This is a genomic window from Synechococcus sp. Nb3U1, assembly GCF_021533835.1.
In the GTDB taxonomy this organism is placed as follows: Bacteria; Cyanobacteriota; Cyanobacteriia; order Thermostichales; family Thermostichaceae; genus Thermostichus.
Genome location: NZ_JAKFYQ010000001.1, coordinates 235,687 through 292,629, shown reverse-complemented (window position 1 = coordinate 292,629; position 56,943 = coordinate 235,687). Strand labels below are relative to the sequence as shown.

The following is a 56,943-nucleotide window of genomic DNA, read 5'->3' as shown; positions in this document are numbered from 1 at the left end:
TACAGCATCCTTGGTTTTTAGGATCCTCAGGATCCCTTGTGAGTCGACTCCGGCATGAATCGTTTCTCTCCTTTGCAGCGGTTGCTGCTCACCTGGATTTTGATCGTGATTAGCGGCTGGCTGGCCATGCGGGTGGGTCAGCTATTTGGGCATCTGCTCACCAATATCTTGACGGCAGCAGTGCTGGCCTTTTTGCTCAACTATCCGGTGCAAGTGTTGCGGCGCTATCGGGTCAGTCGAGCCTTGGCGGTGACTCTAGTCTTTGCCCTGTCGGTCGTCATTCTGGTGCTGGTGGGGATTGCGGTGGTGCCGGTTTTGGCCAAGCAAGTGGTTCAATTGGGGGCGCGGATCCCGGATTGGGTAGATACATTACAAAATTGGCTCAGCCAAATCAGCCTTTGGGCGACTGAGCGCAACATTAATCTTCCCTTTGGTCAAACGGAGCTGGTGAATACCCTTCTAAATCGCCTGCAAGCCAGTGCCGAGAAAATTGCCGGACAATCGTTGGATATTCTCCTGGGCACCTTTAACCAGGTGATCGATTTGGTTCTGGTGCTAGTGTTGGCTCTTTATATGTTGCTGTACGGGGGGCAGTTTTGGTACGGGCTGCTCAGCCTGTTTCCCAAACCTTGGGGGCCACGCATCGGCGAAGCCCTCACCCTCAGCTTTCAAAATTTCTTGATCAGCCAGTTGGTGTTGGGGTTCATCATGGCCCTGATGCTGGTGCCGGTTTTTGGTGTTTTGCGGGTGCCCTTTGGGCTGTTGTTTGGGCTGTTGATCGGCTTACTAGAGGTGATCCCCTTGGTGGGCGGAGTCATCGGCATCGGGGCGGCGGCAGTATTGCTGGCTTTTCAAGATATATGGCTGAGCCTAAAGGTAGTGTTGGTTTCTTTGATCGTGCAGCAGGTGAAGGATCGGGTGATCGCCCCACGCTTGATGGGGGAGTTGATCGGCTTGAATCCGGTGTGGATCTTGATCGCCCTTTTGGTGGGGGCGCAACTAGGGGGTATCCTGGGGGTGATCGTCGCCATCCCTCTGACCAGTGTGGTGAAAAGTATCTTCGAGATCGCCCGTTCGGCAGAACTGGTGGCTGAAGGTGGGTTAAGTTCTACTAGCTCACAAGGGGTCTCGGATAGCGATAACAGAGCTGAAATCCGCCGGGATCCCAGCCTGACCAAGCCCGAGACAAACAAGTTTAACTGAAGCTATCCGCCATTACGATGTCCGTTTTCTCGGGAAAAGCGGATGTAGGAGCGGATTTCTTGAATGGTCTCCGCGAGCTGAGCAAGAGTTTCGTCATGTTGGCTGAGGCGTTGCTCCTGGTTTGCCAACAGTTGAGCTAGCCGTTCTTGGGTGCGATTGGTCTGTAGCATAAGATCCAACAGCATTTCCTGACCTCGTTGTGCCGCCAGTGTCGCTTCCTCTAAGGTTGCTTGGCTGCGAGATAGATTATCCACTCGGGCATCTAACCGCTGCAGAAGTTGCATCAGTATCTCTTGGTTGCGCTCTAGTCTGTCTTGCCGAGTTTCTTGCCGAGCTAGGAGTTCTTCTAGTCTGTCTTGCCGAGTTTCTTGCCGAGCTAGATTTTCCGTCAAAACATTGAAGTTCTGCTTCAGTTCAAGAATGGCAGCAGTAAGCAACTGTTCTTGCTCGGGGGTCATACTCAGAGCAGTCGGAGTGTTCTGGATCCTAGCATCTTAGTGAATTCCCTCCCGCAGCCTTTTCCAGCTTTACCTTTTCCAACTTTACGAAGAGCCTTCTAACTAACCCAAAGCCTGGGTGACCTTAGGCGGATCTGAATCCTTCTCAGGCAAACAGTGGTGCTCCGCACCTTGTATAGCAAGATTGACTTGGACTGGCTGTAGTCGATCACGCTGGAAAAGGCTGTATCGTGCTCCGCACGCCCTCATCGACCAATCCCTACCAGGGATCCCATTCCCACTGCCAAAAGAGCCGCCAACGTGGTTTGCAGACCATTCACCACCTCATTGGTCATCCAAGCAAAGCGAGGTTGCAATACCACCCCGATCCAACTTTCCGCCAGGGTCGCCAGGATCCCAGCCAGCCAGCAGATAACCAACCAAAGCAGGTTGGCTCCCACCCATTCCCCACCAATGCCCCAAGCCAACACCGAAAGTCCTGCTGCTGCCGCTACTCCCGCCAGGGATCCCTCTAAGCTAATCGCCCCTTCTGTGCCCGCTGGTACTGCTTGAAAGGTGGTGATCAAAAAGGTCTTGCGGCCATAGGCTTTACCCACTTCACTACTGACGGTATCCGCCAATTTCGCCGCGAAGCTGGCGCTGTACCCCAACCACCACAAGGGATGAGAAAAGAGGGCATAGCCAACCGCACAAACTGCCCCTGTCAGAGCGGATCCCCAGACATTTTCTGGCCCCCGTGCCCCACCCCGCTTTTCAGCGATTCCTTGGGCTTGCTTACGACGGATCCCTAGCTTGGTCACTGCCGTCCCGATCAAAAAGTAGGCCGCTACCACCCCATAGCCCCGCTCCCCCAGGCCCCCCCAAACCAATAGCCCGAGAAGACCCGCATGGATGACCCCCGCTCGCGTTAATGCCTTCTGTGGACTCAACAGGCCCAAGAACACCAGAGCAAAATTGAGCCAGAGAGCTATCCCCCATCGGCTCAGGAGCCACGCCTGCCACATAAGCGGTGAAATCGTAGAGAACGGAGAGGGAGGGATTCGAACCCTCGACGGAGTTTTAGGCCCCGTAACTTCTTAGCAGGAAGCCGCTTTCAACCACTCAGCCACCTCTCCAGTTAAGCTCAAACCTATCCAGGTTCAGCAAAACTAGGTACAGAAGCCCCAACTGGGATCCCTCCCAGTAAGTAGCTCAACCATTGTAGAAGATGGGATCCGACCCGGCAACTCTCTTGCGTCAGCTCGGTTGGGATCCCTGTCAAAAGCAACCGCTGGGATTTAGCTACTAGGCGAGTAAACCACAGGTCATTCCTAGCCCTGTGCTCTACCTGTAGCTTGCTTCCCGAAGGGCAAGGTGTTGGCGTAGCCTGCCGTAGGCGTAGCGTCGGGATGAGAGCCGCGTGACTGAGCAAAGCAAAGGAACAAAATATCTCCAATTCTTAACAGATAGCGCTTTATCACGATGTCAGATTTATACTGACACAGAAACATTTTGAAAACAATTAAGGTCAGAATTTATCCCACCAATGAGCAGCTTATCACACTAGCCAAGCATTTTGGCTGTACGCGATGGCTATCGAGATGGTAAATACTTTGCTTCTCTGGTAGTAGAAGATGGCGCGACTAAGCCAGAACAGTCTAGCGATGAGAATGCCATTGGAATTGACTTGGGATTGACAGACTTCGCTATCACTTCTGAGGGCTCTAGGCTTGCCAATCCTCGCTACCTCAAGAAGGATAAACGCAACCTAAAACACAAACAGTGCAAACTATCCAGACGTTCAAAAGATAGAAAAAAACAGGAATAAAGCGCGGTTAAAAATTGCTAAGGTGCATAGCAAGATTGCACAGCTTAGAAAAGACTTTCATCACAAGCTATCCTTCAAGATAGCAAACGAGAATCAAGTGATTGTGGTGGAAAAACTATTAGAGAAGCCCGCGTTCTATCGCTTGCGATGAGCGTCGGGTACTTCACCCCACCACTTGCAGGTAAACATCAAAGCTGCCGCTGTTGTCGCCGTAACTGCCTTTGGCATCGTTGACATTGAACCCAATATCCAGATTGGGATCTAGATCTACCTCTTGGGGCCGCTCTAGCGAAGCCTCTTGCACCTGATGGGCCACCAGTTGGGCGTTGGGTTGGAACAAAACAATGCCGTAGCGGCAGAGACCAGGATAGCGCCAGCCGTCGGGGGTAGGGATCCCTTTACCGAGAGGAGATTTGATCCCGGTGGAAAAGGAGAAGCCGTAGCGCCAGGCTACATTGTTGACGGAAAATCGGATCCGGCTAGCCCGTAGCGGACGCTCCTCCCAGCGCAGAATGTTGCCCAGATCTTGATTCACCCGTAGCCCTCGGAAGCAGATCCACGCCTGCAACCCCTCTTCTTCAGGATGGCTACCCTCAATCACCAAAGCCTGACTCCAATCCAAGTCACTGCCATCACAGATGATCTGGGCAGGAACAGAAGCCAATTGCATTTCCGGCAACCCCAAAGTATCAGATGCAGATTGAGTAGACATAGGTTTCTCCTTTTTCGGGAAATCTTTCAAAACGAAAGTGACACAAGATGGATCCTAAAAATCTGGGATCCAGGAACGTTAACAAAAGTTGCCTAAATCAAAAAAAAATGGAAGACCAGTCTGAGCAGAGGCCCCAAAGATTTCAACTAAAGATTTCAACCAAAGCGAAGATCAGTCGGTCTATAGACGCCCTCAATGATATACCAAGATTACTTGATGGATAAAGTCAAGATTCTCAAAAAAGGCCCTTTGCAATATCTCTTAGGGATCCGTTAAACTATTGTGATTTAAGCCCGAATTCGGGCTTGGCGGTAATCCTGGGGGGAGAAGGATCTTTCTTAAGTTCGTATTCCAGGATACATTGACTATGGGTTCAGACCTGGGCCCAGATTTGTGAAGGTCTTTGATCTCACAGGATGCACAGCGTCCCCACGAACCCTTCTGATAAGATCACCATCACACGTCTTCTGGGTGCTTAGCACCCATGGCATGCACGACAACTGCTCCTCCACCGCCACTGATTTTGAGGTCATTCCTCTGTCCGATCCCCAGCAAGCGATGTCCTTGGCGGGTGTGCGAGAGGCCAACCTGAAATGGATCAGCCGCTACAGCGGCGCATTGGTCACCTTACGGGGGCAAGATCTCTACCTGAAAGGCACCCCACAACAGCGGCAGCAGGTGCGGCAATGGCTGGAGTTACTCAAGCCCCTTTGGCAAACTGGGCACCCCATCACTACTATCGATGCTGAACAAGCCTTTCGCGCCCTCTCCAACCAAGAGGCTCCAGCCTACCAACAGGCGCAGACCGCCGTTTTAGCCCGGACGCGCAAAGGAGAATTGATCCGCCCAAAAACTCCCCGCCAGCAAGATTATGTGGGAGCCATTCGTGCCCACGATCTCTGCTTTGGTATTGGCCCAGCAGGTACTGGCAAAACTTACTTGGCGGCGGTCATGGCGATAGCAGCTCTACAAAACCGGGAGTACGAGCGCTTGATCCTGACCCGACCGGCGGTGGAAGCAGGGGAAAAGTTGGGCTTCTTGCCAGGGGATCTCGTAGAAAAGGTGGATCCCTATCTGCGCCCTCTGTACGACGCTCTTTTTGAATTCATCGACCCGCCCCAATTGCCACAACTGATGGAACAAGGGGTGATCGAGGTGGCACCGCTGGCCTATATGCGGGGCCGTACCCTCAGCAATGCCTTCATTATTTTGGATGAAGCCCAGAACACTACCCCCGAGCAGATGAAGATGGTGCTCACCCGCCTGGGATTTAAGTCGCGCATGGTGGTTACTGGGGATCTGACCCAAACGGATCTGGGCAGCCACCGCCCTTCGGGTTTGGCAACAGCAGAACGGATTTTGGGGGGAGTGGAAGGAATTGCCTTTTGCTACTTCGACCAGCGGGATGTGGTGCGCCATCCTTTGGTGCAGCGGATTGTCGATGCTTATGAGCGGTACGAGGCGCGGGAGTAATGGTGTCGGTGCTGTTTTTCGATGCGGTGGGCACGCTGTTTCGGGTGCGGGGCAGTGTGGGGGAAATCTACGGTCAGGTGGCGGCAGACTATGGGGTGCGGGTGGATCCGCGAGGGTTGGATCGGGCGTTTTATCAGGCGTTCGCTAGGGCTCCAGCGGGGGCACGACCAGGTTTGACGGGATCGGATTTGTTGGCCTGGGAACGGGCTTGGTGGCACCAGGTGGTACAGGATACTTTTAGCCAATTTGGCGAGCAACTGGGCGATCAAACGGGATCCCTGGCGGGTTTCCCCGAATTTGAGGCTTTTTTCGACCAGGTGTTTGAGCTGTTTGCCGGAAGGGATCCCTGGGAACTGTATCCAGAAACGCTGCCCGTTTTGCAAACTTTGCGAGAACAAGGGATCCAGCTGGGGGTAATCTCCAATTTCGATAGCCGCCTGGTGCCGGTGTTGAAGCAGCTGCAGTTGGAGGAATACTTTTCCAGCATCACCCTCTCCACCCGGGTGGGCTATGCCAAAGCGGATGCGAAGATTTTTCACGCCGCCCTCAAGGCGCAAGGGATCCCTTCTGAGCAAGCCTGGCACATTGGCGATAGCTACCACCAAGATTACCTGGGGGCAAAAGCGGCAGGACTCAATGCCCTCTGGTTGGATCGAGCCGAGCACCAGCAGGATCCCAGGCCCGCCAAGGCAAGAACCCCAGATTTATGGGGATCCCTTACCGTGATCCAGAGGAACTGAACAGAGGTTGGGCAAGAAGGCTATCCCGCTTCAGCAGGTAGCGCCGTAGGTTCATCTGCCGTTCTAACAAACAGGCATGGCCACTGTAGGGAGAGATCTCCACCTGTACCTGGGGCAGCCGTTCCGCCAGCCGCCGCACCTCATTCACGGAGGGCAACAGGCGATCTCGTCCTCCCGCCACCAAGAGTGTGGGCAGAGGCAAGGATTCCAGCGGCAATTCATCCACCGCAAAGGATCCCAGCAGAGCCAAACGATGGGCCGCCACCTCCTGATCGACACTGTGAACCGCCTGGCGCAGTTGCTCCCGATCTTCAGGCTCCATCTGGCTCAACTCCGCCAAGAACTCCAACCCCCGCTCCGACAGTTGGCGGTAAAGTCCCTGGGGCATAAACGGCAATAGAAAGCGGCCCGCCATCCACCACGGCCCCCGCCGCAACGAAGAGGCCGGATTCACCAAAATCAAGCCCCGACACTGCTGCGGCCAACGAGTCGCTACCTGTAAGGCTAAGCAGGCCCCAAAAGACTCCCCACATAGGTAGGTTCCCCCTTCTTCCAGTTGGGATCCCACCCAATCCGCCAGGGCTTCCCAGTTCTCCCCCGATTCTGAGTGGTTCAAGCTCAAGGGGCGAATGCGAAACTCCTGCTGCAAGGCTTGCGCCTGCCGGTAAAACAAATCGCCTGTGCCATCCATCCCTGGCAGATACAACAGGAGAGGCCGTTCTTCACAGCTTGATCCTGTCGAAGGGCTAACAAGGGTAGACACCATTGGCTCCATACTTGATACTCAATTGTTCAATCCAGCTTGTACTTGTTCTCGAGCAGTAGCAGCCAACTGTTGAATCACCTGCAGCCGTTCCTGCCGGGATCCACAGCGCTGTGAGTGAGTCAGCCAAAGGGGGGATCCCACCTTGAGGGCAACGCGACGATAAAACACCACCGGATGCCCGGTTTCCTGCTGAAACATCGGCTCAGTTGGATCAAACCAGCGGAAAAATGCCATTGGGATATCTACCCCCCGCCATTCTTCCTGCACCCGCACCGCCACCGGCACAATCGGCAAGGGATCCACACCCGAGGCCAAGGCCAAATGGGCAAAACCGGGCTGAAAACGCCCCACCTCCTGGGGCAAAGTTTCGCGAGTGATCTGCTCAGCCCCTTCTGGGAAAATCCCTACCCCTATGCCCGCCGCCAGACTAGCCTGCGCCTGCCGAAAGAAATGCATCTGCCGCTGGGATCCCTGTCTGAGAGGAATACAGCCCAACCCCAGGGCAATTTCTCGCAGCAGCGGCACTTGCGACAGGTAATAGTGGCAGGCAAAACGAATCGGGCGCCCCAACCCCGCAATCAGCACCGGTGCATCCAGAAAACTGCGATGATTGCTCACCACCACCATCGGCCCTTCGGGAAGATGCTCGGATCCCTCTACCCACACCTCCGTCTGACACAGAGAGAGCAGCAGATGCGCCAGATTTGTCGGATCGGGATGAAGTGATAGATGAGGTAACAAACAGGGAGCTAACACAGCTGGATTCAGAATGGTTGCAAAAGATCTCGTCAATAATCCACTCCACGCCGCAGATCGGCCCCCTGCTCAGCATAGTGCTTGTGGCTCACCATTTCTGAATGCACAGAGGCCAGCTCAAAGTAGGGCAGCGGGGCGTGGCAGCGGCCTGTGATAATGATTTCCGTATCGCGCGGTTTGCGCAGGAGCGCCTGCACGATCGGATCCACATCCAGCAACTCCAGATCCACCGTCGGGTTGAGTTCATCCATGATGATCGTCTTGTACAGACCCGAGGCCATGGCCGCCCGTGCCAACTCCCAACCCCGTTCTGCCTCTACATAGTCGATCTCCTGCTGTTTGCCCCGCCAGACGATCGCATCCCGGCCACAGCGCTGGTGATCCACCAAGTCGGGGTAACTTTCCCGCAAGGCCCGAATCGCCGCATCTTCGGTGTAGCCTGTCCCTCCTTTCAGCCACTGCATGATCAACACGCGATGGGAGAGATCTTTGCTAATACCGCGCCCAATCGCCTGCAAAGCCCGTCCTAAAGCGCTGGTGGATTTGCCTTTGCCTGCTCCGGTATAGATTTCAATGCCGCTGGAATGAAACTGGCCATTGTGGCGATTCACTTCCTCTGCTTGGCGCATACTGCGCATTTCCGAGTGTAGGTCGGCCAAATCGATGATCTCTTTGGGGGCACCCCGCCCCGTGATGATCACTTCCATCGGTTCCGGCTTTTGCCGCAAGGTGCTCACCACCTCATCCACAGGCAATAGGCCCAGATCCAGCACCGGGTTCAGCTCATCCAACACCACCACCGAGTAAAACCCAGAGGCCAAGGCCCCTTTGGCCACATCCCAACCGCGGCGAGCCTCCTGCCGGTCGAACTTGGTAATGTCTTCTGGCCCGAAAAACTCTCCCCGTCCGGTGCGTAACTGATCGATCAAATGAGGGAAGCCCCGCTGCAGAGCAGCAATAGCGGAATCTTCGGCGTAGGGTCGGCCCGGCCCTTTCAAGAAACGCACCAACAACACACGGCTAGGAGCAGCATTTTCAATGCCTAAGCCTATGGAACGCAGCACAACACCCAGGGCTGCCTGAGACTTGCCTTTGCCCTCGCCATCATAAACATGGATTTGGCCCCGCCGCCGATCGAAATTCTGGGCGGTAACAATGCCAATTTCTGCCATGGCCCTCCGATTTGTGAGGTTCCCACTTTGTGCGGTTTCCACCATCACGGCCTCCACCCCGCCAGAGATGGGGCGGGCGTTGCGGAGCAACAGGGTGCTGTAGGGATGGTTCACACTCTACCCCCTATCTTAAAGTCTACTGGGGAAAACAGTCAGCCGCCGGGCAGGGGCTAGGGGTTGTATGGGATCCCTGTTTTGGGCCTGCAATCCTCAATGCTCAACCCTGAAAGGGATGAAGAAGTTGTTGGCTAAATTGCCCAAAAGACCGGGATAAGATGAGCAGTGATTGTCCAATGCCTACGGCACGCTCCATCTTTTAGCGAGGGATCCCGCTTGTCTCCGATTCAATCCTCCTCTCGCCTGTTGATCCCTGCCGTCGACAGCCCGATTGAGCTGGTGGGGCAGACCCCCTTGATTCGTCTGCGGCGGATTGCTGCTGATCTGCCCGAGACGGTGCGCCTCTATGCCAAAGCAGAATGGTACAACCCCGGCGGCTCGGTGAAGGATCGACCCGCCCTGAATATGATTCAAACGGGGGAGAGACAGGGCAAACTCACCCCCGGCAAGATTATTCTGGATGCCACCAGCGGTAATACCGGCATCGCCTACGCTTGGATCGGGGCGGCTTTGGGGTACAAGGTCAAGCTGGCTTTACCGGCCAATGCCAGCCCAGAGCGCAAAAAGATCCTCACCGCCTATGGAGTAGATTTGGTGCTCACGGATCCGGCACTTGGGTCAGATGGAGCAATTGAACAAGCACGTGCCCTTTATGCTGAGGATCCGGAGCTCTACTTTTACCCCGATCAATACAGCAACCCCGCCAACTGGCAAGCCCACTACCAGGGCACAGGGGTGGAAATTTGGGAACAAACTCAAGGGCAGGTGACCCATTTTGTCACTGGACTGGGCACGAGCGGCACCTGTATGGGCGTAGGTCGCCGTTTGCGGGATTATCGTCCGGACATACAAATCGTCGCCATGCAGCCGGACTCGCCTTTTCATGGGTTGGAAGGGTTAAAACATATGGCCACCGCCCTGAAGCCGGACATTTACGATCCCTCCCTGCCAGATCTCAACCTGGAGATCTCCACCGAAGCGGCTCAGAAAATGGTGAAGCGCTTGGCGTTGGAGGAAGGCTTATTGGTGGGCATTTCCGCTGGGGCAAATGTGGTGGCAGCGCTGCAGGTGGCGCGTCAGCTTTCTGCTGGGGTGGTCGTGACGATTTTCTGTGATGGGGCGGACAAGTATCTTTCCGAGCGGTTTTGGACAGAGCTTTGACCCCTTTCTATGCCAAAGTTGGCAGTTCCCTTAACAGCAAGGCGGATCTGCCGCTATGATGATTAAGCTCAGAAGCGGATGTGGCGGAATTGGTATACGCGCACGTTTGAGGGGCGTGTGGTTCTACCTTGCGAGTTCGAGTCTCGCCATCCGCATAGTTTTGCTGGATTGGACTTGGGTTCTACTCTTGACCCTCGATGTTCAGACACAGGAAACTCTCATCCAGAACGGCCTGTACCGGAGCGCCGAGTTTTAGCTACTAGGCAGGTAGACCGCAGGTCGTTCCTAGCCCCGCGCTCTACCTGTAGCTTGCTTCCCGAAGGATAAGATGTTGGCGTAGTCTGCCGTAGGCATAGCGTCGGGAGTAGTTCACAAGCAGGGCAAACATTTCAAAACATTTCAATTGATCAAATTTACAGCCTGTCCCTCAATTAGCCGGACTGACCTTCTAGGGGTATAGGCCGCGATCCTGGAGGGCTTGGGCAACTCGGCCTACCCCCAGAGTGTAGGCAGCCAGCCGCAGCGGCACTCGACGATTTGCGGCTTCTTGGACAACCCGGCTAAAGGCCCGTACCATCAGGCCCTCCATCTCCTGGTTGACTCGCTCTTCGTCCCAAAATACGTAGGAGAGGCCCTGAACCCACTCCAGGTAGCTGACCACCACTCCACCGGCATTGGTCAAAATATCCGGCAGCACAGTGATCCCTCGAGATTCGAGAATGCGGTCGGCAGCAAGAGTGGTTGGCCCGTTGGCGGCTTCCGCCACGATCTGTACCTGAATTTTGTCAGCATTGGCTTCGGTAATTTGGTTTTCCAAGGCCGCCGGGATCAAGACATCTGCTTTTTGCAGCAGCAGCTCGGCATTGCTGATCGGCTCAGCCTCAGGGAAGCTCGCCATGTTGCCCCCCCGCTCATTCATGTAAACCTTGAGGGCAGGGATATCTAGACCGTTGGGGTTGTAGATGCCACCGGAGCCTCGGGAGACCGCTAGGATTTTCGCCCCCGCCTGATGTAGGAGGCTGGCAGCTGCCCCACCTACATTGCCAAAGCCTTGAATCAGCACCGTTGCCTCCGCCAGGGATCCCCCTCGCAAGGCCAGAGCCTCCCGCACCGTGATCATCACCCCTCTTCCGGTGGCCAATTCGCGCCCTCGGGATCCGCCAATAGAGAGGGGTTTTCCCGTCACTACCCCTGGCACTGCATGGCCCACGTTCATGGAATAGGTGTCCATCATCCAGGCCATCTCGCGGGCGGAGGTGCCCATATCAGGGGCCGGGATATCAATGGCGGGGCCAATGTCTTTGATCAGTTCGCTGGTGTAGCGGCGGGTGATGCGCTCCAGCTCTGGGACGGAATATCGCCGTGGATCGATGGGGATCCCCCCTTTGGCCCCACCGTAAGGAATGCCCATCAGGGCGCACTTCCAGGTCATGAGCATGGCTAGGGCCGAGACTTCCTCTAGGGTGACTGCCGGATGGTAGCGGATCCCACCTTTGTAGGGGCCGAGGATATCGCAGTGCTGAACCCGATGGCCCGCCAAGACTTGGATCTGTTGGTTATCTAGCCGCACGGGGATCGCCACCGTCACCACTTTGCGGGGGGTACTGAGCATCGCTAACACACCGGGATCCAGCTTTAGCTCGCGGGCCGCCCAATCAAGGTAGCTACAGGCTTGAGCATAGGGACAAATGTGAGCCGGCGAAGGTGAGGCCAGTGTGGGGCTAGCAACCATGAGAAGGGGAAGGAGAGGGCTGTTTCTACGCTATACCCCACGGCTCCTGGAGAAGTCTATTTTGTAGCAATTGTTACAAATTTAGTCCTTGCACCAAGATAAAACAAAGCCCACCACTGGCCAGGGGCACCGTCAGGTTATCCAACCCGTACCAGGAGAACACCTCCAGACCCATGGCTATGCCCCCCACCAAGAGGCTGATGCCCAGCAGAGGGGTGGAAAACCCAAAGTACCCCAGCAACACTGCTCCGATCACCAGGCTGCTCACCCCCCACATGGTTAGGGATCCCTCCCAACTTTTCTGAATGGATCCCAGCTGGTAGCGGTGTTGGCCCCAGGTTTTACCCACCAAGCCCGCCAAAGCATCCGCCCAAGTCATGACCAAAATGCCGATAACGGCGAACAGTTGTCTCTCTGGCAGCCAAAACCAGTACAGCAACAGGCCAATGCTGAGGGCGTAAAAACAGGTGCCGAAACTGCGCCGACCCACCCCATTCAAACTTTGCAAAATCGCCACCCGGTAGGAGAGCAGCGCTAGGCCCGCGAACACCAGGGAAAAGCTCACCCCCAGCCAACGGGGCACCTGCAACGCCCAGGCTAGCAAAATGATGTTGCCCACCCCAATGTGGATTACCTTACGCACCCATTCCCCATCCACCTTGCGGGCACGCAGCCATTCCGCCAATGCAAACACGGATCCCAGCCAGAGGGCGTAGCATATGATCTGCTGGGGCAGGCCCATGAAACATCTCACAAGGTGTTCAAGTAGCTGATCAGGTCGGCCATTTCCTGGGGATCCGGCTGGAACTGCGGCATAGGAGGAGTGTTGCCGCTGGTCACTTGTTGAATGATAAAACGTTCGGAGCGGCGGCTACTTACGCCTCGCAAACTGGGGCCCACCCGGCCATCGGCTTCTTCTCCATGACAGGCGGCGCAGTTGAGGGCAAACAGGGATGCACCATGGCTGACTTCCCCGGATAAACTCAGCACGGTTTCTGTGTAGGGATCCAACTTTGCTCCTGCTCCCCACCAAGTCCAGGAGAACAGCAGCAGCAGCAACCCGATCAGGCTCAGACTCAACTTTCTGCCCCAAGTGCTGAAGAAGGTCTGTACCTGAAAACCGAAGAGTAGGGTCGTCGGGCCTTTCCTTTGAGTGGGATCTTGCCTTTGAGAGGTGAGCCGCTCTTGCCCAAAGTCCACGAAGCTGCCGGCAGAGGACGGGCTGCTGTGGGATTCGGTGATGTCTGAAAGGGAATGAGGCACAGACAATACTGAGAGGAGCTGTTTCAAACGTTTACATTTCAACCAACACCATAGCCCAGGAGCCTTCTTCTGCCAACAATCTGTAACAGCATTTACTTTTTCTTAATGGTCTGCCGAGCTTCACGGGATCCCTCTGCAATGTCGAGATGGGGGAACAACCGCCGCATCACCTCCTTCTGTGCGAACGGATCCCGGTTGAGGCTGTGTACCGCGTTAGCCCAGTGAAATTGCTCCCGTAGACGACGATACAGGGGCAAGCTGCCGTAGAAGACGACAACTGCGATCCGCTCCCGCTGCTGTTGCAACACATTCAGTAGATAGTTGGGCAAGGGATCCTGGAGAAAGAATTGCACCATCAACCCTGGGGCGTTAGCCAAGGCAGCTTCTAGTAGAGGTAGGGGGGTGAGGGCGTCGCTGCACAAAGGGGGAATGCGTAAAGCCGATGGAATCCGGAGGGCGGGAGATTCCAGACTGAGCTCGCTGCTGCCCAGTGGGGGATCCTGCCAAATCCAGTTCAACCAGCCAGGCTCTACAGGCAAGCTGAGGGGTTGGCCTCCCTCCACACCGCCCCGGGCCATCGCTGCTTGACAGGGCGCAATATCTGGTTCAGCCAACAGGGAGGCCAACCGTTCTGCCCCTTGTAACCGGGAGGGTAAACCGGGACGAACGCTGAACAACTTGCCTAGGGCAGAATCTTTGGTAATCGGATCCCCCAACAAGACGGGCTTAAGCTGTTCGGCTGGGAATCCCCGGTGCAAACCGGGATCCGTCCATTCCGTTGCCCCCATCCACCCGAAAACGGTTGTAAAGTCCGTTTCTGCCAAAGCTGGCCAGACTTCTTTGAGCAAGGAAGATACCCCGCCCATGGTTCGCTGCTTGGCTCGCAAAATGCGCGTGACCGATTGGGCAATTTGTGCCGGGTTCAGGGATGCCTGAGCGCGATACCCTTGGGCTTGGGATCCCGCTTGTAGTGCGTCCAAAATGCCCTGCATCACCTGGATGGGATCGGGAGGGGCCAGGATGAGATCCGCACCCGCCTGTAGGGCCCGCACCGCCAGCGTAGCCGGATCGGCTAGCTCTGCCAGAAACCCTTGATCCAGAGCATCAACAACGATCAACCCCGTAAAACCCCACTCCTGACGCAACAGTTGTGTCAGTCGTCCCGGTAGGAGGGTGATTGGCCAGCGCTCATCCCACTCCGGTAGCACCACATGGGAAACCAGTATGGCCCCCACATGATCGACTAGATGCCGAAAGGGCAACCAAAGGGTGTCTTGCAACTGGGCGACAGGCGTTGTCAGCTGCGGTCGCCAGGGGATGTTTGGTGTTGCAGTGGCGAATCGAGAACCCTCCTGAAGCCAATCCGGCCACCCCAGTCCGGGAAAAGAGCAGGCTGTAGTCAGGATCCCGCTACCTGTGTCGATGGCCGTTTGCTCACATCCGCCCACAAAAGCCCGAGCCAAGGACAAAACAGTGGCGGGATCCTCTGCCAAAGCCAAGGATTCAAGTCCTGTCTGCCCCCGCGGTGCTGCCACCGGATTGAGTAACCAGTTGATGCCAATCGCCGCCGCCTCCCGACTGGTGATGCGCCCCCACTGCTCTGCCCAAGATGCGGCTTCAGTGGCCAAACGGCTCAACCCCAGCGGATGGGGAAAGACTGTTGCCCCTGGCAAAGGTAACCCTCGACCGGCATCCACCGCCACCAAAAGGGGTAAGGAAGCCCAGTCTTGCAACTGTTCCACCAGCAGGATCGCCTCCGCCACATGTCCATCCCGCAGCCAAACCCCGCCGATGCCGACTTCCTGAATCAGCTTTTTCAACCCGTCTCGACTGGGGTAAGGACTCCCTTCCGCGGGGGTATGCAGGGAGCCCAGCTGGGCCGAAACCGGCACCACCAGCAGTTGTGCCACTTGACGCGCCAACGATAAAGGCTGCCCAAACTCATGCGGCGGGGATCCAGAAACACTCATCGGGAAGGGGGAAAGGGAAAGAACGCTCTAGACAGACCTTAAACAGGTCACCTGTACGGGGCGATATCTTTGGCCAAAAGGGCTTGATGCCATTGGATGCGAACGGAGACCATCATATCCAGCGTAATGGCCGGATGCCCGCACCTGACGAGTTGGCGCGGCAACAGTTATCACAGGTTCCACAGGGCGGATCCCCACTTTGATAGCCGAAATGCCGCAGCAGCACCTGCCAACGGCAGCCGCGCGTGTTGATCAGGGCTTCCATTCCCAGCCAGGGATCCCGCCTTTGACATGGTTGCCACCGCCGCTGCCGGATCTGGAAGCGAAAAGGATCCTGCCACTGTAAACAGCCCATTTCCTGAAGCACACCCAGGGCTACTCGCGCTTCTCCGGCAGGGAGATCGGTGTAGGATCCCTGGTCAGGCAGAGTTTTGAGCAAGATCCTGGCCTGATCCTCGATCCGTTGCCGCTGTTGATGGAAATAGGCGTTGCGTTGCCGATCCGTCGGATCCCAAAACCCCGTTGGTTCCGAAACCAGCATCAAGGCCCGACAAGGGCCGCCATCCCGCCCACCCCGCCCCACTTCCTGCACATAATCGGTCAAATCGGGAGGAGGCTGAAAATGCAGCACCCAACGCACATCCGGTTTGTTAATGCCCATGCCAAAAGCATTGGTACAGACCAAAAAGCGCAGTTCCCCCGCTAGCCAAGCCCGCTCCAACTGGCGACGGGATCCAGAATCCAACCCACCATGGTAAGTCGCACTCTGGACGTTCTGCTTTTCCAGCCACTCCCTCAAATCTTGCCCATCCCGCCGCGTCCGCACATACACCAGCCCGGATCCTGAGTTTTCTTGGAGAAACTGCACCAGTTGCCGGCGACGATCCGCCACGCTCCAGGCCATGGAAATGTTCAGCGACAGATTCGGGCGTATGGGGTTGACATCAATGCGCTCAGGGTTGCGCAGCTCCAACACCTGCTGCAGGCGACTTTGGGTTTGCGGATCGGCAGTAGCTGTAAAGGCAGCAATGGGAAATGCTGCGCCTTTCGAGGCAAGGACAGGACGTACCCATCCCAAACGGCGATAGTCGGGCCGGAAGGATCCCCCCCAATGCACCAGCGTATGGGCTTCATCCACAATCAGGCCGTTGATGCGCACCTGTGGCTGTTGCAACCGCTGCCAAACCGGCGGGCTAAACAGGGTCTCTGGCCCCAAATAGAGTAGGCGCAGTCGGTTTTCTTCTAGGGCTTTCAACACCCGTTTGCGCAAAGCCGAATCCAGCTCACTGTGCAGACAGGCAGCCGGTAGCTTCCGTTGCCACAACTCTTGCACTTGGTCTTCCATCAGGGCAATCAAGGGCGAGACCACCAGTGTTACCCCCGTTTGCAGCAGAGCCGTCACCTGAAAACACAGTGATTTACCGAATCCTGTCGGCAACACCACCAGAGCATCTCGCTTCTCCAGTAAGGTGCGAATGACCAGATCCTGTGGTGGGCGCAGCGCCTCGTAACCCCAGTGTTGCTTGAGAGCCTGTTGGATCTGCTGCCAATCCTGCAAAGGTAACCTCTCTAGTCGGTGAGTTTCTCTATGAGCTTCTAGACGAGCATTAGCTAGCTTTCAGGTGTGGGACGGCTATTTGACCCGCTCTGGCCCTGCGCCAGCCTGGGGCTTCTCGACCGGGATCCCAGCTTGACGATAAATCTGCTCCATCACCTTGCGGGGATCCTTAAAGGAACGGCGCTCGCCATCATACTCGGCCCAAACGGCTGGCAACCCGTAGATGTAACGTCCTAGGCCGAAGGCAGAACAGGCTCGTTTGAAGGCGCGGGCAATGGCGCTGGTGTAGGCATTGTCTCCCTCGTCCGCCAGCTCCCCCACATCCTCTTTAGAAACACCCAAAATCGTCAGTTGACAGATCACCGCCTTGTCTTCCCAGGGGCGATAGGCAACCTGCCACTCCTGCGGCCCCACCGCATCATCCAAAGCCTGCTGATACACCCGCACATCTGCGTAGGGCATGGCCAGAGCACGGGCTTTATCCCGAGTTGTTGCTCCGGGCTTGATCTCCATAACCTCCACAGGAAAGGGGGTCACCAGCTTGCTGTAGCTCTCGTTCAAGTTCATGGCAGCACCTGGGGATGGAACCTTTTGCCCCGGTCGCGTCAGCGGGATGGAGTCCTAACTGGGATGTTTCAACTCTAATCCCATTCTCACAATCTGGGATTATGATTTCCAAAACGGATCCGAGAATGGATATTCAAATAGATCTGCTCAGCGTAACGCTATAAGGAGTGTTCATTGCTGGATAAGGTGCTTAGGCAGTGGAAGGAGCGGCTGTTGGCTCCGTTGCTGGAGACTCCTCTACAACAGGTGCATCCACTAGCAATTACTCTAGCCGGGTTTACGATTGGTCTGGGATCCGGGACGGCGGCTGCCTTAGGTGCCTACGGGTGGGGATTGGGCCTGTGGTTGTTGAACCGCCTCATGGATGGGTTGGATGGCACGTTGGCCCGACTGCAAGGGCGACAAAGCGATCTGGGGGGCTACCTGGATATGCTGCTGGATGTGGTGGTGTACGCGGTTGTCCCTCTTGGCTTGGCCTTTCACCAGGGATCCCTGCTGGGCTACGCGTTTTTGGCCCTGATGTTGGCCAGTTTTTATATCAATCTTTGCTCCTGGATGTATTTGGCGGGGTTGTTGGAGAAACGACAAAAGGCCAGTGATGACGCTCTGTGTCGTCCGGAGGAGGATGAACTGACCAGCTTAAGCATGCCTGCTGGGCTGATCGAGGGGAGCGAAACGATCTTGTTCTACGGGCTATTTTTTCTGTTTCCTGAGCACATGGTGGCCTTGTTCGGCTTGATGGCGATTTTGGTGCTGCTGAGTGCTCTGCAACGGTTGATCTGGGCAGTAGGGTACCTTTCGGAATCGACTGAAGTTGCCAATGCCGATCCCTGAATTCCGTTCAATTTATTAGGGTGTAGTTGGGCTAACTGCTGTGAATCCCGCTCCTACATCCGCACCACTTCAAACTCATGCACTAGCAAGCCTCGTTCATAACGGATCTGCCGGGCCAAGGGGGAACTCGTCTGTTTGAGATAGATCACCCTCTGCCGAATCTGAATCGCCGAATCCGGATAGCGACGCTGCAAGCGCAGTTCACTTCTAGGTTCACTTCTGCTTCGATGAGCTCAGACGGGATTCATCAGTCGATGGGCGGGTAAGCCCCGCACCACCGTCTGTACTGCAAACAGATCTCCGGCATGAAAGCCTTCTTGAATCTCTTTTTCGCTTAAACCAACCGCAGCAGTAGTGATGAACAGCCGATCCAAATGTGAACCACCAAAAGTAGGACACGTGGGCCTTTGAACAGGCAGCTCAAGTTTTTCGACCGGGATCCCTTGCGGGTCAAAACGCTGTACCGCCCAGCCATCCCATAGGGCTACCCAAAGATATCCCTGGGCATCTACAGTCAGGCCATCCGGGAAAAAACTGGATCCCCTCAAGTCGATGAACACCCGCCGGTGGGAAAGGGAACCCGTTTCGGCTGCAAAGTCGTAGGCGTAGATCTGTTGGCGTGGGGAATCTGTCAAATAAAAGGTGTGCCCATCTGAACTCCATCCCAAGCCATTGGAGATGGTTAAGCCCGTTTCCATTCGTTCTAGGTGACCATCATAGCGGTAGAGGCTACCCGCCCCTTCCGGCCCCATCGTGCCAAACCAAAAGCGCCCCTGCGGATCGCACTTGCCGTCGTTGCAGCGGTTCTGCGGTCGATCAGTCTCCAGTTCCAAGAGAGGTTCTACGGCTCCGCTGAGCAAATCCAGCCAGGCCAGGTGATGCCGTTGGGCCAACAACAGCCGCTCCCCTGCCACCAAGGCCAAGGATCCCACCACCTCCCCGACCTCCCACCAGCGTTCTGCGCCCGTTTCCAGAATCAACTGATGCACCCGATGGTTGTAAATATCCACCCAAAACAGGCATTGACGCAGCGGATCCCAGACGGGGCCTTCTCCCAAACGGGCGCGGGCTTGCACAATCGGCACAGGGATCATCGTTCTAACTCGCTCGAAGCACTGGCAAAGTCAGGGTAAGCGATATTGCCGTGCTCGCCGATATCCAAACCGGCCAACTCCTCTTCTGCCGAGACCCGCAGGCCAATGGTGCCCTTTAGAATTAAAAACAACACCAAACAACTCACAAACGACCATCCCCCCAGGGCGATCACCCCCAGCACTTGCACCGGCAACCCCCCCCAGCTCACCCCAGCTTCGGCATGGGCAAACCATGGGATCCCAGCGGCGATCACCCCCCAAGCGCCACACACCCCATGCACCGACACCGCTCCCACCGGGTCATCCACCTTCAAGGTTCCCTCAATAAACAGCACCGACAGCACCACCAAAACCCCAGAAATGGAGCCAACCAGTAAAGCTCCCAAAGGGTGGACGGTTGCGCAGGGAGCGGTGATGCCCACCAACCCCGCTAGCGCTCCGTTGGCGGCAAAGGTCATATCCGGCTTGGTAAAGATCGCCCAGGAAGTGCACATGGCCCCAATTGCCCCGGCTGCCCCGGCCAAGTAGGTATTGAAAGCAATCCAACCAATATCGGGAATTGCTGCTGTAGTGGATCCGGCATTGAACCCAATCCAGCCCATCCACAGGATCAACACCCCCAACATGCCCAGGGGTAAACTGTGTCCAGGAATAGCACGCGGATCCCCAGCAGCACTGTACTTGCCTAGGCGTGGCCCCAAGGCCAAGGTTCCGGCAAAAGCCGCTGCTCCCCCCACCAAGTGAACCACCCCTGACCCAGCGAAGTCGATATAACCTAAGTTCTCTAGCCAGCCTGCGCTGCCGCCGTTGTAGTCAGCGAACAATCCATTCCAGGCCCAACCCCCGGAAATCGGGTAGATTACTGCGGAAATAACAATGGAGTAGATCAAATAGGCCACAAAGCGGGTGCGCTCGGCCATGGCTCCAGAAACGATAGTCGCGGCAGTGGCAGCAAACACCAGCTGAAAGCAGAAAAAAGTAAAGGGCCAAGCATTGTTTTGGCTGCCAGCTTCGGATCCCTGTTGCCAGTTGAAGAAAAACCAGTCTGTACCCAAGAAGCCGGCCACATGGGATCCAAACATCAACCCAAACCCCAAAGCCCAAAAGGCACAGGCCCCACAACAAAAATCCATCAGGTTCTTCAAGACGATGTTGGCGGCATTTTTGGCCCGGGTGAAGCCCGCCTCCACCATGGCAAAGCCCGCCTGCATGAAAAACACCAGCACCCCAGCCACAATCGTCCAGACAATATCGGCATGGTATTGCTGGGTTTGCAGCAAAGTTTGTAGCTCAGCCCAAGCCTCGGCAGGCAAAGCCTGCTCTAGCGCCGTGAGATCCGTTTGGGCCAGTGCAGATGGGGCGGCAACACCCCCCAAACCCAGCAAAACCCCAACCCACAGCGGGAGCCTCTCCCCTCCCCGCCATCTCCAAGGGATCCCTCTAGGGAAAATCGTCTTGTTTGTCATTGCCTAAATAAAATCAGTCGGAGTCCTATGCCTCGATCTTGAGGGATCCTTCTTGTTTGTCAAGTAACCATTTACACCAACAAAGAGGAGGGCCAGTCCTGACCCTCCTCTTGAATGGGATTGGGATGAGATGGGGTTAGATGAACCCAACCTTGAGATTTAAGACAGATTTAAGACTGCTCGGAGTCGGTGGCGGCACTGACAAAGTCGGGGTAGGCGACGTTGCCATGCTCACCCACATCCAAACCAGCGATCTCTTCCTCGGCGCTAGTACGCAAGCCAGTCACGGCCTTGAGGATAAAGAACAGGATCAAGCAGGTGATGAAAGGCCAGAGGAAGTAGGCCAAAGCCCCAATAATCTGCACTCCGAATTGGCCCCAGGTAACATCTTCTGCGTAGTTGGCATTGGCAAAGAAGGGGATCCCTGCCGCCAATACCCCCCAGATACCGCAGGTGCCGTGCACCGAAACTGCACCCACCGGATCATCAATTTTCAGTACCGTATCCAACACCACCACCGAAATGACCACCAGGATCCCAGCGATGGAGCCGATGATCAAAGCACCCAAAGGATGCACGCTGTCACAGGGGGCGGTGATGCCCACCAAACCCGCCAGCACCCCGTTGGCGGCAAAGGTCATATCCGGCTTACCGAAGTGGGCCCAGGAGGTGAACATGGCCCCGATCGCCCCGGCAGAACCGGCCAACAGGGTGTTCATGGCAATCCAGCCAATATCGGTAGAGGCGGCAGTGGTGGAGCCGGCATTAAACCCAATCCAACCCAGGGTGAGGATGAACACCCCCAACATGCCCAAGGGTAGGTTGTGGCCAGGGATCGCCCGCGGTTCGCCATTCGGGCCGTACTTTCCAATCCGCGGCCCCAGCACAATGGCACCAGCCAAAGCAGCAGCACCCCCCACCAAGTGCACCACACCGGAGCCAGCATAGTCGATGTAGCCGAGGTTCTCTAACCAGCCTGCGGTTTCACCGTTGTAGTCGGCAAACAGGCCATTCCAGCCCCAACCACCGGAGATCGGGTAAATGAGGCCGGAGATAATCACCGAATAAATGAGATAGGCAGAGAACTTGGTGCGTTCCGCCATGGCCCCGGAAACGATGGTGGCAGCGGTGGCCGCAAACACCATTTGGAACACGAAGAAGGTGAAGGGCCAGCCCCCGGCATCGTAGGCAGTCTGCCAGCCAAAGGCAAACCAACTGGTGCCAAAGAAGCCCCCACTGTTGCCAAACATGAGGCCAAACCCAATGAACCAGAAGGCACAACAGCCCATGCAGAAGTCCATCAAGTTTTTCATCATGATGTTGGCGGCATTTTTGGAACGGGTAAAGCCCGTCTCCACCATGGCGAAACCCGCCTGCATGAAGAACACCAAGGCTGCGGACACGATTGTCCAGACAATGTCAGCGTGGTACTGAACTTCTTCAGCCTCTTGAGCAAAGGCAGTTCCTTGGCTATACAAAAACACCAACGACCCGATTAGGGTGGCCGTCAGGCTCCACTTGGCTGGCCGCCAGAGCCACTGTGGCACTTGGCTTTTGAGCTTTTGGATCATCGTCATAGTCATGCTTTTCGACTCACCTAAAGTGACGGTACTTCTCACAACGCATTACAGGGAAGGCTGGGCAAAAATCAGCCCATTGACACACAGCAAACCTACCCAAGGCTCAGGCTGAAAAACCCAAGCTTCTGAGACAACCCATCTGCCTAGAGGGCATCTTGGTTGAGTTCGCCAGTTCGGATGCGGATGGTCTTCTCGATGGGGCTGATGAAAATCTTGCCGTCCCCGATTTCGCCAGTGCGAGCCGCTGCGATCAGCTTCTCGACAACGGTATCCACCAGGTCATCTTCGACCACGATCTCCACTTTCAGCTTTTGAAGGAACTCTACCGTGTACTCGGATCCCCGATAACGCTCGGTTTGTCCCTTTTGCCGCCCAAAGCCCCGCACTTCACTCACGGTCATGCCGACAATTCCAGCATTGACCAAGGCAATTTTGACCTCATCCAGCTTGAAGGGCCGGATCACGGCCTCGATCTTTTTCATTCGCCTCCTGCACCCCGGACAATTCCGCTAATTTCTAACACTGCTGACACCTTCAAATTGTAAAACCAGATACACTTTTATCTTTTATGGAAGATGTTTAGCATTCTAAATTCCCTCTCGTCAAGGCCAGAAGACTAAAGTTGAGCCGCGCTAACCGGACAAATACCTAGGCTTGGGTTTGGGATTCTTATCTGCTGCTACTATGCTTCTGCTGAGAAGGTGAAGTTTGCGACTGCCCCAAACTGGCTGTGATCAGGGCCACCGCGAGCCACCACAGCATTTGTACCTGAGGACGGTACCAAATCGTATCCACCAGCCCGTGGGCCATCATGCCGGTGCAAGCTGCCAAACCCACCGCCACCCACAACCCTTGCGGATTTCGGGATCCGAGGGCCAAGCGCCACTGGTACCAGCCGTGATCGAAGAGTACCAGCAAAAACCAGGCAAAGGTCAGGGATCCGATCAACCCTGTTTCCAAGGTCAGTTCCAGAGGCACGGAGTAGGAGCCGAGGGCGCTGAAGTTGCCCCGTTGGTAGAGGGGATAGACGCGGTTAAAGGCGACATTGCCGGGGCCAATCCCCAAAATGGGAAAGTCGCGGATCATGTCCAGCACCGCCGCCCAGACGTTCATGCGGAAGTTGTTGCTGGTATCCACCCGTCCCAAAAAAAGGCTCTGCACCCGTAGCCGCAGCGGGCGTACCGTCAGGATCCCCAACAAAAGAGTGGCTCCACCTCCAGCAAACAGAGCAGGCAGAGTCCAGTGTCGCCAACGCACTGGCAGATGGATAGAGTTCCATTGCACCAGCAGTACTGCCATCATGGCCAGCATCACCAGCCCCCCAATCCAGGCACCGCGACTGTAGGTGAGCACTAAGCAAGTCAGGTTGACTGCCGTGATAAACCCAGCCAGCAGCTTTGCCCCCCAACCCGGCCAAATCCACACTGCCGCCAGTCCCAGGGGGATGAGCGGGATCAGATAGCCCCCATACAAATTCGGGTTGCGCAGATAGCTGTACACCCGTGTCACACCGGCCAAGCCTGATTCGGGATCCACCCAAGTGGCCAGTTCTGCCGCCCCGTAGAAGTATTGCCGCAGTCCATAGATCCCCATCACTAGGCTGACCATAAGCAGGGATCCAATCATCCAATCCCGAAAACGCGGCTTGCGCAGCAGCCGGTGCAGCAACAAATAGCCGGCCAAGTAGAGGGTCAGCTTTAGCCAGCCATCCCGCGCCGCGTAGGGTACGGGAGAAAAAATCGTCGCCAGCGTAGCAATGCCCCAGAATAAGCCCAGAGGCAGGTGTGCCGCCACCCAATTTGGGGTTTGCACCAACCACCCTAAACCTAATACCGCCGCCATCGTCAGCAAAATCAGCCCCAGGATCCCGGTGGAGGTTTGTGCCGAAAAGCCCCAGTAGAGCATCACCAACCCCAAAGCGATCCAGTCAGAAGTTTGTACCAAAACACTGGTTGTTCCCCAGTTCTGCAGGGATCCCGACAGGCGGCCCAAGACGCTCCCCTGCCACCAGTCCTCGATGGCAAAATCTCGCAGTAGCAAACCCCGCCACAGTTGCATTGCTCGCTCCATAGTCCTCCCCATCCTGCGCAGCAGGTACCCATACACCCCAAGTCACGTTCCGAGTCTATATCCCCAGAGGTTAGGATCAGCCATCTGTCAGCCATCTGGATGTGGGAGGGATCTCTGTGGAGAGTGAGGCTCGAAGCAGGCTATCCAGCCCCTGTGGGGCAACTTTACACCTGCGGCGATGCCGGAGACAGCACCCACCCTCAACCCCCAGACTGGCCTCAGTATCTCGAGCTGGGGCTAACCGAGGCACATGATCCTGACTTGATGCAGGTGTTGCAAAAGCGCTCTTGGGAACAGGAAGAAGAGCCAGAAGAGAACAGTTGTTTCGTTGCTAATGGAATCCCTATTCACGGCTCGTGCGCAAGTTTCCCAAAATAATGCTGATGTCTTTGTAAAAGCTGTAGAAAAGTGCTCTGCATGATATGCCCTATGCAAGTGACTACCATTCGCGCTAGCGTGCCCCTGGCGTCAAGAGCTGTAACTTTGAATGATAATTAATAATTATTTTTTGAATAATGGTAGATTTAGATTTCTGAAGATACCCTTTCAGGCCGTGCGGAGCACAATGCTGCTAAGCAACGCTGGCGCGACCAAGTTTCAAGCGTTCTTTAGGCAGCACAGACAACACCCTGGGATCCCACTGCCCATTCAGGCGCAAGAGGGGAGCTTGGCGAAGTAGACCTATCGTCAGCGGCAGACCGTCGGTCTTCTGAACTCTGGGGAGTACAGTAGTGAATCTCGATACGAGTCGGGCGGCCCAACCCCAGGGCGGATCCCATGCAACGGGCCAAGACCTGCACCTTAAATTCCAGTTCGCTGGTATCCATAGTTTTCAAGTTTTTTATTTGGTGAAGAGAGAATTGAATCATGCCCATGCCTTAAATCATAAAAGAAGGTGGAGCTCTCCTCTTCGGTGAGAATACAGAATTTCTTTGCCTGGAGCGATTCTATCTCTATGAAGCTTGTGCGAAGCTAGCGTCTTTTTCCCAAGAAGAACGGCCCTTTCTTTATCCATTCTGGGTAAATAGAAGCAAGAGTTTAGAGAACTGCCAAGCTTCATCCTCGATTCTGTGGAGGGATCCCGGCCAAATCACTTAGACAAGCGACACTGACCTGCGCAAAATGGAGCATAGGAAGAATACGGATTGGCTGGGGGGCGATGGTGAAGCATTTTCTGTTTAACTTGGGATGGCTTTCCGGCTTGAGCTGGGTTATCTGTACAGGAGCGCTCTCGGCTGCGGCCAGCAACCCCCAGGTGCAGGTTAGCCCTATGGATCCCGCCTTGGGATACACCGTTTCTGTGCAAATCACGGCCCCACCGGAAACTCTGCTTTTGGATCAACCCTTGGTCAACCTCACCCATCCCGACGGCACCCAAGCCCAATACCCCGCCTTCCCTGTGGCTGCTAACCGTTGGCGGGCGTTGATTCCCACCACCCCTTTGGATGCCCCCGGATCCCGTCAGGTTCAAATTCACGGTTTTGCAGAGGTGCCTGTTTTACCCTTGTCACTGCAGCCACGGGACTTCCCCATCCAAAGCATTCGCCTGCCGCCGGGTGCCAGCGTTTGGGCCACAGAAGTGGAATGGGCCAAAGTGGAAGCTTTTCGCCAGCACATCAGCCCGGAAAAGTATTGGCAAGGGTATTTTCAGCCTCCGGCCCAAGGCCCGGTGACCACCGTGTTTGGGGTACGCCGCTACTATAATGGTGAGCTTGCCCAAGACTATTACCACCGCGGCATTGACTATGCCGGCCCTGTGGGAGCAGTGGTGGTGGCTCCGGCAGCCGGTCGGGTGGGGTTGGTGGGGTATGAGTCAGAAGGCTTTCGCATCCACGGCAATACGGTTGGTATCGATCACGGCCAAGGGGTGACCAGTTTGTTGCTGCACCTGAGCCGCATTGATGTACAAGAAGGGGACTGGGTGGAGGCGGGGCAGCCGGTCGGGGGGATCGGCGCTTCAGGAACGGCGACCGGCCCACACCTGCACTGGGGGTTATTCGTTCACAATCGTTCTGTGGATCCCGTGCCGTGGCTGCATCTGGCTGTTGAATAAAAAATATTCCGGTTTACACGGCTGAGCAGAAGGTGCCCGTTTATTTTTACTGGGGAGAAGATCACTATCGCCTCTTACAGGCGGTGCAACAGTTGCGGGAGCAGGTGTTGGATCCCGATTGGGCGGCTTTTAATTACGATCGCCTACCTCCTGAATCCACGATTGCCGGACTCAACCAGGCCATGACCCCGCCGTTGGGAGCGGCTGCCCGCTTAGTTTGGCTAGAAGACACCCACTTGACCCAACATTGCCCGGAAGATCTGTGGGAGGAAGTGGAGCGGATCTTGGCGCAATTGCCCCCAACAACTCATTTGCTTTTGACCACCACCAGCAAGCCAGATGGACGTCTAAAATCCACCAAGATCTTGAAAAAAACGGCAATTGTACGAGAGTTTCAGCAACTGGCGGCCTGGGATGAAGAGGGGATTCTGAAGCAGGTGCACGCTGAAGCCGCTCAGCGACAGCTCAAGCTCAGTCCAGTGGCGGCCCAGAAACTGGCTGAGGCAGTGGGGAATGAGTCGCGCCGATTGGTGATGGAGCTGGAAAAGTTGGCTCTCTTCACTGCTGGTCAGACCGATGCGATTACACCGGAGCAAATTGAAGCCTTGGTTCCTGCAAGTGCCTACAACAGCTTTCAATTGGCGGCATCCCTGCGCAAAGGGGATCTGGATCAAGCCCTGGTAATCTTGACCCATCTGTTGGATCAAAATGAGCCTGCCCTGAAAGTTTTGGCGGTGTTGGTAGGCCAATTTCGCACTTGGCTGTGGGTACGGCTGTTGCTAGATCAAGGGGAACGGGATCCCAAGGCCATTGCCCAAAAAGCTGAGATTGGCAATCCCAACCGGGTTTACTTTCTGCAAAAAGAGGTGGGATCCCTGAAAACGGCGACTTTATTGAAAGCGATGCAGCAGCTTTTGCACCTAGAATATGGCCTTAAGCAAGGGCAGCCGGAACGGGGTGCATTTCAAGCAGCCCTGATCCAAATTGTGGCCATCCTCAAGGGATCCCATGCCTGACGGAGGATCCAAGGTAGAGCTGCTGGCCAAATCCATTTGCGGAAGCAGCGAGCGATAGTGACCCTCCCTAACTCCGTTGTATCAGATAACGCTGGGAAAGGCTGTATCGGTATTGCAAGAAGGTTTGAAAACACCCGAACGTCAAATCTGGGTTAGGAACTCAAGCTTCTCAGCCAGTCCTCACCAGCCTAGACCCTTTCCTCTGCTTGTATCCAAGTCGGTTTTGGGCCTTGGGTCTTTTCCTGGGTTAGGGGGCCTGCGGTGGGTAGTTGAAACTCGATACGCGGTTGCCCCATGCCGTAGGTGAGGGTATAGCTCCAGTGCAGACAACGCAGCCACAAACGCGGGTAACGGGCCTCTAGCCAAGGTTGTAGACGCCGCAATAGTCCCGGCAGCCACCCTCGCAGCAAAAAAGAGAGCAACGCCAGCCCGGTATAACTGAAATAGGTGGGTAACCATTCAGCAAAACCCTTGGCCCCTACGGCGTTCCAGATCCACAGCAGCAGCCTTGGGTTTTGAAGAGCTGCTTTGATCGCCATGCGGTTGAACGGGATCCACCCGGCCCGATCCTTGATGAAATCATCCACCACCTCTGGGCTCTCGGTGGCGAGAATGCCAAAGAAGCTATTCAGGGTGGCATTGATCTGGGCTGGCGGCAGAACCTTACCCGTAGGCACCATCATCCCTCGCGAGAACAGCCAAGTGACGGCGGAATTGCCCTGATAGGCTCGGATCTGGGCTAGGTCAGCAGCCGTGAGCAGATCGTGACGGAGAGCAGTATCCAAGAGGTCGCACAGTCGGGGTGCATTGCGAACCAGAGAACCAAAGCCGGTGAAGCTCAGCGGCGATTGCATGGCGGCGGCATCCCCAATCAGCAACACCCGATGGTACTCTGCACCTTGCGTAGCAAGATCGAACGAGCTGTCGGGATCCGGCTTGGGAGCGGAACGATGGCCAAAGCGCCCTGGGATGTAGCCGAAGGTGGCTTTTTTCCACTGCAATTGCTCCAGGTCGCAGCGGCGGTACTCCGGCAGGATGGTGAAAAAGTCCTCGTACATCTCCAGCAGGGATCCGGGATTCTCGGGATGCACCTGATGGTAGTGGAATAGGTAGAAGGTGAGGTCATTACCAGGGCCAGGGAAGAGTTCCCAGATCAGTTGCCGACCGCGGCTGATATCCCCATGGCTGGCGAGAATATCCCCAAATTGGGGATCCCAAACCCCCGGCTCGAAACCCGCTTGAATGGTTGCCCCCACGGTTGGGCATACGCTATCGAAGGCTCGCTGCTGGTGAACCTGTTGGGCGATCGGTGAGGCAGTGCCCATGGCATCCACCAAAAGGCGGGATCTCAACTGGAACTCCCGCTCCTCTCGCAAATCTTTGAGAATCAGGGTTACCCCCGTTTCATCGATGTAGGCCCGTTGAAATTCGCTGCGGTCGTAGATGGATCCCCCACAAGATTTGAGGATCTCACCACAGAGGGACAACAGCTTTTCCGCATCAATGGCCAGATTCAACACCGTGGGGGTGTGCAACACGGGAGCCTGGATGGGGCTGTTGCCGTCGAAGAATTTGTTGAATCCATCCGTATATTCCCGCAGGATGAGGCTCTCCACTTGCTCAGTGCTAAGTAGGCCCATCTCCACTAGGGTCTTCAGTTCGCGCCGGGAGATATTCCACTCGCGGTTCATACGGCCAAAGGGCAGGCGCTCCACCAAGGCCACCTGGTAGCCCAAACGAGCCATGGCAGCCGCATAAATGGCCCCAAGTGCTCCTCCCACGATCACCAGATCCCAATCGCTCTCGGCAGGATCAGGTGAAGGCTGTTTGAACAACACCGGCTGGGAATGCTTTTGGGGGGATTGCACCTCTTCACGCCAGCGCTTTTCCCACCAGTACACCCGTTGCAGGTCGAACTCGCCATTCGGGATCCGCTGAAAATACTTGACGGTCTGCGGATAGTAAGGCTCTAGCTGCTGAAAGATGGATCCCTGGGACTCTGGCAAGCCCTGGCTCAGGTCAATCGCAGGAAGCTGCGGATAGCGATGGGGGAACTGGTTTTGGATCGCGCTTTCCAAATCTTTGAGCCACTGGCTTTGGCGGGGGAAAGGCCGCTCCGACCACTGAAACACCTTGAGATAGGTCGTATTCAATCCTGACCAAGTGAAGAGGGCCAGTTCTGCCTCGGATCCCTGAATGCGCAAGCCAGTGGATGTCGGGATCTGCTTCCCCGCTTGTGGCAGAGAAATAGTTTGTAGCCATCGCACCACTTCGGCACGATCAGAGCAGGGGATCTCGCGGTAGTACAGCTCCTTCATAGGGTTGAGGACAGTGCCTAGAAATGAAACTAACCTTGTCAGCGCCAGGGCAAATCTTTACTCATTGTGACATGAGGGATCCCTTGCACCCGATGCGAATTCAGGCATTCTCACCCTCAAGATCCGCAGGGGTATTGCAGTTGGTCAGCATCTGCTCCTGCAAAAGCGGCAGCACTACCGTTGGAATCCGGGGCAACCACCCTTGAAAAGATCCCCCTCCGGCTTGTAGAAAAGCCTCTAGCTGGTGCATGAGGGACAAGCGATAAAAGCCACAGAGAGGTTCCCATCCGCGCTCCGTTTTGGGTAGAGCCGCCACCATTTCGCCAGGCAGGGAGTCCAGCTCTTCTCTCCAGTTCCGCAAAACTTGTTCATCCAAACGGGGCATATCGCAGGCTAACAGCAAAACCCACTCCGCTGGCACAGCCAACGCCCGCAAGCGAGCTACCCCTTCTTGAAAAGCTAGCAACGGGCCGCGATTGGGGGCACTTTCCCGCCAGAGGTGCCAGCCGGGATCCCGCAAACTCTCGTAACGCTCCGGCCAGGGGGTGAGAATATAAACTCTCTCTGTACAGGCTGCTGCTACCTGCGCCACTCGCCGTAGCAAGGGGATCCCGTGCCAAGACAACAGGGCTTTATCGGATCCCATACGGCGGCTGTTGCCCCCCGCCAGAATTAGGGCATCCACCCTTGGGAGTGAAGAAAAAGCCTTTGTCATCGTGTGGCGGGCTGTTGAGTTCAGGGATCCCTGCAAAAGCTATTATGGCGAAGACCCCGTCAGAGTGGGATTTGGTTACTAGGATCCTCATGCCCGCCCCCCATGGTTCTGGTTCTGTTGATGACAGGAAAGCTTCTTCTAGCGTTCCTGTACTTTCTCCGGCAGCCAGGCGCCTGTTGCGGCTCTATCACGGCGGTAGTTTCATCTTTCTGGGGCTGTTGTGGCTGTTGATCGGGATCCCTAGTCTGTGGGCTTTGCGAGTGGATCTAGGCCGCTTGTTGAACTATTTCACCTGGACGGGCTTACGGTATGCCCTGTTTTACCGACCGGGGTGGCCGACTCTGGGTCTGCTGCTCTGCGTCAGCTTTACGACAGGGATCCTGATCGCCCAGAGTCGCTATGAACTGTTCGGTCTTTACCCGGTGGAACGGGTGATGTTGGAGCAGCAATCCCGGTGGATCCTCTCGTTCCCGGTACGGCATCCCTTGCGGCGCTGGTTGGTGCGAGCTCCCCAAGATCCACAGGATTTAGCTGCAAAAGATTGACCTCCTACTGGGAATCGGATCGACGAATTGGAGCTAAGGGATCCCTGGGTAGCCCATGTCAGAGCCTGGCTTGCGCACTCGCTATCAACCTTCCCCCCGGGATAGGGGTTCGTGGCAATCTCCTCTGTCACTGCTGCGTTATGGTTGGCGGGCGATTGGATTGGTGTGGACAACTCACCGTTGGCTGACTTTGATCCTGGTGGGGTTGACAGTGATCTCAGGTTTATTACCAGCGGCCATCGCCTATACCGGCAAGCTGATCGTGGATGGGGTGGTACGGGCAGCTCAGACAGGGGAGATGGTGGATCAACAGTGGGCTCTGCGCTACGTGGCTATGGAAGCCGGGATCCTCGTGGCACAATCGGCCACTCAACAGGGGATCCAAACCTGTCAATCTTTGCTGCGGGTGCTCTTGGGGCAACAGGTGAATGTGCTGATTTTGGAGAAGGCCCTCACGCTGGAATTGGCCCAATTTGAGAATTCTGAAATCTATGACCAGATGACGCGGGCTCGGCAGGAGGCTTCTAGCCGCCCGATCAGCTTGGTGACGGGAAGCTTTGCTTTGGTGAAGCACCTGTTGTCATTGTTAACTTTGGGGGGATTGTTGCTGGCCTTTTCCCCCTGGGCGGTCGGGATCCTCTTTTTGGCGGCCTTACCCAGTTTTATTGCTGAGACCCGGTTTGCCGGGGAAGCCTTTCGCATTTTTCGCCGCCGTGCCCCGGAAACCCGACAGCAAGTGTATCTAGAAACCCTGATCGCCCGTGAAGATTTTGCCCGTGAGGTGAAGCTTTATCAGTTGGGGCCGCTGTTTTTGGATCGTTACCGGGAGATCTTTCAGCGGCTGTATCAAGAGGGGCGGGATCTCACCTTGCGGCGTGGTTCCTGGAGCTTTGGTCTGGGATCTCTGGGCACTCTCACCTTTTACGGAGCCTATGCCTGGATTGCCTTGGAAACGGTGGCAGGCAGGATCACGCTGGGGGATATGACCCTTTATCTGACGGTCTTTCGCCAGGGCCAGACCACGCTGTCTACCCTCCTGGGATCCCTGGGCAGTTTGTATGAAGATGCTCTGTATCTCTCCAATTTGTATGAGTTTTTGGAGTTGCGGATCCCGCCCCGCCCGGAAGGAGCCGCTCATGGCCCGATTCCGGGAGATGGCATTCGTTTTGAGGGGGTGAGCTTTCGCTATCCTGGCAGTTCTAAACCAGCACTGCAAAACATTTGGTTACACATTCGCCCTGGAGAAAAGTTGGCCCTAGTGGGCAAAAATGGCTCTGGGAAAACCACCTTAATCAATTTGTTAGTACGCATGTATCCCCCTGATTCAGGGCGCATTACTCTGGATGGATTGGATCTACAAAAGTGGGATTTAGAAGTCTTGCATCGCCGCATTGGGGTGATTTTTCAAAACTTTGTGCGCTACCAGTTTACCGCTGGAGAAAACATTGGCTTGGGGGATGTGCAGCATTTACAGGAACGCCCCCGCTGGTTTTTAGCTGCCGAAAAAGGTATGGCGCGCTCCTTTATTGAAGAACTGCCGCAGGGGTTTGATGCTCAATTGGGCAAGTGGTTTCGGGAGGGAGAAGAACTCTCGGGCGGGCAGTGGCAGAAGATTGCTTTATCCAGAGCCTTTATGCGTTCTCAAGCAGATATTTTGGTGCTGGATGAGCCTACTGCCGCTATGGATGCCGAAGCAGAATATGAAATTTTTGAGCGCCTGCATGCCCTAACCCAAAACCAAATTGCCATATTGATTTCCCATCGGTTCTCCACCGTGCGCATGGCAGATCAGATCGCAGTGATGGAGGCGGGACGCATTGTCGAGCAGGGATCCCATGCCGAGCTTTTGGCCTTGCGAGGGCGCTATGCCCATTTGTTTTCCCTCCAGGCGGCAGGGTATCAGTAGCCTCGCTGCCAACCTAGCTCAATACCATTGCCAAAACAGTTTGCCCACTTGGGTGATCCAGCGGCCTTGGTCAGGATAGGGAGCGGCAGAAGCGGTGAGCGCGGTAGTGGCAAAAACAACTCGTGTGGCAGCCAGCTCGGATCCCTCTGGTGTCTTCCAGAGGGGCAACTCTTCAAAACCCAACAGGGATCCCAGAGAGGCGTAGCCATAACCAAGAGTGCGGTGGGGCAGAGGAGACACCAGCTTGCGCCAGCTCCACTCAGCACTGAGAGGGGGATCTTGCAGGGCAGCTTCCAAAACGGACAAAGAAGAAGCCAGATAGCAGTACCCATTCCGGTCGACATGATAGACCTGAGGCATCAACGGGGGCGGTTCTGGGATCCCTTTGTCTGGGATAGCCTCTGCGAAATAGGGCTGGCTGGCAGAAAAAGCACTCACTTCTGTGGCCGAGGCTGCCAGGATAGGAGCCTCCGAGCGATGGATGGATTGGGTCGACTGGGGGGCTGCAGGAGAATCAGGTTCAGCCACATCCTGCTCTACCGGTTTGGCCCAGGCAGTTGCAGTGCCTTGTGCCATGGGAATAGAAACCACCCGCCAGCCTTGCACCTGTACGGCATCTTCTAAGGGAGCGCCCAATGGTTCTGGGACTTCACTCACCAACAACCAGGAGGGATCCGGTTCTCCAGAACCAATTAGGGATCCCAGGCGGGCCAAGGCAAATTCTCCCGTTTTCGGCAACAGGGGCTGCCAATCCAGATCCACCTGCGAGGCAAGCGTGTTCAGCCACTGACCGGGATCCACCTGTAGCCCAATCGGGCCGACGGAAATGGGCTGAATCTGACCCAAACTGCTCCACACCTCCGCCAGGTTTTGCCCCGAAATCAAGGCCGAGGTTTCATCCGGCAAGTGTTTGAAGATCTGGGGGCGAAAGGCTTCCGTGCTAAGCAACGAGAACCCTGCCGGGGCATGCCAAAGGGCAGCACTTTGGGCCACCAGACCCTGAAAATTGAGCCCCAGGCCCAACCCGACCGCCTCTAATGTCAGGGTATAGCCCTCCGTGCCTTGCAGAGCTCCGCTATTTCGCCAAAAGGCCCAACCCACATGCGCCTCCTGCAAAGGCTCGATCACCTGTTGAAACTGTGGCTGAGTGACTAAAGCTAACTGCGGCAACTGCCAAGCATCGATCGCCTCCCGGATGGCAGCGGCCTGCTCCGCCAGCAATACATACCGTTCGCCAAAAATAGCTGCGGAAAACCCCCCCAACTGCGGCAACGGGCTAGACACCACCTGAATGCCTTTGTAAGTTTGTACCCGCACCGGGATCCCGGCCAAACTCTGCCGTTCCCACAACAGATTCAGCTCGAATTGCGAGGCCGCCGGATCCTCGGTTTCCAGAGCAACCAAGGTGCCCAGTTGCGGCAAACTGGCCAAGAGTGTACTCTCCCCCAACCAAGGACGGACTTCCCGATCGAAATCAAGGGATCCCCCGGCCAGTATGGATCCCAGCCAAGCGGGGCCTTGGGGCGAGAAAAATTCCCGCCAACGCTGACGCGTGGCCCGTCGTTTTGCAGCAGGGGTAGCGGCTTGCAAAAAAGCTTGGAGATCCTCAAGCGGGGCAGCCAGCACCAGCATTGCCTCCGTAGAGCGGGGAGCCAAACCGACAATCGGCGGCAAATCGGGGTGAGCCAGCAGCAAAGCCACTGGACTTTGGGTCAGCAGCCACGTCACAACCCAGACGGTCATGGCCGCCAAAAGCCCCAGCCCGATCAGGATCCCGCGTAAGAGTCGCCGTTGCCCCATAGTCCTATTCCCTAGACGCAAGCCTGTGTTGTCATGCCTGTAGCAAGCCAACCTCAACATGTCAGCGGTGCGTAACCATCTTACCTGGGAGGGGGACTGTGCTTGTGCCCAACCCTTCTCACCCCTGTTGTGGTCTAAGCGCCAGGAGTTGGTTCTGGCGGATCGGCTTCCTCTGGCACATTCTGCAGCATCCAAGCCAAATTATTGCCCGTCACTGCCCCATTCAAAATGCCCCGTACCAACAACAATGCCACCACAACCCAAACGTTTTCTGGCAAGTTCCCCAGTACCTGCTCGGCCAGCTGACCCAACCCGAAGGCTGTCACCCAAGTGGCCATCCATAGCCATACCATTACCTGTGAAGCAAACTGTCGGAGCACCAACCATTGCGCTAAACCAAGAATGGCCCCAGCCACCACTGCTCCTAACCAAGCATTTCCCGTTTGCTGCACCAACCACAGGCTTGCTCCAGCGGCTGCTGCCCACCCCAGAGCTGTAGCCCCAACCCAAGCCACGGCACGCTCCGTTGTAGCCAAAATTGGGGATCCCAATGCCAACCCCTGGCCGATCCCCACCCCCAAACCGCGCGAGAAGCCTAGCAGTAACCCCAAGATCCAAAGTGGGGGCCGGAAAAACTGTGCCAACAGCAACACCATCAGGCCGAAGAGTACCAAGCCAGCCCCCTGTCCCAAGAGCGTGGCCAAAGTCCATTCCAGCCAGAATCTCTGCCAGCGGGATCGCAGTACAGTCATGGGAGCCTTCCTCCGAATCAGTTGGCCAAGATGCCCCTATCATAAGCTCGGGATCTTTACCAATTTTTGGAATTGACTTACCTCCCGGTGGCTTCAAGAGCGAGCCAACTTGGCCACCTACACCTATCTACTGGGTGGATGTGGAATTGGAAGCTCAGATTCGGTCGCTGCCAGTAGAGCGCTTGGAAGGGTTGGGGGAAGCCTTGCTGGAGTTTGAAACTCTGGCTGACCTCACCACCTGGCTAGAGGGATTGACTGCTTAGACGGTTGTTCTTCAAAACAGGCCTCGATACCGCAGGTTGGCAGAGACAAATCTAAAGATTGGCTCAGTGTGTTGCAGTGCACTTGCAGTCAGAGTCCTATTCCTGTGCCCTTTAGCGGGTGGATCCCTCAGGTGGGTAGGAATGGGTGCAGAGGTAACCGGCCGTTTGAACCCTTATCTCAAAGAATGCGATAGTCTAGGTCAAGTTTTCTTACTTGTAGGGACTTACGGCAGTGCTGACCAACTCTTCCCTTTCCGAACCAGCCGGATCCCAGGTCATGCAATGTGATCCCCTTAGTCGGGCACAAATCCTCAGTGAAGCGCTGCCCTACATCCAGCAATATCAGGGTCGGGTCGTGGTGATCAAATATGGCGGTGCAGCCATGGTGCATCAAGAGCGACGGGCTGAGGTGTTACGGGATATCGTCTTTCTCTCCTGTGTCGGCATTCGCCCGGTGTTGGTGCATGGAGGAGGACCGGAGATCAACAGTTGGCTGCAAAAGCTGGATATTCCCTTCAAGTTTGTGGATGGCCTGCGGGTGACAGATGCCGCCACGATGGAAGTGGTGGAAATGGTGTTGGTGGGTAAAGTCAACAAACAGATCGTGCAGTTGATCAGTTTGGCGGGTGGATCCGCCGTGGGGTTGTGTGGACGGGATGGCAACTTGATCAAAGCACGCTCCCAGGGTCGGGCGGAAATAGGCTTTGTGGGGGAAGTGAGCAGCATCAATCCCAATTTGATTCAAACCCTGTTGGAGGGCGGACAAATTCCGGTGATCTCCAGTGTGGCTGCGGATGAAACAGGCCAAGCCTACAACATCAATGCTGATACAGTGGCGGGGGAACTGGCGGCTTCTCTGGGGGCAGAAAAGCTGATTTTGCTTACCGATACCCCTGGCATTCTTAAAGATCCTCAGGATCGCAGTTCCTTGGTCACCTTGGTGGACATCGAAAGTGCCCGCCAGCTGATCCAAACGGGTGTCGTCAAGGGAGGCATGATTCCGAAGGTGCAGTGTTGCATTCGGGCCTTGGCGCAAGGAGTACGGGCCGCACACATTCTAGATGGGGGATCCCCGCATTCCCTGTTACTGGAGATTTTGACCGATGCTGGGGTGGGCACCAAGCTGGTTCCCTCACAATATTCCGCCCAAGTGGGGGAAGCGGGCAACGGATCCCGGTGAGGGTGCTCAGGCCTCTTTCACAAAGCGCAAGATCTCCCGTACATGGCTGAGAAATTGGCTATCGATGCTCAGTTGGGCCACTGATTGTTGGGTCTCTCGCCGCAGTTGCTCATGTTCTAAATCGTTGCTGGCTCGCAATTGCTCCACTTGAGCTTTGGTTGTGGCCAGTTCCTGTCGTAGGTAGCGCCGGGTTTCTTCTTCTCGCTGGGCCCAAGAATTGGGATGATGGGGATCCAATTGGCTTTGTATAGCTCCCACTTGCTGAGTCAGGGTTCTCACCTGAAAAGCCAACTCAATGGCATCTTCCCGAGGCACCAAAATTTGTCGTTGCAATTGGGTCAAACGGGCCACCAGATACTCATATCCCCGTAAAGCAGGACGCAACGCCGTGAGCAACAACGCTGCCACAGAACTGGCATAACCAATCGGGGTAACTTGCCAAAAGGCCAACCCGTAAAATACCATTGCCGAAACCAAATGCAGGGCAATGGCGATCCGCAGAAACCAGTAGGTAAGCTTACCAGTGTAGTTGAAAGCTTCAGTCTCGACCGGGATCCCTCGCTGCCGGGAAACCTCTGCCTCGTGATGGACGGCCTTGGCCTGAAAGTAGATATTCCAGGGAATAGTGAGGATCACCACCAACCACCAAAAACTAGCAATGCCGATTGCCCAATCTGCCAATTCCCCAATTTGTAAATTCAAGGCCCGAAAGATCCCAAATAGGATCCCTCCGAAAACTACCAAAAACAGCCCCGCACCCCCAACTGGATAGAACATTCTGTAGTAGTCCATCGCCGCAGCCTCCTCAATTCATCCTCAATTCAGAGGTGTACATCAGATGTGTACAGTCTGGCCGGGTTTGGCTTGATGAGGTGGGAGAAGGGGTCAGTTTTCCATCTGGATGACTAGGTTCGTTTGTGGCGACAGTACCAATGCAAAAGATTGCAAATTGTCCTTTTTTTGCGCCCAACCCAATCGCCACAGGTGAAAGTGAAAGAAGAAGAGCGGGCCAACTTCAGTGCCTACACCTATTTTCTGGGTGGATTACGCTTTGGGAAGGAACTGTTGCAGCAGCTTTTGCGGGAGAAAGTGATGCGTGAATCAGTATTGACCCGTTTGCTGCCTCAAGGGATCTTGAGCGGGATCCTCTGCTTCCTTCTTTGGCTAGCCGGGATCCAACCAGGGTGGGCTCATGCCAGCTTGTTGGCTACCTTCCCAGCAGATGGGGCGGTATTAGCGGAACCGCCTGCTCAAATTGAGTTGCGGTTTAATGAGCCGGTCCAGATCACTCAGCTACAGGTGTTGAGCAGTACAGGGCAAGCGGTGGAGTTGGGGGAGTTAGCCGGTTCAGCCGATGCCCCTCAAGCCCCTATAGGGATCCGGATCCCGGCGGGCAGTTACATCGTCAGTTGGCGGGCCATTTCTGCCGATTCTCATCCGGTCAGTGGTTCGTTCGTGTTTCAAGTGGGGGAAGCCAATCCGGAGGCTCTGCAAGTGTTGTTGGCCACCCACGGCTCGGCGGATCCCCTGCGGTGGCCCTTGCTGATAGTGCGCTGGGGAATCTATGTGGGCAGCTTGTTTGGCGTGGGAGTGCTGGGGGGGTGGCGGCTTTTGCGAGGACGGTTGAGTGCTGAAGCTGCATCCTGGGCCTTTGCGGCAGCTTGGATCACGTTGAGTTTAACGGTGGTGGCCTTTTGTTTGCATCTGGCCCAGTTGTATCCTCACTTCACAGGAGGGAATTTTGTAGCGGTGCTGGGATCCCCCTACGGCTGGGGCATTCAATTGCGGCTGCTAGGCCTTGGGCTCCTGATTTGGGCCTGTGAAGGGGGTGGGGCTTGGGTGAGCGGGTTAGTAGGATCCCTTTTGGTGATTGGCTCCTTTTTGCCGATTGGCCATGCCTTGACTAGCGAATACCCCCTGTGGACGATGGCTTTGCTGGGGCTACACCTAGCGGGATCCGCCTTTTGGCTGGGGGGCTTGTGGGGGCTAGATCAGCTTCTGAAGCGGGATCCTACCTCTGAGTCCGTCGCTGTGGTGCAGCGGTTTTCTGATGTGGCCACTTGGGCGGTGCCAGGGTTGATCTTGGCGGGAGTGGGTATGGGTGGGATCCATCGCGGCTGGACGATGGCGGATTCCTATGGGCAGTATCTCTGGGCCAAGTTAATCCTGGTACTGATGATCATGGCGCTGGGGGCCCACAACAAATTTCGCTTGGTACCAGCTTTGCGAGAAGGTAGCTTGGCGGTCAGAAAAGCCTTGCGGAGCATTGTCCGTTTGGAGTGGGTAGGCTTGCTAGCAGTGTTAGCACTGAGCAGTTTTTTGGTTGCTCAAGCTCCCCCCAGTCATGGTTTGGCTCATGGAGAGGGATCCCTGGCCAGTTCAGTTTGCCAAGAGCAGTCGGACGATCCCCCCATTCACTTGCGCCTTTCTCCCTGTCGCCCCGGCTCCAATCAAGTGCTGGTGGAGGTGGAAGGGATCCCTGCCCAAGAATTGACCCTGGCGTTTTCTCTACCGGAACGAGGGATCCCACCGTTTCGTCGTTCTATTTTGCCGGATGAGTCGGGGCAATGGGTCCTGCAAGAGGTACAACTGGCTTTGCCAGGGGAGTGGCAGATCGATCTAGCTTTGTTGATCAGCGATTTTGAAGAGCGGCGAGGTCAGGTGAGGGTTTCCCTGTCCCCTTGATCATGAAAAAAAAGCCAAAAAAAGCCCCTGGGTAGGGGCCAAGAAACTAGATGATAGGAATGGGTTACATCATCCCCATGCCACCCATACCGCCCATACCCCCTGGGCCACCCGCTGGGGCAGCAGACTTGGGCTCAGGCTTTTCCACCACGATTGCTTCCGTTGTCAGGTACATTCCGGCAATGGAAGCAGCATTTTGTAGGGCGGAACGAGTCACTTTCGCCGGATCTACAATCCCTTGGGCGATCAGATCCACGTAGTTTTCCGTCAGAGCATCGAAACCAAAAGGCATCTCTTTCTCCAACACCTTCTCCACCACCACGGATCCCTCAAGGCCGGAGTTGTGGGCAATTTGAAACACTGGCGCCTGCAAAGCCTGGGAAACAATATCTGCGCCAATCTGCTCTTCCGGTTTCAGCTTCACCTTAAAGGCCGGGATCCCTTTGGAAAGATGCAATAGAGTTGCTCCTCCCCCAGGGACGATCCCTTCTTCCACAGCAGCTTTAGTAGCATTCAAGGCATCTTCAATACGCAGCTTGCGATCCTTAAGCTCGGTTTCAGTTGCAGCCCCCACCTTGATCACCGCTACACCCCCAGATAACTTGGCGATGCGCTCTTGCAGTTTTTCGCGGTCGTACTCAGAATCGGTAGCTTCCAGTTGCTTACGAATTTGCCCGACTCGCTTCTCCACTAGGGCTTTGGTGGCCCCGTCTGTAACAATAGTGATCTTGTCTTTGGTCACGGTGATCTTGCGAGCCACACCCATCATGTCAGGGGTGACACTGTCTAGTTTGATGCCGATATCTTCAGAGATCATCTGACCACCCGTGAGGATGGCAATATCTTCCAACATTGCTTTGCGTCGATCCCCAAAGGCGGGAGCTTTCACGGCCACAACATTCAGCACACCCCGCAAGCGGTTTACCACCAAAGTAGCCAAGGCTTCTCCTTCCACATCCTCCGCCAGTACCAACAGAGGGCGACCTTCACGAGCCACGCGCTCCAAGATGGGCACCAAGTCTTGTAGGCCGGAGATCTTGTTGTTGGTGATCAGCAGGTAGGCATTTTCATATTCCGTTACCATCCGCTCTGGATCAGTTACGAAGTAGGGGGAAATATAGCCCCGGTCAAACTGCATCCCTTCCACCAAATCCAGTTCGGTCTCCAAAGATTTGGATTCTTCAACGGTGATCACCCCATCTCGGCCCACCGCGTCCATCGCTTTGGCGATCATCTCGCCCACTTCACTGTCATTGCCAGCAGAAATGGTTGCCACTTCCGCGATAGTTTTGCGGCCTTCCACAGGCTTGGCGTGAGCGGCAATTTGCTCCACCAAGTAGGCAGTGGTTTTCTCAATACCTCGTCGCAAGCTGATCGGGTTGACCCCGGCAGAAATGTTTTTCAGCCCTTCACGTACCATGGCCTGAGCCAGGATGGTGGCAGTAGTGGTACCATCTCCAGCAACATCATTGGTTTTGGAGGCCACTTCCCGCATCAGCTGAGCACCCGTGTTTTCCAAGGGATCCGCTAACTCAATTTCTTTGGCGATTGTGACACCGTCGTTGATGATTTGAGGGGCACCAAACTTTTTCTCCAACACCACATTGCGCCCCTTAGGGCCAACGGTGACTTTGACTGCATTCGCCAATTGATTGATGCCCTGCTCCAACGCCTTGCGGGCTTCTTCCTTGAACAGAATCAGTTTTGCCATAGAATCCGCGATCCTCGATAAATGGGACTGGGCTATTTCATGCTGAGTGCCGACAGCCGTGCAGGGATCCCTGGAGAATCCATCAACCTAGACCAATACAGAATTAGCACTCTAAAACCCTGAGTGCTAATTTAGCCCAAAGGCGGGATCCTGAGCAAGATGCCCCGGTTAGAAGCTAGGAGCTCCCCCCGATCAAGACATCCGGAAACTGAGACTGGGCCTCGCTGACGGAACGGTTGCGTCCGCCATTTTGCCAGTAGTTGATCACTTCCGTGGCTTGGTTGAGCAATTCGATGCGATCCACCTCGTTGATCCAAGTCTTGCCTTCTAGCTCAGTTTTGAGCTGTTCCCAAGCATCATCACGGGGCCAGAAAAAGTAGTGGGTGAGGGGGCTGCGGTTTTTGGCCACCACCTGATCCACGGCAATGGCCAAGTCATTTTCCAGCCACAGGGCTTTCAGGGCAAACTTCGGCAAGGTTCTCTTCTCCTTCGCGTGTTTAATGCTCTAGCGCAAGTACCGCGCCCGATCTGAACCTGACCGGGCAGCCTCCTATTCTGGCACAAGTTTTCTCTGGCTGAGACTAGAAAGGTGTTCTGAAGCAGGGGCTACCGGAGCCGGCAAAGTGAATAGCACCTGATATAGCACCCAGAGCCTTGGCTGTTGCGTACATCAATTAACCGATTGAATTGACCGATTACAGGTCGATGGGGCCAACCTAGCATTTGTTGCCTACAATCCCTGTTGAAGGATCCGTCAACGGATCCGTTGTTGGCTCCTGGATCAATTGAGAGTTGGGCGATGAGGAAGTGGCTATCACTGGGGTTGCAGGTTGGGGGGGTAGGGATCCTGTTTTGGGCGCAGCCTAGCTGGGCGGGGTGCGGGTTTCCGCGCGGGGTGGGGAATTTGTTTTTTTCCTTACAACCGGAGATCTTTCGGCCTCGTACTCGCTTCGACGAAGGGGGGCGTGTTGTGTCGGCCCTTTCAGAGTTTGACGAGACCAGCCTCAATGTTTTTGCAGAAGCGGGCCTGACGGATCGCCTGACCCTGAATGTGAATACAGCCTATGTTTTCTTGGAAAATCGCTTTGCGAGTGGTTTGGAAACCATCACCCAACGCAATCAGGGCCTGCAAGATGTGGAAGTGGGCTTACGCTACTCTTGGGGGGACGGGGATCCTTTCTTTTCTGGGCAACTGACGGCCTTGATCCCCCCTGGTTATGACACGACCAGCACCCCCTTGCCGCTGGGATATGGCGTTTTTGGCTATGACCTGAGTGGAGGTGTGGCGGTCTCTGGACTTGTCGGATCCCTGCCCAGTTTTTTTGACTCCTGCCTCACCTTTCGGGATTACCTCGGCTATCCCGGCAATCGCATTAAGGCCAACCTGACCGTCGGGGCAGATTTGCTCCCCCGCCTGCAAACCATCGTTTCGTTGGACGGAGATTTTACCCTGGGCAATGGCGCACCGCTGCTGCTAGAAGGCACCCCCGTGCAAGACCCAGACTACGACAGCCTGAAGCTCTCCGGCCAATTCAACTGGCGGCTGGATCCCGGCTGGACGCTGGGCTTGGGAGGGTTTCATTACGTGAGTGGCCGTAATACCAGCGCGGGTGGCGGGATCACCGGCTATGTGTGGCTAAGTTATTGAATTAGACGAAATGTTGCAGGATATCCGCTCCGGTAACAGGGATCCGCTTAGGCAGATCTAGGATGAGTTCTGTGAATTTTGGCCCCCGATCAGAGAACCATCGCGTCCACGGGAAGGAGTCCTCTCATGCCTCGATTTGAAAACGTGATTGCCGCCATCGATGGCAGTGGTACCACTGAGCAGATGATCCACACCCTATTGTCGTTGCCAGCTTTTGCCAAGTGCAATGTGACGTTGCTGCATGCGGTACCTTCTCAAACCTCAGCAGAAGATATGCGCACCGAATGGCAAAAGGGGCAGGAACTGTTGGCCAAAACCCTACAAAGCTTTCCGGCTCAGCCCGGTGTCAAGATCAGCACCCAATTGGTGGAAGGGGATCCCAAGGTGGTGGTGTTGGAGGTGGCCGAGTCCCTGCCGGATCCGTTGATCGTGATGGGATCCCGGGGCCGTAGCCGTATTGTCGCCATTCTGCAAAATTCGGTGAGCCAGTATGTTTTCCAGCTTTCCTCTTGCCCGATGTTGCTAGTGAAAGATGATGCCTATATCAAGCAGCCCAATCGTATTATGGTGGCGCTCAACAATTCCCCCAGTTCTCAAGAGGCTTTATCCACCGCCATGGAGCTGGTCGCTGGCATTTCGGGAACCCAGATCTTTCTGGCCCGTGTACAACTGGATGCCGACAACCAAAGCAGCGATACGGTTTTGAATCGGGCGATCGACACCCTGAGACATCGGCAAATTGGCCATCAAGTATTCACCGCTATCGGGGATCCTGGTACAGAGATCGTGCGTTTGGCCGAACAAAGCAATGCCGACCTCTTGGTGATGGGATCCCCGGATCGCCGGCCTACCATTGCCCGCAGCATTCCTGACCTGGATCGGCTGTTGGGGCGTTCTATCTCCGACTATGTCCGGGTTCACATCGGTTGCCCGGTTCTGATGGTGCGCTCACCCCAAGACACTGACTAATGATCTAATGATCGAGGCCAAACCCTTACTCCTGGGGTTGTAGATGACGTAGCCAAGCGCTGACGTTGACCCGAATCCGCTGCCCAACCTGCAATAGGCGGTGCAAGTTATCGGCGGAAATATCCCGACACTCTTTCTGCGGCCAAGCGGGACAGCGGGGGCTGATCTGGCGCTCTAATCCCGTCAGGTAGAGTTCCTGAAGCCGATCCATATCGATGGGTAGGCGCAGATCTGCCGCCAGTTGCAGCCACTCTTCTAGGTTGTAGAGCTGTTCGCTGAAGGTCTCCGGTTCAAAGGCATGGGCCAAATGCCACATCCCTCGATGGAGGAGCCGATCCAAGGTATGGGCTGCTTCTTCTCGCCGCAACTGGCATCCCAACTGCTCCGCTTCCTGGGCAATAGCCCGCAACTCCATCAGGTGATCCCGTTTGCCCTCCTCCATTTCCATGGCTCGCAAGCTGGCCAAAAGGCGTTGGTTGAGGGTGATCTGGGCTGCTGCCAACAATTCCTCGGGGATCGGTAAGCCATCAGCACGGAAAGCCATCAAGATCCCGTAATTGTCCAGATAGGTTTGCCGATAGAGCTGTGCCAGACGGGTCAGGGTATCCTGGGTGAGCCAGCGCATCATTTGCTGCCGATCTTCATCGGCTAGGGCGTTCAGATCATACATCTCCGGCCCAAATAGATCCTGCAGGGTCAGGATCAACTGCACCCGACTATGGGATCCCGACAGCAAACGGGTTTTTAACTGTTCGTAGCTCCGCCGACCGGCAAAGGACTTTACACCACACTGAAAGTCCCAGCCACCAATGTGGAGCACAGCATAGTTCAGATCATGTTCCTCCCGCGTGGTGGGATAGGTGAGCTTGACCCGCCCAATGGTCAGGGTAGATGCCCCCAGTTGCAGCCGCTCCCGATCCACTTGATCCAGCACATAACCATGGGATCCACCTTGTCGGTAGGGCATGCCGTCAAACAGAGAAGACATGGCATAGTTGGCCACAAGCCGATGGGGGCTGATCAAGCTGGGGCGCACCAAGGCCCGGTAAACGGCATCCCCATACTTATAGGTGTCAAGGTTGCTGGGGGCTTTGTTTAGGCGGTGCAAAAACTCCTCTTCCAGGTTTAACTCGCTGACTTCAGCCGCCAACTCGATGGCCCGGGCTGCATAGCGCAGAATCTGAACCCCCTCCGGTCGGGAGAGCTCCTCAAAAAACCAGCCACAACTGGTAAACATCAGCTGGCCATAGCGCTGCATCTCCAACAGGCGCAACACCTCGACCCGATCTTCAGCACTGAGGCGGTGGCTTTGGTGTTCTCGCAAAAAGGCGTCACACCGTTCCCGATCCAAAATCACCTCAATGTAGCGATCCCGCGCTAGCCAGGGATCCCGTAGATAGGCTTTGGCCTCTGTCTCGTAGATCTCCGCCAGGTGATCCCGTAACCAATTGAGAGCTTCCCGCAGCGGTTGCCGCCAGCGCTGATGCCAGCCCCCACCCCCACCACAGCCACAGTCTCTTGACCAGCGCCCCACCCCATGGGCACAGCTCCAGGCGGTTACAGGTTTGAGTTGCACTTCCCAAGTGTGAGGATGCTGGCTGAGGAAATGGCTGTAATTGGTGACCTGCCAGCCCCGGCGGGGAAATTCTTCGCTAAAAGCATAGGCTAGCGTTCGTTCCACCCCACGCTTGTGATGCCCAAAGGTTTCGCCATCGGTGGCACAGTTGAGCAATGGAGCTTCTTGCAACAGGTTGGCTTCTCTGACTGGGCGCAACGCTGATTGAATGCGTTCTGCCAGGTGATAGCTGCTGTAGATTATATCTCCGAAACCGAGATCCCGAGAAATAGGGCCGTCGAAGAAGAAAATATCTAAGTAGCCATCCCGGTCGGGAGTGAAGCAACGGTAGGGTCGCCGCGGATCAATTTGATTTTGGCTGACATCTATCCATTCGCTCTGCCCCAAAGGACGAATCCGCTGGGCTTGGCTAGGGGCCAAAATGACGAAGCGGATCCCACACTCTACCAAGGCAATCACCGTCGCTGCATCGATGGCGGTTTCGGCTAGCCACATGCCCTGGGGATAACGCCCAAAGCGGTGCTGGAAGTCGGCGATGCCCCAGCGGATTTGGGTATATTTATCTCGCTCGTTGGCCAGGGGCAGAATAATGTGGTTGTACACTTGGGCGATGCCGTTACCGTGGCCATCGAGTCGCTCAGCGCTCAGCCGATCCGCTGCGAGGATGCGCTGGTAAACTTCCATGTCTTGCTGTTCCAGCCAGGACAGGAGGGTCGGGCCGAAGTTAAAGCTGAGATATTCATAGTTGTTTACAATGCGCACCACCTGCCCCTGATCATCGAGGATGCGGGCAAAGGCATTAGGACGATAGCACTCCGCCAGAATGCGCTCATTCCAATCGTGAAAAGGGCTGGCACTGGGTTGCCGTTGAATGCGGTTGAGACTGGGATCCTCACGGGGGGGCTGATAAAAGTGCCCGTGCAAAATGACGTAGGGCGCGCTAACCGTTGCCCGAACTTTGACAGGAGAAGCGGCGTCAGGTTGGGAAGAAGGGGAGGTGTCTTGCCCTGATTGTGCCGCTGGCTTAGCGGAAGGTTGAGAGCCACTCGGCATCATTGTTAACCTAAGTTCATATCCATACGTTACAGCGATCCCCGATTTGCGGCGGCGAATGTAAAGGATTTGGTCAAAATATTTGACGGCGAACAAACATCAGTCAGCAATCTTTGCGTTTCTCCCACAATTAAGATCCCGAAGATCCCGAAGATCCCACTACAAGAAGGGATCTCGGTCAGACCCCTTCCTATATGGATCCCTATTGATTCCCGTGATTGGGATCCGTTAGCTAGCGGGGGCCGACTTGCCAGTAGCCATTTCCCACACCGAATAATCCACCACTGCTGCAGGGGGATCCCCACTGAGAATGCCCAAAGCCTTCAGGGTTTCCACATTGGCCTGGTACACCGAGGGCACCAACAAGCCGGCATTGCCCTCTAGGGTGGGGCCAGCCTGGTACAGCTTGGCAATCTCAGTCATTTGCCAGGTTTGGTGCTTGAGCGGATCGGATTCAGAGCCGGATCCCTGGCAGGTGGCCCCACAAAAGGTGAGAACCACTTGCACGGTTTCTTCTGGGTTGGCCACGGCATAATCCCAGCCCTCGATCGAGGCTTTCACCAGTTTGGCTGCGATCTCTTTGCCCGATTGGCCGGATCCCTTGAAATTGCTGTCGTTCAGGACCCGCTCGGTGGTGAAGAGCAGGTCTTCTAGGAGATTGATATCGTAGTCTGGCAGGTGGATCACGTTCAGCTCGCTCAAGGGGTAGCCCAAGCCCACAATTTGGTTCAACTCGTTGTAAAGCATGGCCGAGGCCACATCCACCTGATCGGGGAAGACCAAAGCCGGATCGAAACCATAGGTGATCAGCTCCACATCCGGGTTGCTCACCCCCGTATCCAAGCTGGTGGTCAGGTCGAAGGCTTTCATCAGGGCCAAGGCCGGATATTCATTGCCCGAGGGCCAAATGCCCACCTTCTTGCCCTTGAAATCGATCGGAGATTCGATGCCGCTGGATTTGAGGGAGACCATCGCATAGCCCGACTGCTGGAAGATTTGAGCAATATGAACGACAGGCAAACCCTGGGCTCGTGCCGTCAGCAAGTCCGTGATCCAGGTATTGCCAAAGTCGGCCCCACCCACGACCACGGTCTGGATTGGGGACTGATCCCCAATCGGCAACAGCTCGACATTCAGACCTTCTGCCTCGTAGAAGCCTTTTTCCTTGGCAATCAGGTAACCGGCAAATTGAGCTTGTGGGAACCATTTCAGTTGAAGTTTGACATCCACCAACTGGCTTTGGGCCTGGGATCCCACTCCCAGTACCGTTGTCAGCACCAGCACCATGCCTAGTAGTAAAGAGAGCAAAGGTACTCCGCGCCAGCGCGGACGGTTAGAGGGGCTGCTCAAGCGAGACCACCAGCGGGAAACGTCACTGCCTAAAGTCATACTGCAATCTTTCTCCCAAGAGTATCGTGCCAAGACTGTAGAGGATCTGCGGCTGGCTAGAATGTTCACTATGCTCACAATACCGCCGGGGAGCACAACCACAGGGATCCCTATCATGAGCAAAACCACTTTGCAGAAACTGAAAGCGCTTCTCCTAGCCATGGATAGGAAGAGCGATGTTCAAGACTGTTCAATATCAGGATCTCGACATCTGATATAGCAGATTCAGGTCAATCCTTTGCTCCATCAGATTCTTTGCCTAGCTCAAGAGCCTGTGTAAAGTCGGAAAAGGCTGTTGGCCGAGAAAAACTTGCAACGGAGCCAGTTGGGTTAAAAGACCAAGAGCACCTGTTTGAGCTGTTTCAGCGCCGGTAATGTCGGCAAAATCGAGGACATCGGCCCAGGTCTAACTGTGGCGCAAAAGTGCCTCAGCACTTTTGCACTGGACTTAGCACCCCACCCCGACTGGAGCGAAAATGAGAACATCAAACCCAGGCCTCGCCCCATCCGCCAAAAAATGCTAAGCTAAGACGTAGTCATTATGAGTTTGACTTAGTGCCCCCCATTGCAAAAGGAGACAGCGCATGACAGAGCAAAGTCGGGTTGAGAATGTGGTGATCATCGGTTCCGGCCCTGCTGGGTTTACCGCCGCCATTTATGCTGGGCGTGCCAACCTGAAGCCAGTCGTGTTTGAGGGTTTCCAGGCTGGAGGGATCCCGGGCGGACAACTGATGACCACGACCGAAGTGGAAAATTTTCCTGGCTTTCCCCAAGGCATCACCGGCCCGCAACTGATGCAGGACATGAAAGCGCAAGCGGTACGGTGGGGGGCTGAACTGTACACGGAGGATGTCACCTTCGTGGATTTGAGCCAGCGACCTTTTGTTGTCCGTTCAGAAGAGCGGGAAGTTCGCGCCCACAGCCTTATCATTGCCACTGGGGCCACCGCCAAACGGTTGCACCTGCCGGGAGAGACCACCTACTGGAATCGGGGCATGTCCGCCTGTGCCATTTGTGATGGGGCCATGCCGATGTTTAAGGGGGTGGAATTGGTGGTGATCGGCGGCGGAGATACCGCCTGCGAAGAGGCTACCTACCTGACCAAGTTCGGATCCCGTGTACACATGCTGGTGCGAGGCGACAAAATGCGGGCCAGTAAAGCCATGCAAGACCGCGTCCTCAGCAACCCCAAGATCACCGTGCATTGGCATAGCGAAGCTGTAGATGTCGTGGGCAACGATCTGCGCTTAACCGGGGTGAAAGTGCGCAACAATCAAACCGGCGAAATCAGTGAGCTACCGGCGGGCGGCCTGTTTTACGCCATTGGCCACAAACCCAACACCGACCTATTCAAAGGGCAATTGGAACTGGATGAGATCGGCTACATCGTCACTCAACCGGGATCCGTAGCCACCAGTGTGGAGGGGGTATTTGCGGCTGGGGATGTGCAAGATCACGAGTTTCGTCAGGCGATCACCGCCGCTGGGACGGGCTGTATGGCGGCGATGCTGGCAGAACGTTGGCTCTCAGAACACGGTTTGGCCCAGGAGTTTCATGCCCTTTCCGAAGGTCATCCCGAACCTAGTCATACTGCTGCACCCGAGGCGGAGTCTACCGTTGAGGAGGCCAGCTTTGCGGAGAATGGCGACAATGGCTTTGATTTGAACGCTGTGCGCCATGAAGGGGGTTATGCTCTGCGGCGGCTCTATCACGAAAGCCATCGCCTGATCATGGTGAAGTACACCGCCCCCACTTGTGGTCCTTGCCATGCCCTCAAACCGATCCTGAACAAGATCGTCGATGAGTTCGAAGACAAGCTGCATGTGGTGGATATCGACATCGAGAAGGATCCGGAGATTGCCGAAGCAGGTGGCGTAACCGGTACGCCCACCGTGCAGTTCTTCAAAGACAAAGCAATGGTGGCCCAGTTGATCGGCGTGAAGCCCAAAGCCCAGTACCGAGAGGTAATCCAGGCTAACCTCAACTAGATTTCGGTCAACCCTTTTGATCAGGATAGGGGTGGAGCTCTGAAAAGATCCACCTTTTGTTTTTCAGGGATTAAGCCACCACCTGGGTTACAGATCCAAAAGTTACCTAAAAATACTCTCGCAAAGAATTCATTAAATTTACGCAGGTCTACGGACAGAATGATACGCTGTAGTAGATAATCTCGGGTTTTGCGCGATTCTGCCGAGTTGCACAAGCCAAACCCCCGATGAGCAAGCCCTTCCAGATTTGCAAAATGGAAATGGGTAGAGATGGCATCGCTCGGTGACTCAAAAAAAGGCAAGGGCAACATGGTCAGCACAGCAACCGGAGCAGGCATCCAATCCCCAGAAGATCTGGGGCGTGAGTTGCAGAAATTGGTTCAGCCCCTCTTTAGTCGTCTTTCTGTCAGCCAAGGTAAGTTGCACCTGATGGTGGAATACCCTGCTGAGCCTCCCTTTGACCGAGTCCCTTTACTGCTCAAGCTGGGAACCTACATTCGCAGCCGTCCGCCCCTACCGGGGTTGGATCAGGTCATCATCTACGGTCGGGTGAGTGGACAAATCCTGCCCCAATGGCAGAAAGTGTTTCGGATTTCACCAGAAGGCACTAGCCACTCGGATGCCACCCAGGTCTTGATGCCAGGAGTCCCTCCCTCCCGCAGCCGCTCCACCGCCAATTCCCAATCCAGAGAGCAGACCTTACCCGCACCCCTCTGTATTCAGGAGCTGGTGCTGGGAGATACATCTGTGGATGCAGAGGTGCCTACACCAAGCAATTTACCTGCTGCTTTTGGGGCTGCTGGTGCCCCTCAACCCTCTGCATCGGTTCTCCCACAAGCACCAACCCAAACAGCTCCTGGCTGGATTTGGAAAGCCACTGTGGCTGCTCTGGCGGTGGCGGGCATTGGCCTAGGGGCTTATTTCCTTTGGCCACGGACTTCTGAATCTGAACCGGCTGCGGTCGTTCCCCCCCCAACTCTTTCCAACTAGCAGATTGCAGGTCAACTATCCAGCGCTATGCCTGATGCCAGAAGTTCATAGGGGCTAGCAGAGCCAATGCTATCGATTTGCAGCCTAGCAAGTAGAACTAGCAGATATGACAAGTATCGCCAGGTTGAACAGCACCTTACCTTTACAAATCGCGAATCCAAGGGATCCCAGAAAGAGGCAAACGCCTCCAAATTCCCTCGCTCCCTTCTGGATCTGCCAAACGCCAAGCCAGTAACCCGGCTGCCGAGAACAACATCACGGCTAAAAGTAGAGTGATGCCGTTTTGTAGGGTTTTCAGACTCCGCCAGAGATGGGCTGCTGTTGGGTTCACTTGAGCAGCGCCAGATTTACGGGGCTGGGATTGGGGCTTTGGAGCAGCGGGAGAGGGTGTCAATGGGCGGGCTGGGGCGGAGCTTGTGGGCGCCTGAGCATTGGCAGAGGCGGAAACCAGCCTGGAGGCTGGAATGGCTGGCCCCGGCAACCGATTGAGAGCAGTTACCACCCCTTGCGGGCGCTGCTGTTGGCGCATCCATTGGTTCAGCTCCGCCAGTGAGATGCCGCAGAGGTTGGTATGGCCCAGCGCTTGCACACGACCCACCAAAGGCCGATCGTTGCTCACCAACACCACCAAGGTACCTGGTTGTTGCTGAGCCAAGGCATAGGCACACTCGGCAATCGCTTCTTCCAAACGGGTCCGCTGGCTCATGGATTGTCCAGCAGGGTTGACCCCGCCCACCAAAGCGCTGGCTTCGGAGACTTGAAATCCCAAGCTGGGCCACTGGCGCAAAAACTCGCGGGCTACGGATTCTTCTTGAGGTTCAATGGCCTGTCGGGTGAGGCGCTCCAGCTCCGTCATGACGGCACGGGGCAGCACGCAAACCCCAAATCTTCCCCATTCTTGCCACAGAGCTAGGCGACCGGCCAAAATCACCGGGCTATCGAAAATCAGGAGGGGTGGGATCTCGGCCATAGTGGATGCCAATCGTTTCCTCAATTGTGCGGGTTTCCCATCGGCTTGGGTAGCCGGGATCCCTCTATGGGAGCAATGCAGAGGCGAATGGCTTGCGGGTAGAGTCGGTGTTCTTGGGCTTGAATGCGTTGGTAAAGGGACTCAGCCGTATCGCCCGGCAAAATGGGCACAGCCGCTTGGGCCACAATCGGGCCGCTATCCATCTCCAAAGTTACCAAATGCACGGTGCAGCCGGTAATTTTCACCCCGTACTCCAGGGCTTGCTCAACGGCGTGTAACCCCTTAAAGCTGGGCAACAGGCTGGGATGGAGGTTCAAAATCCGCCCCGGATAAGCTGCGATCAAAACCTCGGTCACCAAGCGCATCCACCCAGCCATGATCACCCATTCCACCCGATACTGCTTGAGCACCTCAATCATGGCCGTATCCAAAGCTTCCCGTTGAGGATACTCCCGGTGGTTGAGGAGAACGCAAGGGATCCCCAATTGTTCTGCCCGCTGGCGCACATAAGCCTTTGGATTGTTGGTGATCACCACGGCAATTTCGGCCTTCAGGTCTCCCGACTGGATGGCTTGGGCAATCGCTGCGAAGTTGCTGCCGTTGCCGGAAGCCAAAATCCCCAAAAGGACAGGCTCCGATGGGGCAGGAATTTCAACGGGATCTGGCCAGAGTAAACTGGGTTGGCCCATGAGGTTGCTGTTGGAGGAGCGGCAGCCTCGCTATTTTAGATCCATGAGTTTAGATCCATGAGTTTTCCATGAGGAGTCTGGGCGGATGGGATCCTTACGGTAGGGATCGGGTTGTATCTCTCGGCATCTGGTTTAGATTGGGGAAGCATTGGCAGTAGGTGTGAGAGAATGCCTCGCTTACGAGGACAACGCAGACGGGTTTGGATTTGGGGGGTGATCGCGCTTCTGGTCGGGTTGGCGGGATCCCTGCTGACGGGATCAGGGCAGAACCTAGGAGCGCAAGCACAGCAGGGTTTGAGTCAAGCCCAACTGGAGCAGGCCCAGTATGTACGCAGTTGTGGCAGTTGCCATGTCGCCTTGCCTGCGCAAGTGTTGCCCACCGAAACTTGGCGACGGCTACTCCAGGATCCCAACCACTACGGCCAGCAGATTCAGCCCCTGACGGGTGTACCTTTGCAGTTGGCCTGGGGGTATCTGCGGGCCCATTCCCGCCCCTTGATGCAACGGGAACAGGTGCCCTATCGTCTGGCGGATTCTCGTTACTTTCGGGCTTTGCATTTGCAAGTTGAGTTTCCTAGCCCAGTGCGGGTGAGCAGTTGCGTCGATTGTCACCCACGGGTGGATTTCGGAGACTTTGCCAGCCTTTCTCCCGATTGGCAGTCTTGAGCGGGGCATGATGGGGACGGTGAGTCACTCGATCGAGATCGATATTGCTGCCATTTTGGGAGGCTATGCCCAGGGCTACTTCTTGATGGCGGATGAAGAGACGGGATCCCTGGATTGGTATGGCACGGAGCAGCATACGGTGATCCCCCTCGATGAGCGGTTTCATTGTCCCCGTTCTCTGCGGCCTCTGGTACGCAGCGAGCGCTTTCAGGTGCAGATCAATCGTGCTTTTGACCAGGTGGTGGAAGGATGTGCGGCACGTCCTCAAACGTGGATTAGTCCCCAGCTCAAACAGATCTATAGGGCTTTGCATCGGGCAGGGTTTGCCCACAGCTTTGAAACCTGGCAGGGAGAAACTCTGGCGGGCGGGATCCTCGGCATCACCATCGGGGCGGCCTTTATTGGCGAGTCAATGTTTTATCGCATTCCCAATGGTTCCAAGGTGGTGATGGTGAAGTTGGTGCAGCATTTACGGGCGCGGAGGTTTCGCCTGTTCGATGCTCAGTTGATGAACCCGCATTTGGCCCGTTTTGGTGCGTTTCAAATGGATGGCCCAACCTATCTGGAGCTGTTGCAACAGTGTGTCGGGATCCCCTGTGCCTTTGCGTGACTTGCAGATTATTCTTCTAGCTAAATTGTAGATTAACCTTCTAGCCAAGCGTTGTGACCGAAGTTGCTGCCTCTGCCACCACAGATCATGCCCTCCTCCCTGAGAGGGGTGGCTCAGGAAACCTCAGAGAAACATCAGAGCAGGCGGAACAGGTCGATCTCAAACGGCTGAATCGTGCCCTCTCGGTGGAGGCGGAGTCTGGGTTTGGGGATTTGCAAGGGCGAGCACAGACTTTCTCCCGATTTCTTAGCGGTGTTTTGGGGCAGGATCCCCCCTCCGATTGGGTACTAGATGGGGAGGATCGCCGTAAATGGCAGGAACTGGGATCCCATTATGCTCTTTACCCGGAGCTCGATCTGCCAGAACGCCAGCACTTGGTGGCGGAAACCCGCCGCTGGTTGGATCAAATCCGCCGCCAACAAGAACCACCCCCCGCCCCCCGCCCCGCCCCCCTGCCCAAGCCGGAGGGCCTGAGCCTGGAGCAACCGCTGCAATTTCTGAAAGGGATCGGCCCCAAATCAGCGGAAAAATTGGCGCAACTGGGTTTGCTCACCGTGCGGAATGCCCTCTATTACTTCCCCCGGGATCACGTCAATTACTCGGAGCAGGTGTTGATCCGGCAGGCGAAAGTGGGGGAAACCGTCACCCTGGTGGGCACCATCAAAAGCTGTACCTGCTTCACCAGCCCCAAGAACAAATCTCTGAGCATTTTTAATTTGAAAATAGCTGATAGCAGCGGCAGCCTCACCCTTACCCGCTTCTATGCCGGGCAGCAATTTACCCAGCGGGGTTGGCAAGAATCGCTACAACGGCAATATCCACGGGGGGCAAGGGTGGCTGCCAGTGGCCTGGTGAAAAAAAGCAAATTTGGCATCACCTTGGATAACCCGCAAATCGAAGTTTTAGCTGACGAAGGAGTGGATAGTCGCTCCCTCCAGAAAGGACTCCGTCCCGCTGTTGCGACTGGCAAGATCCTACCCATCTACCCCCTCACCGAAGGGATCACCGCCGATCTGGTGCGCAAAGCGGTGCAACTAGCCCTCCCTGCCGTGGCTTGGGTGGCGGATCCCTTGCCCCAAGACTTAAAGCAAACCTTTCAACTGTTGGATTTGTCCCTGGCGCTGCAGCAGATTCATTTTCCTGAGACGGGCGAACATCTGGCCCAGGCCCGGCGCAGATTGGTGTTTGATGAGTTCTTTTATCTGCAACTGGGCCTCTTGCAACGGCGGCAACGCTACCGAGAACAGGCCCAATCGCTGCCCCGTTATCAACCCGTGAGCGGGGAACTGGTGGATCGCTTCTACCAAATGTTGCCCTTTCAACTCACCGCCGCTCAACAACGGGTGATCGCCGAGATTCTGGCGGATCTACGGGATCCCTTGCCCATGAACCGCCTGGTGCAGGGGGATGTCGGATCCGGCAAAACGGTGGTAGCCGTGGTGGCCCTGCTGGCGGCGATCCAATCCGGCTGGCAAACGGCCCTGATGGCTCCCACCGAGGTATTGGCGGAGCAGCACTACCGCAAACTGGTGGATTGGTTCAGCCAGCTGCACTTGCCCGTAGACCTTCTGACTGGATCTACTCCAGCCGCCAAACGCCGAGAGATCCTGCGGCAACTGCAAACAGGGGAACTACCCCTAGTGGTGGGTACCCATGCCCTGATTCAACCGACGGTGAACTTTCAAAACCTCGGTCTGGTGATCATCGATGAGCAGCACCGTTTTGGGGTAGAGCAACGGGCTGCCCTACAACAGAAAGGGGATCACCCGGATGTGTTGACCATGACCGCCACGCCGATCCCGCGTACCCTGACCCTGGCTCTGCACGGGGATTTGGATGTCAGCGCAATTGATGAGTTGCCCCCTGGCCGCAAACCGATTCATACCGTGGTTGCCCGGCCCGGGGATCGATTGCAGGTGGTACGGCTGATGGAGCGGGAGATCGCCCAGGGGCGGCAGGTGTACGTGGTCTTGCCGCTGATCGAGGAGTCGGAAAAGCTGGATCTTAAATCCGCCATCGACGAGCATCAACGCCTACAGGAAAAGGTTTTCCCCCGGTTCAAGGTGGGACTGTTGCACGGGCGCATGAGCAGCAGCGACAAGGATGCCGTTATTCAAGCCTTTCGCAAGCGAGAACTGGATATTCTCGTTTCCACCACAGTGGTGGAGGTAGGGGTAGATGTGCCCAATGCTTCGGTAATGGTGATCGAACATGCGGAACGCTTTGGCCTATCACAGCTACACCAACTGCGGGGACGGGTAGGGCGGGGATCCGACCAATCCTATTGTGTGTTGATGACAGGATCCAAGGGGGAAGATGCTCTGCGGCGGCTGAAGGTGCTAGAGCAGTCTAACGATGGCTTTTTCATTGCCGAAATGGACTTGCGCTTCCGTGGGCCTGGGGAGGTGATGGGTACTCGTCAGTCGGGCTTGCCGGATTTTGCCTTGGCCAGCTTGATGGACGATCAAGAGGTGCTGGAGTTGGCGCGCCAAGCGGCAGAACAGCTCATGGCGGCGGATCCCAGCCTGAATCAATGGCCACTGTTAGGTCGCATACTAGAGGAGCGTCAGGCGCATCTGTTGGGGCCTGGCCTTTTCACCTGATTCCTTGCTTCCATGTCTTACACCCCTGCTGAGCTAAAAACCCACGGCCTCTCCCCCGACGAATATCAGATGATTGTGAAGCGGCTGGGACGGGATCCCAACCCGAACGAATTGGCCATGTTTGGGGTGATGTGGTCGGAGCACTGCTGCTACAAAAATTCCCGCCCGCTGCTCAAGGGCTTCCCGACTACGGGTGAGCGGATTTTGGTGGGGCCGGGAGAAAACGCCGGGGTGGTGGATTTAGGGGATGGGGATCGGCTGGCCTTCAAAATCGAGTCCCACAACCATCCGTCTGCGGTGGAGCCGTTCCAGGGGGCGGCCACGGGGGTGGGAGGCATTTTGCGGGATA

General features: G+C 55.8%; 55 protein-coding genes and 2 tRNA genes (2 of these 57 cut by a window edge). 25 read left to right on the top strand and 32 right to left on the bottom strand.

All coding sequences use genetic code 11. The annotated features are described in order from the left end of the window. Together fabI and L1047_RS01275 are read left to right on the top strand one after the other, a co-directional pair. Positions 1-21 carry the 3' end of an enoyl-ACP reductase FabI gene (gene fabI, locus L1047_RS01280; RefSeq protein ID WP_235276817.1) on the top strand. It extends 756 nt beyond the left edge of the window, so the window shows 21 of its 777 coding nt (coding positions 757-777); its start codon lies off the left edge, out of view; its stop codon occupies positions 19-21. A 33-nt stretch (positions 22-54) separates the two neighbouring features. Continuing rightward, entirely contained in the window at positions 55-1,203 is a 1,149-nt protein-coding gene (locus tag L1047_RS01275) for an AI-2E family transporter (protein ID WP_235276815.1), read from the top strand. A gap of 2 nt (positions 1,204-1,205) precedes the next feature. Here the strand turns inward: L1047_RS01275 and L1047_RS01270 are convergent, their stop codons facing one another. From L1047_RS01270 to L1047_RS01260, 3 genes are all read right to left on the bottom strand, one after another. Further along, a complete protein-coding gene (locus tag L1047_RS01270; protein ID WP_235276814.1) occupies positions 1,206-1,661 on the bottom strand; it encodes a hypothetical protein in 456 nt (151 codons plus the stop codon). Positions 1,662-1,906: 245 nt separating this feature from the next. After that, positions 1,907-2,665, bottom strand: a complete 759-nt coding sequence (locus L1047_RS01265) for a TIGR00297 family protein (RefSeq protein WP_235276812.1) — start codon at positions 2,663-2,665, stop codon at positions 1,907-1,909. A 21-nt stretch (positions 2,666-2,686) separates the two neighbouring features. Continuing rightward, a tRNA-Ser gene (locus L1047_RS01260) sits at positions 2,687-2,776 on the bottom strand. A gap of 376 nt (positions 2,777-3,152) precedes the next feature. Here L1047_RS01260 and L1047_RS16715 point away from each other — a divergent pair. Genes L1047_RS16715 through L1047_RS01250 form a run of 3 tightly spaced genes read left to right on the top strand, consistent with a single transcriptional unit; the run spans position 3,153 to position 3,619 of the window. Next, positions 3,153-3,248, top strand: a complete 96-nt coding sequence (locus L1047_RS16715) for a helix-turn-helix domain-containing protein (RefSeq protein ID WP_443081671.1) — start codon at positions 3,153-3,155, stop codon at positions 3,246-3,248. After that, on the top strand, positions 3,217-3,468 hold the full coding sequence (locus L1047_RS01255) for a transposase (protein WP_235276810.1): 252 nt from the start codon (positions 3,217-3,219) through the stop codon (positions 3,466-3,468). Before L1047_RS16715 ends, L1047_RS01255 begins: the two co-directional genes overlap by 32 nt. A 22-nt stretch (positions 3,469-3,490) precedes the next feature. Next, positions 3,491-3,619, top strand: a complete 129-nt coding sequence (locus tag L1047_RS01250; protein WP_235276808.1) for a transposase — start codon at positions 3,491-3,493, stop codon at positions 3,617-3,619. Between the two features lie 12 nt (positions 3,620-3,631). Here L1047_RS01250 and L1047_RS01245 read toward each other — a convergent pair whose 3' ends face one another. Then, complete coding sequence (locus tag L1047_RS01245; RefSeq protein ID WP_235276807.1) at positions 3,632-4,180, bottom strand: hypothetical protein; 549 nt, start codon at positions 4,178-4,180, stop codon at positions 3,632-3,634. A 489-nt stretch (positions 4,181-4,669) separates the two neighbouring features. Here L1047_RS01245 and L1047_RS01240 point away from each other — a divergent pair, with 489 nt between their 5' ends. Together L1047_RS01240 and L1047_RS01235 are read left to right on the top strand one after the other, a co-directional pair. Continuing rightward, the gene (locus L1047_RS01240; RefSeq protein WP_235276806.1) at positions 4,670-5,653 is read left to right on the top strand and encodes a PhoH family protein; all 984 of its coding nucleotides are present in this window, start codon (positions 4,670-4,672) and stop codon (positions 5,651-5,653) included. Further along, complete coding sequence (locus tag L1047_RS01235; RefSeq protein ID WP_235276805.1) at positions 5,653-6,393, top strand: HAD-IA family hydrolase; 741 nt, start codon at positions 5,653-5,655, stop codon at positions 6,391-6,393. The genes L1047_RS01240 and L1047_RS01235 overlap by 1 nt, the downstream gene beginning before the upstream one ends. On the opposite strand, the gene L1047_RS01230 is transcribed toward L1047_RS01235, so the two are convergent. The 3 genes from L1047_RS01230 to L1047_RS01220 are packed head-to-tail and all read right to left on the bottom strand — an operon-like array spanning position 6,371 to position 9,087. After that, positions 6,371-7,159: an alpha/beta fold hydrolase gene (locus L1047_RS01230; protein ID WP_235276804.1), complete on the bottom strand. Its 789-nt coding sequence runs from the start codon at positions 7,157-7,159 to the stop codon at positions 6,371-6,373. The genes L1047_RS01235 and L1047_RS01230 overlap by 23 nt on opposite strands. Before the next feature lie 18 nt (positions 7,160-7,177). Continuing rightward, positions 7,178-7,900 carry a lysophospholipid acyltransferase family protein gene (locus L1047_RS01225; protein ID WP_235276803.1) on the bottom strand — a complete coding sequence of 241 codons (723 nt, stop codon included), beginning with the start codon at positions 7,898-7,900 and terminating at the stop codon, positions 7,178-7,180. Between the two features lie 47 nt (positions 7,901-7,947). Next, complete coding sequence (locus L1047_RS01220) at positions 7,948-9,087, bottom strand: cob(I)yrinic acid a,c-diamide adenosyltransferase (protein WP_235278828.1); 1,140 nt, start codon at positions 9,085-9,087, stop codon at positions 7,948-7,950. A 333-nt stretch (positions 9,088-9,420) separates the two neighbouring features. Between L1047_RS01220 and L1047_RS01215 the strand changes: the two genes are divergently transcribed. Both L1047_RS01215 and L1047_RS01210 read left to right on the top strand, forming a co-directional pair. Next, positions 9,421-10,365, top strand: coding sequence for a PLP-dependent cysteine synthase family protein (locus tag L1047_RS01215; RefSeq protein ID WP_235276801.1), 945 nt, complete (start codon positions 9,421-9,423; stop codon positions 10,363-10,365). Positions 10,366-10,439: 74 nt separating this feature from the next. Then, positions 10,440-10,520, top strand: a tRNA-Leu gene (locus L1047_RS01210). A 293-nt stretch (positions 10,521-10,813) separates the two neighbouring features. Here the strand turns inward: L1047_RS01210 and L1047_RS01205 are convergent. From L1047_RS01205 to L1047_RS01180, 6 genes are all read right to left on the bottom strand, one after another. Continuing rightward, positions 10,814-12,097, bottom strand: a complete 1,284-nt coding sequence (locus L1047_RS01205; protein WP_235276800.1) for a Glu/Leu/Phe/Val family dehydrogenase — start codon at positions 12,095-12,097, stop codon at positions 10,814-10,816. Positions 12,098-12,170: 73 nt separating this feature from the next. After that, positions 12,171-12,839, bottom strand: coding sequence for a diacylglycerol/polyprenol kinase family protein (locus L1047_RS01200; RefSeq protein WP_235276799.1), 669 nt, complete (start codon positions 12,837-12,839; stop codon positions 12,171-12,173). 8 nt (positions 12,840-12,847) lie between these two features. Next, positions 12,848-13,360 (bottom strand): c-type cytochrome, encoded by a 513-nt coding sequence (locus L1047_RS16710; protein WP_443081670.1) that lies wholly within the window; start codon positions 13,358-13,360, stop codon positions 12,848-12,850. 92 nt (positions 13,361-13,452) lie between these two features. Further along, a complete protein-coding gene (locus tag L1047_RS01190; protein WP_235276798.1) occupies positions 13,453-15,330 on the bottom strand; it encodes a glycoside hydrolase family 3 N-terminal domain-containing protein in 1,878 nt (625 codons plus the stop codon). 112 nt (positions 15,331-15,442) lie between these two features. Further along, positions 15,443-16,888 (bottom strand): RecQ family ATP-dependent DNA helicase, encoded by a 1,446-nt coding sequence (locus L1047_RS01185; protein WP_235276797.1) that lies wholly within the window; start codon positions 16,886-16,888, stop codon positions 15,443-15,445. A gap of 75 nt (positions 16,889-16,963) precedes the next feature. Next, positions 16,964-17,455 (bottom strand): hypothetical protein, encoded by a 492-nt coding sequence (locus L1047_RS01180; RefSeq protein WP_235276796.1) that lies wholly within the window; start codon positions 17,453-17,455, stop codon positions 16,964-16,966. 174 nt (positions 17,456-17,629) lie between these two features. On the opposite strand from L1047_RS01180, the gene L1047_RS01175 reads away from it, so the two are divergent. After that, positions 17,630-18,289 (top strand): CDP-alcohol phosphatidyltransferase family protein, encoded by a 660-nt coding sequence (locus L1047_RS01175; protein WP_235276795.1) that lies wholly within the window; start codon positions 17,630-17,632, stop codon positions 18,287-18,289. A 53-nt stretch (positions 18,290-18,342) separates the two neighbouring features. Here L1047_RS01175 and L1047_RS01170 read toward each other — a convergent pair whose 3' ends face one another. From L1047_RS01170 to L1047_RS01140, 7 genes are all read right to left on the bottom strand, one after another. After that, entirely contained in the window at positions 18,343-18,483 is a 141-nt protein-coding gene (locus tag L1047_RS01170; RefSeq protein ID WP_235276794.1) for a hypothetical protein, read from the bottom strand. A 39-nt stretch (positions 18,484-18,522) separates the two neighbouring features. After that, positions 18,523-19,383: an SMP-30/gluconolactonase/LRE family protein gene (locus L1047_RS01165; protein WP_235276793.1), complete on the bottom strand. Its 861-nt coding sequence runs from the start codon at positions 19,381-19,383 to the stop codon at positions 18,523-18,525. Further along, the gene (locus L1047_RS01160) at positions 19,380-20,849 is read right to left on the bottom strand and encodes an ammonium transporter (protein ID WP_235276792.1); all 1,470 of its coding nucleotides are present in this window, start codon (positions 20,847-20,849) and stop codon (positions 19,380-19,382) included. The genes L1047_RS01165 and L1047_RS01160 overlap by 4 nt, the downstream gene beginning before the upstream one ends. 170 nt (positions 20,850-21,019) lie before the next feature. Then, a complete protein-coding gene (locus L1047_RS01155; RefSeq protein ID WP_235276791.1) occupies positions 21,020-22,432 on the bottom strand; it encodes an ammonium transporter in 1,413 nt (470 codons plus the stop codon). A gap of 140 nt (positions 22,433-22,572) precedes the next feature. Further along, positions 22,573-22,911: a P-II family nitrogen regulator gene (locus tag L1047_RS01150; protein ID WP_235276790.1), complete on the bottom strand. Its 339-nt coding sequence runs from the start codon at positions 22,909-22,911 to the stop codon at positions 22,573-22,575. 187 nt (positions 22,912-23,098) lie between these two features. Then, a complete protein-coding gene (locus L1047_RS01145; RefSeq protein ID WP_235276789.1) occupies positions 23,099-24,499 on the bottom strand; it encodes an IctB family putative bicarbonate transporter in 1,401 nt (466 codons plus the stop codon). A 608-nt stretch (positions 24,500-25,107) separates the two neighbouring features. Then, positions 25,108-25,326 (bottom strand): hypothetical protein, encoded by a 219-nt coding sequence (locus tag L1047_RS01140; RefSeq protein WP_235276788.1) that lies wholly within the window; start codon positions 25,324-25,326, stop codon positions 25,108-25,110. A 332-nt stretch (positions 25,327-25,658) separates the two neighbouring features. Here L1047_RS01140 and L1047_RS01135 point away from each other — a divergent pair, with 332 nt between their 5' ends. Next, entirely contained in the window at positions 25,659-26,552 is an 894-nt protein-coding gene (locus L1047_RS01135) for a M23 family metallopeptidase (protein ID WP_235276787.1), read from the top strand. 32 nt (positions 26,553-26,584) lie between these two features. Beyond that, positions 26,585-27,568, top strand: a complete 984-nt coding sequence (gene holA, locus L1047_RS01130; protein WP_235276786.1) for a DNA polymerase III subunit delta — start codon at positions 26,585-26,587, stop codon at positions 27,566-27,568. Positions 27,569-27,756: 188 nt separating this feature from the next. On the opposite strand, the gene L1047_RS01125 is transcribed toward holA, so the two are convergent. After that, positions 27,757-29,886, bottom strand: a complete 2,130-nt coding sequence (locus L1047_RS01125) for an FAD-dependent oxidoreductase (protein ID WP_235276785.1) — start codon at positions 29,884-29,886, stop codon at positions 27,757-27,759. A 100-nt stretch (positions 29,887-29,986) separates the two neighbouring features. Beyond that, positions 29,987-30,571 (bottom strand): molybdenum cofactor guanylyltransferase, encoded by a 585-nt coding sequence (locus tag L1047_RS01120; RefSeq protein ID WP_235276784.1) that lies wholly within the window; start codon positions 30,569-30,571, stop codon positions 29,987-29,989. Positions 30,572-30,690: 119 nt separating this feature from the next. On the opposite strand from L1047_RS01120, the gene L1047_RS01115 reads away from it, so the two are divergent. Both L1047_RS01115 and L1047_RS01110 read left to right on the top strand, forming a co-directional pair. Further along, positions 30,691-31,146 carry a hypothetical protein gene (locus L1047_RS01115; RefSeq protein ID WP_235276783.1) on the top strand — a complete coding sequence of 152 codons (456 nt, stop codon included), beginning with the start codon at positions 30,691-30,693 and terminating at the stop codon, positions 31,144-31,146. Between the two features lie 55 nt (positions 31,147-31,201). After that, positions 31,202-33,052: an ABC transporter ATP-binding protein gene (locus L1047_RS01110; protein ID WP_235276782.1), complete on the top strand. Its 1,851-nt coding sequence runs from the start codon at positions 31,202-31,204 to the stop codon at positions 33,050-33,052. A gap of 18 nt (positions 33,053-33,070) precedes the next feature. Here the strand turns inward: L1047_RS01110 and L1047_RS01105 are convergent, their stop codons facing one another. Both L1047_RS01105 and L1047_RS01100 read right to left on the bottom strand, forming a co-directional pair. Next, positions 33,071-34,852: a DUF3352 domain-containing protein gene (locus tag L1047_RS01105; RefSeq protein ID WP_235276781.1), complete on the bottom strand. Its 1,782-nt coding sequence runs from the start codon at positions 34,850-34,852 to the stop codon at positions 33,071-33,073. Between the two features lie 134 nt (positions 34,853-34,986). After that, the gene (locus L1047_RS01100; protein WP_235276780.1) at positions 34,987-35,604 is read right to left on the bottom strand and encodes a hypothetical protein; all 618 of its coding nucleotides are present in this window, start codon (positions 35,602-35,604) and stop codon (positions 34,987-34,989) included. Positions 35,605-35,750: 146 nt separating this feature from the next. Between L1047_RS01100 and L1047_RS01095 the strand changes: the two genes are divergently transcribed. Further along, positions 35,751-35,867, top strand: a complete 117-nt coding sequence (locus tag L1047_RS01095) for a DUF4351 domain-containing protein (protein ID WP_235276779.1) — start codon at positions 35,751-35,753, stop codon at positions 35,865-35,867. Between the two features lie 277 nt (positions 35,868-36,144). Then, positions 36,145-37,047 (top strand): acetylglutamate kinase, encoded by a 903-nt coding sequence (argB, locus tag L1047_RS01090; RefSeq protein WP_235278826.1) that lies wholly within the window; start codon positions 36,145-36,147, stop codon positions 37,045-37,047. A gap of 6 nt (positions 37,048-37,053) precedes the next feature. On the opposite strand, the gene L1047_RS01085 is transcribed toward argB, so the two are convergent. Beyond that, entirely contained in the window at positions 37,054-37,839 is a 786-nt protein-coding gene (locus L1047_RS01085; protein ID WP_235276778.1) for a hypothetical protein, read from the bottom strand. 150 nt (positions 37,840-37,989) lie between these two features. Here L1047_RS01085 and L1047_RS01080 point away from each other — a divergent pair, with 150 nt between their 5' ends. After that, positions 37,990-39,732: a copper resistance CopC/CopD family protein gene (locus L1047_RS01080; protein WP_235276777.1), complete on the top strand. Its 1,743-nt coding sequence runs from the start codon at positions 37,990-37,992 to the stop codon at positions 39,730-39,732. 64 nt (positions 39,733-39,796) lie between these two features. Here L1047_RS01080 and groL read toward each other — a convergent pair whose 3' ends face one another. Both groL and L1047_RS01070 read right to left on the bottom strand, forming a co-directional pair. Continuing rightward, positions 39,797-41,443, bottom strand: coding sequence for a chaperonin GroEL (groL, locus tag L1047_RS01075; RefSeq protein ID WP_235276776.1), 1,647 nt, complete (start codon positions 41,441-41,443; stop codon positions 39,797-39,799). A 175-nt stretch (positions 41,444-41,618) separates the two neighbouring features. Next, entirely contained in the window at positions 41,619-41,945 is a 327-nt protein-coding gene (locus L1047_RS01070) for a 30S ribosomal protein PSRP-3 (protein WP_328286053.1), read from the bottom strand. Positions 41,946-42,242: 297 nt separating this feature from the next. Between L1047_RS01070 and L1047_RS01065 the strand changes: the two genes are divergently transcribed. Both L1047_RS01065 and L1047_RS01060 read left to right on the top strand, forming a co-directional pair. Next, the gene (locus L1047_RS01065; protein ID WP_235276774.1) at positions 42,243-43,091 is read left to right on the top strand and encodes a hypothetical protein; all 849 of its coding nucleotides are present in this window, start codon (positions 42,243-42,245) and stop codon (positions 43,089-43,091) included. A gap of 126 nt (positions 43,092-43,217) precedes the next feature. Next, complete coding sequence (locus L1047_RS01060) at positions 43,218-44,060, top strand: universal stress protein (RefSeq protein WP_235276772.1); 843 nt, start codon at positions 43,218-43,220, stop codon at positions 44,058-44,060. Between the two features lie 25 nt (positions 44,061-44,085). Here the strand turns inward: L1047_RS01060 and L1047_RS01055 are convergent, their stop codons facing one another. Further along, positions 44,086-46,692 carry a DUF3536 domain-containing protein gene (locus L1047_RS01055; RefSeq protein ID WP_235276770.1) on the bottom strand — a complete coding sequence of 869 codons (2,607 nt, stop codon included), beginning with the start codon at positions 46,690-46,692 and terminating at the stop codon, positions 44,086-44,088. 225 nt (positions 46,693-46,917) lie between these two features. Further along, complete coding sequence (locus L1047_RS01050) at positions 46,918-48,078, bottom strand: ABC transporter substrate-binding protein (protein ID WP_235276768.1); 1,161 nt, start codon at positions 48,076-48,078, stop codon at positions 46,918-46,920. A 584-nt stretch (positions 48,079-48,662) separates the two neighbouring features. Here L1047_RS01050 and trxB point away from each other — a divergent pair. Beyond that, positions 48,663-50,066, top strand: a complete 1,404-nt coding sequence (trxB, locus tag L1047_RS01045) for a thioredoxin-disulfide reductase (RefSeq protein ID WP_235276766.1) — start codon at positions 48,663-48,665, stop codon at positions 50,064-50,066. Positions 50,067-50,086: 20 nt separating this feature from the next. Here trxB and L1047_RS01040 read toward each other — a convergent pair whose 3' ends face one another. After that, positions 50,087-50,404, bottom strand: a complete 318-nt coding sequence (locus tag L1047_RS01040) for a hypothetical protein (RefSeq protein ID WP_235276764.1) — start codon at positions 50,402-50,404, stop codon at positions 50,087-50,089. Between L1047_RS01040 and L1047_RS01035 the strand changes: the two genes are divergently transcribed. Further along, a complete protein-coding gene (locus L1047_RS01035; protein WP_235276762.1) occupies positions 50,376-51,056 on the top strand; it encodes a hypothetical protein in 681 nt (226 codons plus the stop codon). The genes L1047_RS01040 and L1047_RS01035 overlap by 29 nt on opposite strands. A gap of 142 nt (positions 51,057-51,198) precedes the next feature. On the opposite strand, the gene L1047_RS01030 is transcribed toward L1047_RS01035, so the two are convergent. Then, on the bottom strand, positions 51,199-52,038 hold the full coding sequence (locus L1047_RS01030) for a PIN domain-containing protein (protein WP_235276761.1): 840 nt from the start codon (positions 52,036-52,038) through the stop codon (positions 51,199-51,201). 8 nt (positions 52,039-52,046) lie between these two features. Further along, positions 52,047-52,715: a phosphoribosylglycinamide formyltransferase gene (gene purN, locus L1047_RS01025; protein WP_235276759.1), complete on the bottom strand. Its 669-nt coding sequence runs from the start codon at positions 52,713-52,715 to the stop codon at positions 52,047-52,049. Between the two features lie 168 nt (positions 52,716-52,883). On the opposite strand from purN, the gene L1047_RS01020 reads away from it, so the two are divergent. The 4 genes in view from L1047_RS01020 to purL are tightly spaced (at most 53 nt apart) and all read left to right on the top strand, a layout consistent with a single transcriptional unit that may run on beyond the window. Beyond that, positions 52,884-53,381 (top strand): diheme cytochrome c, encoded by a 498-nt coding sequence (locus L1047_RS01020; protein WP_235276758.1) that lies wholly within the window; start codon positions 52,884-52,886, stop codon positions 53,379-53,381. A gap of 31 nt (positions 53,382-53,412) precedes the next feature. Continuing rightward, the gene (gene aat / locus L1047_RS01015; protein ID WP_235278825.1) at positions 53,413-53,991 is read left to right on the top strand and encodes a leucyl/phenylalanyl-tRNA--protein transferase; all 579 of its coding nucleotides are present in this window, start codon (positions 53,413-53,415) and stop codon (positions 53,989-53,991) included. Positions 53,992-54,044: 53 nt separating this feature from the next. Continuing rightward, positions 54,045-56,594: an ATP-dependent DNA helicase RecG gene (recG, locus tag L1047_RS01010; protein ID WP_328286018.1), complete on the top strand. Its 2,550-nt coding sequence runs from the start codon at positions 54,045-54,047 to the stop codon at positions 56,592-56,594. Positions 56,595-56,606: 12 nt separating this feature from the next. Further along, positions 56,607-56,943, top strand: the 5' portion of a protein-coding gene (purL, locus tag L1047_RS01005) for a phosphoribosylformylglycinamidine synthase subunit PurL (RefSeq protein WP_235276756.1). Its footprint extends 2,033 nt past the window's final position; only the first 337 of its 2,370 coding nucleotides appear in the window; its start codon is at positions 56,607-56,609; its stop codon lies beyond the right edge, outside the window.

Excerpts from the sequence above, each read along its gene's own strand:
- L1047_RS01050 (WP_235276768.1), bottom strand. The coding sequence starts at position 48,078 with ATGACTTTAGGCAGTGACGTTTCCCGCTGGTGGTCTCGCTTGAGCAGC.
- L1047_RS01150 (WP_235276790.1), bottom strand. The coding sequence starts at position 22,911 with ATGAAAAAGATCGAGGCCGTGATCCGGCCCTTCAAGCTGGATGAGGTC.
- L1047_RS01220 (WP_235278828.1), bottom strand. The coding sequence starts at position 9,087 with ATGGCAGAAATTGGCATTGTTACCGCCCAGAATTTCGATCGGCGGCGG.
- L1047_RS01020 (WP_235276758.1), top strand. The coding sequence starts at position 52,884 with ATGCCTCGCTTACGAGGACAACGCAGACGGGTTTGGATTTGGGGGGTG.
- purN (WP_235276759.1), bottom strand. The coding sequence starts at position 52,715 with ATGGGCCAACCCAGTTTACTCTGGCCAGATCCCGTTGAAATTCCTGCC.
- L1047_RS01200 (WP_235276799.1), bottom strand. The coding sequence starts at position 12,839 with ATGGGCCTGCCCCAGCAGATCATATGCTACGCCCTCTGGCTGGGATCC.
- L1047_RS01035 (WP_235276762.1), top strand. The coding sequence starts at position 50,376 with ATGGTCAGCACAGCAACCGGAGCAGGCATCCAATCCCCAGAAGATCTG.
- L1047_RS01115 (WP_235276783.1), top strand. The coding sequence starts at position 30,691 with ATGCCCGCCCCCCATGGTTCTGGTTCTGTTGATGACAGGAAAGCTTCT.
- L1047_RS01240 (WP_235276806.1), top strand. The coding sequence starts at position 4,670 with ATGCACGACAACTGCTCCTCCACCGCCACTGATTTTGAGGTCATTCCT.
- L1047_RS01105 (WP_235276781.1), bottom strand. The coding sequence starts at position 34,852 with ATGGGGCAACGGCGACTCTTACGCGGGATCCTGATCGGGCTGGGGCTT.
- L1047_RS01205 (WP_235276800.1), bottom strand. The coding sequence starts at position 12,097 with ATGGTTGCTAGCCCCACACTGGCCTCACCTTCGCCGGCTCACATTTGT.
- L1047_RS01275 (WP_235276815.1), top strand. The coding sequence starts at position 55 with ATGAATCGTTTCTCTCCTTTGCAGCGGTTGCTGCTCACCTGGATTTTG.
- L1047_RS01190 (WP_235276798.1), bottom strand. The coding sequence starts at position 15,330 with ATGAGTGTTTCTGGATCCCCGCCGCATGAGTTTGGGCAGCCTTTATCG.
- L1047_RS01055 (WP_235276770.1), bottom strand. The coding sequence starts at position 46,692 with ATGATGCCGAGTGGCTCTCAACCTTCCGCTAAGCCAGCGGCACAATCA.
- L1047_RS01085 (WP_235276778.1), bottom strand. The coding sequence starts at position 37,839 with ATGGACTACTACAGAATGTTCTATCCAGTTGGGGGTGCGGGGCTGTTT.
- L1047_RS01160 (WP_235276792.1), bottom strand. The coding sequence starts at position 20,849 with ATGACAAACAAGACGATTTTCCCTAGAGGGATCCCTTGGAGATGGCGG.
- L1047_RS01165 (WP_235276793.1), bottom strand. The coding sequence starts at position 19,383 with ATGATCCCTGTGCCGATTGTGCAAGCCCGCGCCCGTTTGGGAGAAGGC.
- L1047_RS01235 (WP_235276805.1), top strand. The coding sequence starts at position 5,653 with ATGGTGTCGGTGCTGTTTTTCGATGCGGTGGGCACGCTGTTTCGGGTG.
- L1047_RS01245 (WP_235276807.1), bottom strand. The coding sequence starts at position 4,180 with ATGTCTACTCAATCTGCATCTGATACTTTGGGGTTGCCGGAAATGCAA.
- L1047_RS01135 (WP_235276787.1), top strand. The coding sequence starts at position 25,659 with ATGGTGAAGCATTTTCTGTTTAACTTGGGATGGCTTTCCGGCTTGAGC.
- L1047_RS01110 (WP_235276782.1), top strand. The coding sequence starts at position 31,202 with ATGTCAGAGCCTGGCTTGCGCACTCGCTATCAACCTTCCCCCCGGGAT.
- L1047_RS01180 (WP_235276796.1), bottom strand. The coding sequence starts at position 17,455 with ATGAACTTGAACGAGAGCTACAGCAAGCTGGTGACCCCCTTTCCTGTG.
- L1047_RS01140 (WP_235276788.1), bottom strand. The coding sequence starts at position 25,326 with ATGGATACCAGCGAACTGGAATTTAAGGTGCAGGTCTTGGCCCGTTGC.
- trxB (WP_235276766.1), top strand. The coding sequence starts at position 48,663 with ATGACAGAGCAAAGTCGGGTTGAGAATGTGGTGATCATCGGTTCCGGC.
- L1047_RS01155 (WP_235276791.1), bottom strand. The coding sequence starts at position 22,432 with ATGACTATGACGATGATCCAAAAGCTCAAAAGCCAAGTGCCACAGTGG.
- L1047_RS01270 (WP_235276814.1), bottom strand. The coding sequence starts at position 1,661 with ATGACCCCCGAGCAAGAACAGTTGCTTACTGCTGCCATTCTTGAACTG.
- groL (WP_235276776.1), bottom strand. The coding sequence starts at position 41,443 with ATGGCAAAACTGATTCTGTTCAAGGAAGAAGCCCGCAAGGCGTTGGAG.
- L1047_RS01060 (WP_235276772.1), top strand. The coding sequence starts at position 43,218 with ATGCCTCGATTTGAAAACGTGATTGCCGCCATCGATGGCAGTGGTACC.
- L1047_RS01230 (WP_235276804.1), bottom strand. The coding sequence starts at position 7,159 with ATGGTGTCTACCCTTGTTAGCCCTTCGACAGGATCAAGCTGTGAAGAA.
- argB (WP_235278826.1), top strand. The coding sequence starts at position 36,145 with ATGCAATGTGATCCCCTTAGTCGGGCACAAATCCTCAGTGAAGCGCTG.
- L1047_RS01100 (WP_235276780.1), bottom strand. The coding sequence starts at position 35,604 with ATGACTGTACTGCGATCCCGCTGGCAGAGATTCTGGCTGGAATGGACT.
- L1047_RS01145 (WP_235276789.1), bottom strand. The coding sequence starts at position 24,499 with ATGGAGCGAGCAATGCAACTGTGGCGGGGTTTGCTACTGCGAGATTTT.
- L1047_RS01125 (WP_235276785.1), bottom strand. The coding sequence starts at position 29,886 with ATGAAGGAGCTGTACTACCGCGAGATCCCCTGCTCTGATCGTGCCGAA.
- L1047_RS01040 (WP_235276764.1), bottom strand. The coding sequence starts at position 50,404 with ATGCCTGCTCCGGTTGCTGTGCTGACCATGTTGCCCTTGCCTTTTTTT.
- L1047_RS01265 (WP_235276812.1), bottom strand. The coding sequence starts at position 2,665 with ATGTGGCAGGCGTGGCTCCTGAGCCGATGGGGGATAGCTCTCTGGCTC.
- L1047_RS01065 (WP_235276774.1), top strand. The coding sequence starts at position 42,243 with ATGAGGAAGTGGCTATCACTGGGGTTGCAGGTTGGGGGGGTAGGGATC.